Below are 57671 nucleotides of genomic sequence, written 5' to 3'. Positions count from 1 at the left end.
ATTTTCAAGCAGTGCGATTACAATAAATCGTCGCTAATATAATTAAACTCAGCAACGCCCAATTTACCGATCAATTGACAAAAGCTCACATATATCGTTGCTTTTCTTAACATAGCTGGTGTTTGGGCGATGATGGTCGATCGATCAGCACTGTCAATCGATTTTAGATTTTAGATTTTAGATTTTAGATTTTAGATTTTAGAGTTGGCCCCACGGATAAATTCGGGGGGCAAGTTTCTCGGAGACAAGTTTTTTATTTCTGGACGGATGAATCCGGGGGCTTGTATCCTGGATGCTTTCGGTCAAAGCTAAAAAATTTCAGGTATCGTAATCCTATTTAAAGTGCGAAAAAGACCTTTTATAACGAAATATGATGGCGGATGCTCTAATTTTCTGTCAAGTCGGCCGCATCAGCGAGGCAGATGTCCCCCCTGGTTGGGTTTCGTACCAGGGCGGCATCTGCAATCTGTTTCACCCAAAGCTCTCAGAAAGCTTTGCAGGTGCGCCCCCTTCCTCTAAAATATAGAAAAGGACTTGCACTCTTAAACCAGGTTTCTAGACAAAATCATTGGTTTGACCGCTAGGTACGTAGGAAGAAACCGGGTTTCTGACTCCATAGCGCGCAAGTCACGATCGCAAATAAAGCAGTATTGACTTTAGAGACAAATTTCATGGATGTTATCGAGTTTTTCGAGTTAAGTGCAGGCAAATGGTTTTCTCAGCGTACCGTACACAATCTCAATTCTGGGGAATTGCAGGCCGGTAAATCCGACCTCAAAATAGAACTACTGACAGCTAGCGATGCAGCAGTCGTCAAACTTTGCCAACAACACTCGATTAACCCGGCTTCAACTGGGCTAACCAGCGTTCGGATTAGTTGGGACGGTATTCCCGATCGCGACAAAGCTAAACAAATCGGTTCTACAATACTAGCGATCGTACCAAATCCCGACAATCCAAGCGAAGGTAAAGTGTTGCAAGACAAGGGTAATAGTCGCTACGTGATGGGCGAGGACGTGCTGACATTGATTACAGAATCAGACACCCTCCATGCCGAAGAAAGGCTGTGGTATCTCATGCCCAATTTGCGGCTACGGACTAGCTTTGTTAAACAAGCTAACGGTACGGAACAAGCTTCTTTTTGTTCGGAAATTCGGATGGGAGTAACTGCCCCAAGCGAAAAGTGAAAAATAACTATCTAGTACGCAAAGTTTACACTCTATTTCTGTTTTCTCCCTTCTTTCTTCGGCCTTCTTTGGCAATCGCTTTTAACTTGGTATGAAAATCAGTGTGTTTGACAACTGGGAATGATTTTGCCACAGGTTTGTCCGCTAATTTTTGCTCGGCTTCGGCTCGATCGGCGAGGGCGGTAACAGCCACATCTTCATATACAACAAATTCTGTATTTTCTTTTGTGCGATCGTCGGCTGCGGGCAATTTTCCTGTTTCCTCTGCCTCTGTGTTTGGGACTTCTGCATGAAGCGCCACATCAAGTTGCGCCTCTGATATCCCAAGCAAATGTAACTCTGCGGCAGTTACTTTGGATTCCGGGTCCGATAAAAGTATATCTTCCTGTGGTAGTTGAGCAGCATTTTCCCCGGTTAAATTTTGAGGAAAATTATTGCATACCAAGCGTTCAAACTCGCGATTGAAATGATAGAGAGGTTGACCTATCCGATGCCACATACTCAATAGCTGTCCCACAGAAACAGCCTTGTAGCGGCCTTGGTAAAGCGCTTCAACCACTGCTAAACGCAGCCAATAGCCGGGATACTTGGTCAGCCATTCACCCGCCAATTTCTCGGCTTTTTTGCCACCTAGGTCAAAACCGTAGTGAACCAGCAGAGCCGCTGCTTGTGCAGATATTGCGGTCACTTCTGTCATTTGTTGACTGTTATCTGTTGACTGTTATCTGTTGACTGTTATCTGTTGACTGTTGACTGTTGGTTCCAAATTCCCAATGACCAATGCCCAATTAGCAAATTGAATTAATCGGATAAACGCACCCCTCCTTCTACAGTTCGCGCGTCCCCGGAAAAAGGTTCGGGAGTCCCATTCCAGTTGAAGTCGCTAACTCTAAAAGTCAGGCTGCCGACTTGACGCTCAGGATTAAAACGCAAAATGATTGCGTAGCTGCGGCGACTGTATTCTAAAGTGTAATTCGTACTGATTGTTTCCCCGCTTTCTAAATTAATAGCACTTTGAAATCCAACTCGAAAGCCTCCGTAAACTTGCTGGACAAGTCCAAAAGACAGGACTCTCAAATCTACTAAGCGATCGAATAAAAACGGCGATATACCGTCCCGTCCCACCTGGGTATAAGTCACGTTAAACCCAGTGTAATCGAGGAAAGGGCGGGAGAAATGGCCGAACTGCCCTTGAATGCCGACGCTGCCGGCGAGCGAATTTTGTCTGTCGCCACTGCTGTAATAAGTTCCAACCCCCCGGAGTCCCAAGGCCAGTTGCAAGAAAGGAACCACCGGCGTCCGCGTATACCTCAAACCCTGGGTGGGAGTGCGAGGCAGCGGTTCGCCCTCCCACAGGTTGAAACCGCGACTCAAGGCAAAGCTGAGCTGGGAACGCCCCAGATCGACGCGGTTGTTTTCCCGCACTGGTTCGAGCAAGTCTGCTTGATCGGTGTCAGCATTGATAAATTGATACCCAGCTTGGTAGCTGAGATTGATGCCCGTGCCTCCGAGTGGGATGACTGGGGAAGTCAGGACTGCCCCCAGGCTGCTCTGCACGGTTTGATAGCCCAGAGAACCGTTGAACAGTCGATCGCGATAACTGTATTCTGCTGCCAGAGTGTGAGTGCCGATCAACTGTCGCAGGCGCAAATTCCCCCGAAAGCTGTCTTCCGGCAAATTGGGGAAATCTTCAAAACTCAGAAATATTGCCGATCCGTCCAGGCTGGTGCGCGGGCCGAGACTAGCGCGTAACCTCGCTTTCAGCCCGTAGCTGTCGGGAGAAAATGGATTACCGCCGTTCTCTGCCACGAGCCGCTGGAGGTAAATTTGGGGCGTCAGGGTCAGCCGCACCGGCCCGTTCTGCAACACCTCAAAACCGCACTCGGCATACAAACCGCCTCTGTCCCCCCCGTCGTAGCCAAAGGTCAAACATGGGCCGTTTTGCTGCCGGCTGTCAAACACTTGCCTGCGGGGATACACGGGTATTTTGACGCGGTTGTCGAACACCAAGCGGGGTTTAGTTGTGACTAATTCCTCTGCCGTGGGCGAAATCCTTCTAATCGTCGCCGTCCGGGCCCTGTATTCAAATTCCGGCGGGGAAAACGGGTCGTTAGTAAGCCGAATGTTGGTTGCTACCCTCGCGCCGTCTGGCAGGAGTTCGATGCGTTCTGCTTCAAAGCGGATGCGGTTGACGGCACCGACCACTTGGGGGGCTGCTAGCTGTCCGCCTCCGCCGATAGTCACTGTAGCAGCGCCGGGGGATTTGACTCCGCGCAGGGGCTGCTGGCTGGTAATTCGATCGCTCAGAGGCTGTTCAAGAATCGTCCCGGCACTGATATCTGTCGGCAGTGTGGGAGTCAATTCGCTACCTGCTGCGGGCAGGAATATTTCGCCCCTGGCTTGTTCGACTGCGCCGCTGTTGAGGCCGAGATTGAACTCCATCCGCTGACCGCGCACTACTTGTTGGCCGCGGGTATAGGCGACATTGCCGGATGCTACCACTTGGCGGGTGACTAAGTTGACGATCGCTCGATCGGCATCAATCACAGTTTGCCGGAACCGCACAACGACATTACCAACTGCCGTGACAATTTGCTGCTTGTCGTCGAATTCTTGGCTGTCAGCTTTAACTTCGATAGTATCGGCCGGACTCACCGGAAAAGGCACGGTTCGCCCAGAAGGGGCGGTGCGGACTCCCGGCGGCGCGGCTGGTTTAGGTTTCGGTGTCGGGGCAGCGGGGGTTCTGGGTGCGGGGGCAGTTCCTGGTGTGGGAATGTCGAACTGCTGTTGCCCGCTGGGTGCTGGTTCTAGCGCGGGTTCTGGAACGGGAATCTCCGCAGGTTCGGGAGAGTTATCTTCTAACTGCCGGCCTTGGGCCTGATACCAACTTTCCTGCTTTCGGACAACATTCCCCTCCTGTTGTTTCTGGGCCTCTGCGGTTCGTTTTCGATTGCGAATGGCAACGGCATTTTCTACCGAACCCAATGGGTAAGCCGTAAACGAGGAATCTTTCGGAGTTTCCGCAGTTTCGGGTTCTCTCACAGGGGCCTGACGCTGAAATCCCACCACTGCCTCGCCGCTTTCCACTGCAGCTAAGGGGTCGGCGATTTCTGGAAGCTGGTCGGTGGCTGGGGTGGTGCCCCGGAGTGGGGCTGCGGGTTCTTCTGGGGCCGGTGTGGGTTCTGGCTGAACGATATCTGGGCTTGGTTCCGGTATTTCTGTGGGGTTGCGGAGGGTGTCTCCATCGCCGGCCGCGACAGTGAGGGCGACTTTTTTTGGTTTTGCGATGTAGATGATGCCAGGGGGTTCTGGCGGCGGTACCGGATAGGGCATAGTTACAACAGGTAAGTCATCCGATTTTAGATTTTAGATTTTAGATTTTAGATTTTATAGGGTGCAAATTATTGAAAATTTTGCATCTAGAAGGCAACTGTTTAAACATTAATCTGATATCTAAAATTCCCCGTGGCTTTGGCGCGCCGGAATAGGGCTGCTTTCAGAAGTTGCTTTCGCCACAAGATAACCTCGCTGGCGGTGCGAGGTCAAGTTTTGTCCGACTAATTTTCGCGGGTTTGTCGGCTGTTGCAGGGGCTGCGGTGGCGCGCCCCTACTCTGCGGGCGAGATAACTTGTTTATTCCATGTCTCTGCGGTTGGGGTTCCGGGCTGGGTCATTGGACAAAAATCCAAATACAAACAGGGAAACAAAAAATAGGACAACTACATTAACTACGATTTTGAGGGTTAGCACTGTGGGAGTCTCCAAAGATGGCATAATACTGAGCTGATTTGCTGCTGTTGCGGCAACTTTTTTATCATAAGCTAAAGATTAGTCAATTTTATCTTTGCTTTTGAGGATTTTGGGCAAGTTGATTTTTGCCCAATTCCATAGTTGCTCGGCGATGTTTTCTAGCCGCAGCATAACTCGATCGAGCCATTCGAGCACTTGTTCTAGGGGGTGCTTAATGTATCCCATCGATTCTGCTTTTGTTTCTAAGTAGTCGTCTTCTGCTGGGACGCCTGCGCTGGGATTTTTGGCTTCTGCTGTGGCGGGGGTTGCGGCGGTGTATCTGCTAGTTTGGGCGGTGATTGCTGGAGAGTGGTTGTTTTGTCGGGTGTTCGGGTTTGTGTTTTTTGGCACTTGGGTTTCCTGTGCACGCCCTGGGGTTGATTCTGCTGCGAGTGCAGAGCTATTTTTTTGAGTAACTGCTAAATCAGATAAATCAGATGCTGTTTGGGGTTGACTTGTTGGGCTTTTTGTCAGCAAGCTCTGTTTTAGCTGCCCCAGCAGGCGGTGAAGTGCTTCGGGGTACGGGGATATTGAGACTGCGGTCGATCGACCTTCTGACAATTCTCCTAATTCTGCAATTTTTTGCTTGACTTTTGGACTGCTTTGTGATATTAGGGGCGCGGAACTTTCCTCTATTAAATGCTGCGGTGCTGGTTCCCCAAATAAGTCTTGCCAATTCAGCCACGGTCGATCGACCTCTGGGCTTATTTGCGTGTTTTCTTGTTCTTGTCGCTGTTTCAAATAATACTGAATGGCGACGGATTTCTCCGTATTATCACTCGCTGCCGTTTCTTTGCCCAGGAGGTGGTCTACTGAGGACCAAATCACTTGTTCGATGTTTCGAGCGTATTTTTCGAGGATGTCGCGGGCGGACAAATCTAAATTAGTTTCGTTGCCCGATGTGTCAATTTTGACTCCGGGGTTTTCTGTGGGTGCGGGGGTTGTTTTTACCGAGGGGGGGAGGGTAAATTCTTCGAGGTTGACGGCGGCGCGATCGAGTAATGTAACAAAGGAGAGAGGAGTAGGGGGTCGATCGAACTTGCTGTTAAAATTAGTTTCTAGTTTTGGGGTATTGTGGTCGATCGAATTCGATGCCGCAATTGACTGCTGTACGGTTTTTGCTTCAATCTGCGCGCGGGCTTTTTGGACTAGGATGGCATTGCGGTCGATCGATTTTTTAACTGCGAGGATTGATTCTCCAAACTGATTTCTTTTCAGAGCAACCGGACTCGTCTGAAGCCATGCCATCAATTCCCAAAAACGACGCATCGGCGGCAACTGCGCTTTTTTGGCAGCCGACTCCAAACCAAGATTAAATTTTAATTCTTTTTGGGTAATTTCCCGTTGTTCGGGCCCGCAGTTTGCTACTTCCCAAGTTATGCGACCTTCGAGCATTTCCTGCTGTTCGGGCGTCAAAATATCTAATATCTGATTTTCTTTTCCGACCAATACTAAAGTGCGGGCTGGGATAAAACTGGCAATTCCTTCAACTTTCGGTTGCGGTTTTAATTGAGTTTTAGCAAGGGGGTGTTCTAAGACGGAAGTGGTTTGATAATTGGCGGTTTGTCCGCTAAAATTGATGGCCGGAGGTAAATCGTTAACAGCATTTCCCTGATTTATTAACAGCGGGAAGCTGGCTAAAGTTTTCGCAGTTTGCGACGAGTTTAGTAAATTTTCGGCTAGGTGTAAAATTTCGGCGATCGAACTTTCGTCGGAAGTTTCCCCCTGATACCAATTTTGTCGCAAATCGGGGTTTTCGTCGCCGCCAAATTCTTGCAGTTCCGGTAAATCTACTTTTTGACTTGATTCCCGCAACTGTCGGCCCAGCAGTCGGGAACTTTGCACCAGCAAGTAAGCTGGATAAAGCAGAATTTGGGTGGCGGTGAGAGTTGTTTCTTTAATTTGACGCCAAGTTCGATCGCAATTGTCAGCGACTTGGCGGGACTGTTTCGATATAAAATTTAATAGTCGGCTTTGGTAGGGGCCGTAGTAACCGTTGGACATAAGTTTTATTCTTGAATTCAGATTTTTGATTCGCGCCGGAATTGCTGAATATTGCTGTAAAATCAAAGCGAGATCTTAATCGCAGCTTCAAACCCTCTGAAACCTTTATTTCTTCGCGTCCTTTGCGTCGGGGCGGTTCAATCCGATTTTTGATTAATACACAATTCCTAGTTTAGCTAAATATGAGCGCTTCTGTGTCACCTGCTAGCAACAATATTTCTGCCACTGTCGAGAAGTTGCGCCTCCTCAGCCAAGTGGAGGTTCAGTCTGGTTGGAGGTACTGCGATTCGGACTCTGCTGTCTCTTCAGTAAATATTTGTAACAAGCCGATTGCCGAACTTAACGGCAAAGGACATATTGCTTGGCCGTCGGGGAAGCAAGTTTTATATTTGGGCCAGCAATTTGTAATTCCTGACAATTTGCACGGCTATCCTGTGGTTGGTTTGCGGTTGCTGCTGGGTTTGACTTGGTGGGCAGAAGATGCTCAAATTTTTGTGAACGGCGAGTTAGTCGGACAGGGAGATTTATTTGATTTTGCCGATCGAGTTTTGTTGAGTTCGTCGGCCAATCCCGGAGATGAGTTTTTAGTTATTTTGCGGTTGGTAAGTCCGGGTCACGATAACGGTGCTTTAGTGCGATCGATTTGTCTGTACGAAGCTGCGGACTCTTCTTGTTTCGATCCGGGTTTTGTGGCTGCCGAATTAGAGATTTTGCAGAATTCGCTAAGTCGAAATTTAGAAAATGTAAATTCCCAGTACCTCTCCACTGAAACAATAGCAAATCGCCCTATGTTTGTCAAGGGGGAAACGCTGAAATCAGAGATTGATTTGGCGCTTGGTTTGATTGATTGGTCGGCTGTGGGCGATCGCGAAAAGTTCGATCGATCGCTGTCGGTTTTGCGGCACAATTTATTGGGATATCTGCAGGCTTTTTTGGGGGATTTAGATGAGGGAACCGCAGAGGGCGCAGAGGGCGCAGAGGGAAGAAGGGATGAGGTTTTTGAGGTTGGAGAAAATAGCAATGCTACATCTATATATATAGGAGAAAGTGGTGCTCTGACATCTTTTTCTGGGGATTTAGATGAGGGAACCGCAGAGGCCGCAGAGGCCGCAGAGGGAGGAAGAAGGGAGGATGTTTCGGAGGTTGGAGAAAATAGCAACGCTACATCTATATATATAGAAGAAAGTGGTGAGCTGACATCTATATATAGAGGTAAAATCTATTTGGTGGGTCACGCTCATTTAGACTTGGCTTGGCTGTGGCCTGTACCGAAAACTTGGGAAGCTGCACAGCGAACTTTTGAGTCGGTATTGAAATTGCAATCGGAGTTTCCCGATTTGATTTTCTGTCATTCTACTCCGGCGCTTTATGCTTGGATGGAAGAACATCGGCCGGACTTATTTGCTGCGATTAAAAAACAGGTGGCCGTCGGATGTTGGGAAGTTGTCGGGGGGATGTGGGTAGAACCGGATTTAAACTTGATTTCTGCTGAATCAATGGTGCGGCAAGTTTTTTACGGACAGCGTTATGCAAAAGAAAAATTTGGGGAATTGATGCGGGTAGCTTGGCTACCGGATACTTTCGGTTTTGGGTGGCAATTACCTCAGATTTTGCGGCAAGGTGGAGTTGATTATTTTGTGACGCAAAAGTTGCGTTGGAATGATACAACGGAATTTCCCCACGGTGTGTTTTGGTGGGAAGGGTTGGACGGTACTAAAATATTTAGTATGATGTCTGCTCCAATTGGTGAAAGCGTAGAATCTGTGAAAATGGCAAGTTATGCTTTTGACTGGGAAGTTAAGACTGGTTTGCAAAATGCTCTTTGGTTGCCTGGGGTTGGCGACCACGGCGGTGGCCCGACTCGTGATATGTTGGAGGTGGCGAAACGCTGGAAAATGTCGCCTTTTTTCCCAAGGTTGGAGTTTGCGAAAGCGGTTGATTATTTGTCTTTGATTGAGAGTCAGTTTTTGCCTGAAGTTACGACAACTAGGGCAGAAAGTGATGTTCCAGAATCAGACAATCAGGAGAATTTGCAGGCGCGAGAATTGTCTAACTTGTCGGCCATGAAGGATGGAAATCCTTTCACCTCAAAACTCAAAACTCTTCCCGTTTGGAAAGACGAACTTTATTTAGAATTCCACCGGGGTTGCTACACGACTCGCGCAGACCAAAAACGCCAAAACCGCCGCTGCGAAGAATTGCTCTACCAAGCGGAGTTGCTGTCTTCGCTGGCCACTATTTGTACTGGTGCGGTTTATCCGAAATCTGAGTTAGAATCAGCTTGGAAACAAATTTTGTTTAACCAATTTCACGATATTTTGCCCGGTTCTGCGATCGCCCAAGTCTATGCGGATGCTAATCTAGCCTTTGCTGAGGTCGATCGCACTTGTCGCGAAATCCTGTTAAAATCTTTGGATGCAATCTCGGCTCAAATTTCTCTCCCCTCCCCTCCGCAGCCCGACGCTCAACCGATTTTAATTTTCAATACTCTCAATTGGGATCGCTCTGAGGTTGTCGCCGTACCGCTTCCCGATTCCGCTGATTCAGCTTGGCAAATTTACGACTTGTCCCGACGGCGATTGGTGTCGCAGATTGTCAGGGGCGATCGACCGCAATCGCCATCTAAACTGTTATTCTGGGCAAATAATATCCCCGCCGTTGGCTACCAGGTGTTTTGGCTGTGTCGCGAAGACGCTCCAACTGTGGATAATGCGTCCGCGAGTCCAGAAACCGAAAAAAAGACAGAGTTATCAAAACTTACATACGGTATAGCACAAAAAAACACAGTTAGTCAAGAAACGCCTTTTGCAGCCGCACAAATGGTATTAGAAAATGAATTTATTCAGGCAACAGTAGATGACAAAACTGGGGATTTATCCAGCATTTGGGATAAAGTAAATAACCGAGAAGTCTTGAATGCAGCAGGCGGCAATCAACTGCAAGCATTTCAAGACAGCGGTCAATATTGGGATGCTTGGAACATCGACCCAAATTATCAAAAACATCAATTACCCGCGCCGACACTCAAAGAGATTGCTTGGGTAGAGCAGGGAGAAATACGGCAGAGTTTGCGCGTAGTCCGACAAATTGGCAAATCGGAGTTTTGTCAAGATTATATACTAGAAATAGGTTCGCCGCTGCTGAAAATCAAGACAGTGGCAGATTGGCAAGAAAAGCACGTTTTAGTAAAAGCAGCCTTTGGGTTAAATGTAGAAGCAGATTTTGCAACTTGCGAAATTCCCGGTGGTGCGATCGATCGCACAACCAAGCCGCAAACACCCGCCGAAAAAGCCAAATGGGAAGTGCCGATTTTGCGCTGGACTGATATCAGCAATGACGGTTTTGGAGTGAGTTTGCTCAATGATTGCAAATACGGTTGCGACCTTCAACCAAATCAAATTCGGCTGACATTGCTTCGGGGTTCGACTTGGCCGGATGAACAAGCAGATGTAGGAGTTTCCGAATTTACTTATGCCGTCTATCCCCACAGCGGAAATTGGCAAGATGCAGGTACTGTTCGACAGGGGTACGAGTTAAATTTACCACTGCTAGTAAAGGTGTTGCCCAAGTCGGGAGAAAATCGAAACAAGAGTTTACCCGCAGTGAGGAAGTTCTTGGATTGGTCCGCCGAAAATTTAGTGTTGATGGCTTTCAAACAATCGGAAGATGATTCTAATGCTTGGATTTTGCGGTGTTACGAGTGTCACGGTAAAGAGGCGAAGTTGGAATTAAAGAGCGATTTGGGTTTGGCGATTAGTCAGCCTGTCGATTTATTAGAACAACCCATAAATTTGTCCCAGAATTCAGACGATGGGACAAGTTTCAGAATATCACCGTGGAAAATAGCCAGTTTTGCAGTAAATTTATCATTACCAATTCAGATATAGCGGTTCTCAAAAAAAAGTGCGGTATGCCCTATGCCCTATGCCCTATGCCCTATGCCCTATGCCCATGAGTACCTCATCTTTCTGAGAAAGGCTATAGTACCCCATCGCAAATTTATCCCACATTTTGAGACTTTGGGAACTTAGTGCTAACAAAATTTGTCAACCTACGCCAATTAGCTCTCACAACTTTCTTCTGATCTAAAATATGCAAAATTACGCAGGCTAAAAACGTGTACCCAAGCCAAAAATGCAAACTCCTTCCTACCTCAACCAGTGCGGAATTCTGCGGAAACATATCCGGCAAAAGAATTCCGAAAAATTTCACATTGTTACTTTTGTAAGAGTTAGAAAGTAAGAAACCCGCAACCGGAACTAGCCACATAAAAACGTACAAAGTTGCGTGCAGAGCAAAATTTTTGTACCATTCCTTAGTAAACTTTGGCAGGCGTTTCGTATATTTTTTCCACCATACGCGCAGCAGAGTTAAAATCCGCCAAGTCAGCAAAGCCATTGTCAGCACTCCTACGGATTTGTGAAAATCGTAAAGGGGGCCTCGAATAAACAATTCTCCCGGCAATCGAGCCATAGACGTACCGGTAATAAACAACACTAAATAGCAAGCTGACATCACCCAGTGTAAGGACATCAGTTGTTTGAACGCAGAATTAAGTCTGGGTTTCGCAGCGGGTTGGGTAGTCACTCTTCCTTACCTCCTTAGCGTTTGCTGGACAAGATTAAGTATAAACTATAGGACTAAAGCTCGTGGTCGATTGTGCATTATAAGATTTACTTAACTTAAGTATTATAAATATTTATTAAACAGTCTAATTAATTAGATTCACGATCGTCATTCCCAACACAAAACATCGTACTTGGGTCGATCGCCTCCCAAGCAGTTTTCAGGTCGAGTATCCCCAAACCCACCGCAAAAGCTGACCCGATAATTGCCACCGCCGCCCGGTTCATCCGCAGCCTCGGCAAATATCCCCAACCGAATCCGAAGTAGGTCAGTCTCACTACTAGGTATTTGAGTGTTATCATATATACTTAAAACTATTGATTGCCGATTTTTTTTATTGTCTAGGATGCTAAAAGTACAGCCTGGGTAATTGCAGCTAAACCTGCTGGCATTGCAACTATCGGGAAATATCGTCTGCAGACCGTGTACCAGCTACAAACAAACACAGTGGTTGCATTGGGAAGCGAAAATCAGGGTGCTGGACAAGTCGTATTTTTGTTACAAGTTGTAACTTTTTTCAAACAACAGGTTTAATTTAGTTTCACAAAAAAGTTAAATTCCAGAAAGTAAAATTAATTACAGTCGAGTTAAGCTAAAAGTGTTTGCTAAAAAAAGTCATTCAAGCAGCCCCGAAACCAACTATTCTCACTTGATCGACACCGACGGCGACTTCGCGACAGCAAAACTTTCGTGCAGCCAACAAGTCGAACAAGATTGGTATGGAACTCTCTACGAGAATTTTCCGGGCATTTACTTCGTTCTAGATGCTTTGGGAAGAGTTTTTTCGCTCAATCAATTCGGTGCGTCTCGCCTCGCCTACAAATCGCAGGAATTAATTTGTCATTCAATTTTTAACATATTTTACTGCCCAGAGCAAGGCAAAATGCAGGCAGAATTTGCCGGATTGGCCCAGTCGGAAAACGGTACGTCAACTCCAAAAGTTGCCTGTTGGGAAGGCTGCTTGACTTGCAAAGATGGCAGGATTATTAGGGTAAAAGCTACCGCGCGCGCAATGCCGGCGTTAGATTGGAAAATAGAGGAAAATACTAATGGTCGTTCAATTGCCAATTTCCAACGACCGGCTGTACTGTTAGTTTGCGAAGAAATTAAGGCCGCTTCGCAGTCACCCATGCCGCCCAACCAGAGAGGAAATTGGCGCAGTCCAACTTTGGCGATCGCAAAATTAGCCAAAAGTCAACTTAAAGAACGCAATAATATAGAAGACTTCATCCGCGAAGTAACAGAAACCGCTGTCAGTATTGTCAACTGCGATCGAGCCAGTATTTGGCTGTATGGCGAAGACAAAACGCAGCTTCACTGCATCGACCTTTACCAACAAAATACTAAACTCCATTCCGTACAAATCATCCTCACTGCAGCCGACTGTCCGGCTTATTTTCAAGCTTTAAAATCGGCAAGTGTGATCGCAACTGTGGCCGCAGAAAATGACCCCAGAACGCGAGAACTTGTCGGTCTTTATTTCGTCGATAAGAGCACGACTTCCCTGTTAAACGTACCGATTGTGCTAGCAGGTCAAAGGTTGGGAATAGTCAGCGCCGAACGCCAGGGTTCCGACGGTGATTGGACGGAAGAAGAACACGAATTTACCCAAATATTAGCAGATTTTGTGTCCTCAAGTTTGTCAGCTAGCGAAAAGTTAAAATTAGAAGCAATGCGGCACGAACAGCAGCAAAACTTGCTGACCCAATACTACGATCAACTAGAAGAAAGAGTAGAAAGACGCACTGCTGAACTCAAAAAAGCTAATCACAAACTGCAAAAAGAAATAATTAAAAGAAAACAAGCAGAAGCCGAACTACGCCTGCAGCAACAAGAACAGCAAATTATTTTTGATTCCGTGCCGGCGATGATTTGGCTCAAAGATACCGAAAGTCGTCTGCTGCGAATTAATCAAGCCGCCGCTGCATCGAGAGGTTTGCCTGCTGCTCAATTAGAAGGTAAATCTTTTTATGAAATCTATCCAGACGAAGCAGAGCAATATTATTTAGAAGATTTAGAAGTAATCAAGTCGGGCGTTCCCAAACAGGGGCAAGTCGAACTGCTACCAACCGTTTCGGGTCAAAAATGCTGGGTGCGGACAGATAAAATACCTTACCGGGATGAAACAGGTAAAGTCGCTGGTGTAATCGTGTTTGCCGTTGATATTACTGATTTAATTAGAGTCGAAAAAGAACTGCGAGAATATCGCGATCGCCTCGCACAAAAAGTCGAAAAACGTACTGCTATGTACAGGCAAGCCATGACCGCTTTGTACTCGGCAAATACGCAATTGCAACAGTTAATTAACAACAGCTATTCTGCCGCAGAAAATGGCAGCAGCCACTCAGCAGCGCGCTTGCTCGAATGCGAAGCTTATTTTGAAGCAGTTGCCGTGGCTGACCGCGACACAATTTTGAGCGTTAGCAGTAATTTTGCCGAACTTTTCGGTTACGAGCCTGCGGAAATGGTGGGAATGAGCTTGCTGGAACTACTGTCGCCGAAATCATACAAACAAGCGCCGCAAATGATTTCTGCTGCCAGCAATACAGTCTGTGAAACTATTTTTCTCAAGCGAGATGGAACTGCTTTTCCTGCTGACGTTCGCAGCAAGTTTGTATTTTGGGAAGGTCGTTTAGTACAGGTGAAAGCAGTCCGAGACCTCACGGAACGCAAATTGACCGCAGCAGAATTAGAGCGATCGCGCTCTCTGCTGCACGCTACCTTAGAAGCAACCGCCGACGGCATTCTCGCCGTTACTACGGCCGGAGAAATGATTAGCTATAACGAAAAATTAGTTCAAATGTGGGGAATTTATGAAGAAGTTAGAAATTCAATGGATAGAACGCTGCGGCTGGCATTTCTCACTAAGCAAGTGAAAGATCCGAGAGCTTTTTTGCAGAGAGTTAAAGAATTTTATAGCGATGCGGAGTCGGAAGGTTGCGATATTCTAGAATTTAAAGACGGCCGCACTTTTGAGCGCTACACGCAGCCGATTCGAGTCGGACAAAATATTATTGGCAGGGTGTGGCGCTTCCGCGATATTACCTCTCGCGAAAAGGTGACGGCAATGTTGGGAGATTCTCAAAGGCGGTTTCGGGCAATTTTTGATTCTTCTTTCCAATTTGTGAGCTTATTGAAACCGGACGGTACTCTGCTGGAAGCTAATCAAACTTCTCTAGATTTTGCCGGAATTAAGCTACGGGATGTGGCTAATAAACCGTTTTGGCTATTGCCCTGGTGGGGAGATTCTGAGGAAGTTCAGGAACAGTTGCAAGAGGCGATTTCTCGATCGGCACAAGGTGAATTTGTCCGCTATGAAGTGGAAGTTCAAGGTGTAAATCGGACGGCAATTGTTGATTTTTCTCTCAAACCTGTCGCGGATGAAACTGGGAAAATAGTATTGTTGCTGCCGGAAGGTCGGGACATAACTAAAAGTAAGCAAGCCCAAGTCGCGCTGCGGCAACAAATAGAACGGGAACGCTTGATCGCACAGATTCAATCACGCATCCGTTCTTCTCTGGATCTTCAAGATATTCTCAACACTACAGTAGCGGAAGTGCGGGAGTTTTTGGTAACCGATCGCGTGCTGATTTTCCGCTTCCGACCAGACTGGAACGGAGATGTGGTGGTGGAGTCGGTTGCAGAAGGATGGATGCCACTCAAGGGGATGGGAATTGACGATTGCTGTTTTGCCAATACTTACATCGGACAGTATTTAAAGGGCCGCATTCGCGCCATAGAGGATATTCATGCTTCTAATTTGAGCGAGTGTCACCTTAAATTTTTGGAGACTTGTCAGGTGAAGGCAAATTTGGTGGTGCCGATTGTCCAGCAGGGCATAGAACCTAGGGAAGGTAACGGTTCTTGTCAAGTGCCGAAGTTGTGGGGTTTGCTGATTGCCCACCACTGTTCGGCCCCCCGCCAGTGGCAGCAGTTTGATGTGGATTTGCTGAGTCAGTTGGGTACTCAAGTGGCGATCGCGATCGAACAATCTTTACTTTACCAGCAGCTAGCTGCGGCCAACCAGCGGTTGGACGGGTTGGCGAATTTGGACAGTCTGACTCAACTAGCTAACCGCCGCCGTTTTGACGAGGTGATCAACCGAGAATGGGAGCAGTCGAGCTCTTCGGAACCGCTATCTTTGATTCTGTGCGACATTGACTGTTTTAAACTTTACAACGACAATTACGGCCATCAAGCCGGGGATGCTTGTTTGCAGCAAGTGGCGCGGGCGATCGGAGATGCTTGCACAAATGCACCCCCAGAACGCCTCTATTTGGCTGCTAGGTACGGCGGCGAGGAATTTGGGGTAATTTTGCCAAATACGGATGTCGTCGCTGCACAGGCGGTTGCGGAGGCAATCCGCTGCCGCGTCAAAGCATTGGCCATTCCCCACATCAAGTCTGTTGTCAGTGATTCTGTGACTCTCAGCTTGGGAGTTGCGGCAGTTTCGCCAAGTCAAAATTCCCCGAAAATGTTGATTGAAGCGGCGGATAAGGCACTGTATCGAGCTAAGTCTGGCGGGCGCGATCGAGTGGCTATTAGTGAGTAGTCAGAAGAGTTGTGCAAAGAAGGACGAGAAATAAACCTACCATAACAAGCCACACAGAAATTACTGTAAGAAGCCAGCTACTTTTAAGGTGGATTTCAAACCACGGTGTTTTTATCAAACTGGCACCCAGGCAAATTACACCAGTAAGTATAAGTATTAGTGGAGGAATTACGGGGTCAGCAAAATCCATAAAATTACATCCTAGATGTTCCTTTTGTCTAAACTAAAGGTTTTGACAAGAGGGTTAGCAAAGAGCGTTCAATTTAATAGTAATCTACTTTTGGTAAAAAGTCATTAGGAAGGTAGCACGAAATCATCCTGCTGGTAAGGAGGTGAGTGTGCCAGTGGCGCTGTAGGGTGATGTCGAGGATTAGCAAAATTTGTACCAGTTCCAGAAGTCTTGCTCGTCAACTCGATCGAATGCGATCGCCCACAGCCATCTCCAATGCTTGATAGGCGATCGCCCCCTGAGAACACAGAGAGAGTTGACGGTTGACGGTGCAGACTAATGTTATTGGTTATTGGTTATTAGCAACCCCAAGCGAGTAACAAATAACCAATAACTGATAACAGTCAACCGTCAACCGTCAACCGTCAGCCGACAAAAGTTTTTGAAACACCTCATACATATCCTCAGCCAACTTTTTAGGATTCCACAAAGGTGCGAGATGTTCTGGCTGCTTAGATTTTACTAAATGCTCTTTCACCGCATTTCTGAAACCAGCATCGCGGCCAAACTTAACTCCCCACTGCGTGTATTCTTCCCAAGTCCACGCCGCACCAACATCAACATTTGCACTTTTCAGAAAAGCGTAACCCATGCGCGAAAGATATTGGTCGCCGGATCGAGTTACCACTGGCAAATTCGCCCATAAAGCCTCTAAATTATGAGTCCCGCCGTTGTAAGGATAGGAATCTAAAAGCACGTCGGCTACATAATAAATAGCCCGGTGTTCTTCTTCACTTCTGGTTTGCCCTATAAACTTAATCCGAGCAAAATCTACTCCCTGAATTTCGCATTCTTCGCGGTAAGTGCTGTGAATAACATCGGGGTCGCCTTGACCTTTGCGGATTAACACACTATCTGGTACTTCCTTCAGAATTGTAACTTGAGCTCGTACCATTTCTGGATTGGTTTTTCTCCCTGGGGCAACGCACAGATAAGTCATTTGATCTAAGCCAATTCCGAGAGCATTTCTAATCCCCTCTCGATTCACAGGAATGCTTTGCAGTGCGCCAATTGCTACCGAACCTGCAGGCAGTCTTACTAACTTTTCTAAGTAATTTTTTTCAACACCAGGGGGGTGAGTGTGTTCGTCGCACAGAAAATAGTGATTATCTGAAATGTAAGGTGCGTCGAATCCCAGCCAAGAAACGCAAATCCGCGCAGGATATTGATACAGCACTTCCACATTTGTGGGTACTGTCATCGAGTCTAAGTCTATCAATACATCCAAGTTGTCTTGCGCTACTTCGGCGAAGATTTCGCCGCCGTCAGCAAAGCCGTTTGGATATTTTTTAGGCCAGTAAAACTTGCCCGCCATGTCTTCAAACCGCTGCGTAACCTCATCTCGGTGGAGTTTCCCGGTGACGTAAAGGTGAACGTGGGGGGTGATGTGGCTTAATTCGCGAATTAAAGCTTCGCTGCACCAGCCTACTGAGTGGCGGCGGAAGTGTTTGGAAAGGAAGCCTATTTTTAAAGGACGCTGTTCTTTTGTTTGGTAATTTGCTAGGTTGCTTCTGTTAATTTCCTGGCGTTTAGGAACGGCTTTTTGGTAGTATTCTTTGGCAATGAGTCTGTAAAAACTGGCATTCTTTTCGCGGTTGTCTCGCAGGTGAGAAACTGCAAACAGGAAGATTTCGTAGAGTAGTTTTAGTTCGATCACGCTAAAGGTTTCGACCTTTTCGTAGCATAGTTTCTCGATTTCCTCGAGTTTCTGAATTGCCTGTTTGCTGACACCTGATTGCAGGTAGGAAAAGACGTAGGCTGTAGCTGACATGACTGGGGCATTTTCGCCGCAGTTTTCGCAGTATTTGTCGGCTACGCTACGGGCTCCAGCGAGGTTGGTGGAATGGCTTAGCAAGTCGCACAGTTGTTGGTAGGCTTCGCTAAATTTGGGGTTGCATTGGATCGCTTTTTCAAAATTGGCGATCGCCTCCAAAGGCTTATCTTGTTTCTGAATGTGTCCCATCCGGCAGTAAACCTCTGCCCAACTCGGTTTTAATGCCAAAGCTTGCTGATAGCTGGCTAGAGCTTCTTCGAGCCGCCCCTGCATGGAAAAACAACTGCCGAGGTTAGCGTGAACTTCCGGCCAGTCGGGCTTAATTTTCAGAGTATTTCGGTAATTAGTAATTGCTTCGTCGTACTTGTTTTGCTGTAAAAAAGAATTGGCTATATTGAAGTGCAAAACTTCTAAATGTGGCTTTAAAGCTACAGCTTTCTGATAATAAGCGATGGCGGCGTCGAGATTGCCTTGTTGCGATCGCGCGCTGCCGATGTTACCGTAAGCTTCTGCCCAATCTGGTTTAATGGCGATCGCCTTTTCGTAGCATTCGATGGCTTCGTCGCGCTTTCCTTGGCCCAAAAGTCGATTACCTAAGTTAAAGTGGAAGTCTGCACCGACTAGCTGCGGGTTGAGTTCGGAGGTTCTTTTAAAACAGGCGATCGCTGCTTCGATGTTGCCGTGTTGGTGATATACTTTCCCTAAATTCCAGTGAGCTCCCGCTAAATCGGGACTCAGGGCGATGGCTTGCTGGTAATGGGCGATCGCTTCTTCCAAACGCCCCATTTTGAAATACATACTGCCGATATTGGCGCGCACTTCCGCAAAATTTGGCTGCAATTCTAGGGCTTGAGAATACGATCGAATTGCAGCTTCAGTTTTGCCTCCTGCTTGCAAAGCATTGCCTAAAGTGACGTAAGCGTAGATGAAATCCGGTCGAATTTTTAGCGCTTGCTGACAAGCTGCGATAGCCTCTTTAATTTTACCTTGAACTAAAAAGTCTTCGGCGAGTTTATTGTACGGTTCTACTTCTTGAAAATTGGCAACTTGTCCGCTATCTGGAACATTAATCGAGGTAACTTGTTCGGAAAGTTCGGCGGGGTTTGTAAACGGAGTATTTAAAGTCTCAGTGGTGGGCGCTGCCGGCAAATTGATACTCGAAGGCTGCAAGCCGTAGCCTTCATCTTTGTTGACAGATACTGGTGGCGATTCCCCTGATTCTGTTTCTAATTCGATAAAGTTGCTGTCAGTAGCGACCAGCTCTTTTTGTGCGATTAAACTCGATAATTTCTCAGCAGCGCTGGCATCTCCCGGTTGCTGTTGCAGCACTTTTTGATAGCAAGTAATGGCTGCCTCTAACTTTCCTTGCTGCTGCCAAACACTGCCCAGCATCATATTGACAGAACACAATTGAGGATTAATTACCAGAGCTTTTTGGTAATAATTGGCTGCCTGTTCCAATTGCCCTAACTTGTAATACATACTACCGAGATTCGCGCTGGCTTCAGCAAATTCTGGCTGAATTTCTAAAGCTTGCAAGTAAGCTTCTATTGCCATCTCCAGCTTTCCTTGACTGTGCAAGGCATTGCCCATTGTCAAGTAAGCGGCAGCAAAATTAGGTTGGAATTTAAGAGCGAGATTGCAAGATGCGATCGCCTTTTCAAATTCTCCTTGCAAAACATAAACTTCCGCCAACTTTTTATGAACTTCTGCATCTCCTGGATTAAAATCTAAAGCTTTCTGATAGTTCTCGATTGCGCCACCGAGATCACCTCGCTCTTTCAGCCAATTTCCCTTTTGAAAATAATCTCTCACTGCCTCTAAACCTACTAAAGAATTCCCGATCATTTGCTCTGCCACTCTTACAGGTTTTACACTAATACTATTCAGCCATTCTACCCACTATCGGGATCGCACAGACCAAGTACACCCTCGATTTATATATTCTACCTGCTGTCTCAGATGATTTTCAGCAGTTGCGCCACCCGCACCGCTGGCCTCATTTAAAACTCCGACTATCGCCTATAAAAACCGCCTTGTATATCCCTCCCAATCTGCCTTGCCCGCCCGCTTCCAATTAGTTATCGATGCAAAATTTTTCACCCCTGACATTGAAACTAGACGGGCAAATCCAGCAGTTGTTTCCGGCAAAGCTGCCAATTCACTCGTCACAATCCGGCAACCGCAGGCCATCGCCTCTATCACGGCAATAGATGAGGTTTCCAAATAGGTATTTGGGTAAGCTAAAACCGCGACTGAACGCAGTTGCCGGACGAGTTCGGGTTGCGGTAAGGAACCGACGTACTCGACGCCTTCTGTTTCCTGACACTGGTAGTAAAGTTGACCGAAAAAAAGCTGTTATCATTGTCGTCTATTTGGTGTACTTTAATGCTTGAAGATACTTTTAATCTGGTTCCGGGGACAGCTTGACGAATTTCGGCAAAGACTTTTAACAAAATATCAAGTCCGCGAAATGGAGTGCTGGTGTAAGCTAGAATGGGCGGTCGAGATTTTTGAGAGAGGATAAAAATATTATCAACAAAAATATTAGCAAAACCACGTAGGATCGCATTTCTTAAAACACAAATGCGATTGGAGTCAATCAGGAAACGGCAATGAAATTGCTCACGCTGCCAGTCGCCGACAAATACAAAAGCATCGCAAGCATTGATTTCTCGCTCATTCTTAAAATCTTGGAGGAATACAAAGCCCGGTTCGTTATGAATCCACAAAATTAATTGAGTGCGATCGCCCAAAAGCGGCTTAACTTCCAGCGCTTTGCCGACTGTATTGACTATAACTAAAAAATCGAGCGATCGCAGCAATTATAAATTTGATTTGTCTCCCACCCTGCGCCTGCAATCAACACCGTGCGACATCCCCGACTCGGAGGTATTGTTGAGCAAAAATACCTCGTTTCCCTGTGCAGCAAACGCCTCAGCTAAGTAACAAATAGCAGACTGAGTGCCGCCCAAAGGTTTGCAGTAAGGAGTTTCAATATTGTAATCCCAAGTGTAGGTATCGAGAAAGCCGATTTTCATTGTGGCAATTATCCACCGATTTGTGAACTAGATTTTTTTATTTAACCGCAGAGGACGCAGAGGGACCAGAGAAAAAAGAGAGAAGTTCCCACTTGAAATAATTTGCGATTTCCCTCTCTTCTTCTTCTTCCTCTCTGCGTTCTATGCGCTCTATGCGGTTAAATAAATCCATAATAAATGGTATAATCTTAAAACTATTAAGGAGTACCGAACATGACCACAGAACAAGATCCCGTAAAATTGATGAAACAGCAAGTCGGCTTTGCTGCTGCCGATCGCGTAAAATCTGGTATGATTGTCGGACTCGGCACCGGGTCAACTACAGCTTATACTATTCAAGCATTGGGCGATCGCATAAAATCAGGTGAACTCAAAGATATCAAAGGAGTGCCGACATCTTTTCAATCAGAAGTGTTAGCCAAACAGTACGGAGTACCGCTGACAACACTAGATGAAATTGACAGAATTGATGTGGCTATTGACGGCGCTGATGAAGTCGATCCCCACCTCAACTTAATTAAAGGTGGCGGCGCAGCCCACACCCGCGAAAAAGTAGTCGATTACCTCGCCACTCAATTTATTGTAGTAGTTGACAGTTCTAAAATTGTAGATAAATTGGGTTCGACTTTTCGCGTACCCATCGAAGTTATACCGATGGCATTAACACCAGTGATGCGCGCCATTGAAAAATTGGGCGGCAAACCCGAACTCCGCATGGGCGTGAAAAAAGCAGGCCCGGTAATTACCGATCAAGGTAATATGGTAATTGATGTCAAATTTGATGACATTGCCAACCCCGGAGAAATGGAAAAAAGCTTGAATAACATTCCCGGTGTGTTAGAAAATGGTTTGTTTGTAGACTGTACAGATTTGGTTTTAGTCGGCGAAATACAAGACGGAAAACCCGTAGTCCGGGAGATTTCTAAATAGTCAAAACTGCCACACGGGCGGTCAAAAACTCTTGGGGGAACAGGCATTTTGCCTGTTCAGGAGAATGCTGCAATATGCGAGTTAAGCTGTTGGGCATCTAAATTGTATTTTTAGGGCGGGCTTTCGGGCCCAACCCCTACTCCACACAAGACTTTTCTTAAATTTGACTATACAATTTAAATGCACTTGGGCTTACCTTGACTTTGATTGTCAAAATTCAGGGGTTTAAACTCCTGTATGGCGGAGGAATATTTTTAGGGTGGTTTATAAATCTCCATCCTAAAAACCAGGCGATTCATCTGTCAACTGTCAACTGTCAACTGTCAACTGTCAACTTTTTATGATGCAATATCGCAGATTCGGTCGCACAGAATTATCCATGCCCGTCTTTTCCTGCGGTGGCATGAGATATCAGTATAAATGGCAAGACGTGCCAGCCAATGAAATCCCCCCAGACAATCAACAAAATCTAGAAGCGACGATTAGCTACTCGATTGAATGCGGCATAAATCACATAGAAACTGCTCGCGGTTACGGCACTTCCGAAATGCAATTGGGGTGGATTTTCCCGAAGTTTTCCCGCGAAAAGTTGATAGTGCAAACGAAAGTTAGCCCCAAACCAAACTCCCAAGAGTTCCGCGAAGACTTTGATAAATCCTTAGCTTATTTGCAACTAGAATACGTCGATTTGCTGTCGCTACACGGCATTAATACGTGGGAATTGCTAGAGGAGTCTATCCGTCCGGGCGGCTGCATGGATGTGGCGAGAAAGTTACAAGCAGAAGGGAAAGTTAGGTTTATTGGTTTCTCAACTCACGGCCCGACGGATGTGATTGTCAAAACAATTGAAACCAATCAATTTGATTATCTTAACTTGCACTGGTACTACATCAATCAAAGTAATTGGTCGGCTATAGAAGCTGCTAAACGTCACGATATGGGCGTTTTTATTATCAGTCCTTCCGACAAAGGAGGTCAACTTTACAGCCCGCCGCAAAAATTGGTAGATTTGTGCTATCCGCTGAGTCCAATGGTGTTTAATGATTTGTTTTGTTTGTCGCATCCGCAAGTACATACTTTAAGTTTGGGGGCCGCCAAACCTGAAGATTTTAACGAGCATCTTAAAGCTGTAGAATTGTTAGATAGAGCCGATGAAATTTTGCCACCATTGTTAGAAAAGTTAGAAAAAGCAGCCATTGATAAATTAGGAAAAGATTGGTTTAAGACTTGGCACGTCGGTTTACCAACTATCGAAAATACTCCCGGAGGTATTAATATTTATGTGATTCTGTGGCTGTGGAATTTGGCGCAGGCTTACGATACGATCGACTATTGCAAGATGCGCTACAACCTCTTAGGTAATGCCAGTCACTGGTTCCCGGGCCAAAAAGCCGATCGCCTCAATGAATTAGACTTGCGCCGCTGCCTAGCCCACAGTCCTCACGCTGCTAAAATTCCCGGTATTCTCCAAGCAGCCGATCGGCTTTTTGGGGGCGAAGCCATCCAGCGCTTGTCCCAAGAATAATCAAAAAAAACCCGGTTTCGAGACAGAAACCGGATTAGTGAACCGGAGCACGTGAGTTAGTTACGCGCACACAATTAGCCTATACTTGAGAAACTATCACAACCATCGCCCATCCGTCTCATCCATTCGGGCGATACCACTTTTTTTCTCAACTCACTCCCATTTTGCTTTAATCTGAGATAAAACAGTTAATAATGCACTTAGGTACTTTTTATGACTCTCAAACGCCGAGATTTCTTGTATTTAGTGACAGCCACCGTCGGAGCTATTACCGCAGGTGCTTGCCAAGCGTCAGGAAATAATGTATCGCAAGCAAGTCCAATTGCAGAAAGTCCCAAAATAGCCCAAACCCCCGGGCCTTTTACACTGCCACCTCTGCCCTACGAATACAATGCTTTAGAACCGCACATCGATGCGCGGACAATGCAATTTCACCACGACAAACACCACGCCGCTTACGTTAAAAACCTCAACGATGCTGTCAGTAAATACCCGCAACTCAAAAATATCTCTGCGGAAGATATGCTGCGAGATTTGAGCAAAGTGCCGGAAGATATTCGCACAACCGTGCGTAACAATGGTGGCGGGCACCTAAATCACAGTATGTTTTGGGAAATCATGGGTCCCAACGGCGGCGGCGAACCTACAGGGGCACTTGCAACAGCAATTCAGCAAAATTTCGGCAGTGTTGACGATTTTAAAACAAAATTTAACGATGCCGGCGCCAAGCGTTTTGGCAGCGGTTGGGTTTGGCTAGTCCGCAATAAAGCTGGCAAACTTGAGATTACAACTACGGCAAATCAAGACACTCCTTTCATGGAGGGCAACTATCCAATTATGGGTAACGATGTTTGGGAACACGCTTATTATCTCAAATACCAAAATTTGCGTGCCGACTACTTAAAAGCTTGGTGGAATGTTCTTAATTGGGCGGCAATTAACAAGCGCTACGAAAAGGCTATCGGGTAGTTTTCAATTAGATGAAATACAGGACACGGCCGATGAAATACAGGACACGGCAGTGCCGTGTCCCTACTAGCGCACGGGACGCTCGAACTGCTGTACAACTTTCCGCAAGTAAACGCAGTGCCGTGCCCCCTGACTCGTCGGCGTTGTGAATGCTTCGACTGACTCAATGGTGCCGCCCAAATGCTCGATCGCCCTTTGCAACTCGGTTTCTTCCTCCACCGTCCAATTCCCTCGGTAAAGTACAGCTAAACCGCCATTTTTCAGCAGAGGCAGTGCGGATTTAGCGCAGAGAGGAGCGGCTCCCACTGCTCGGAGAACTGCTAAATCGTAAGCTTGTTTGTGCTGTGGCTGTCGGGCAATTTCATCGGCTCTGCCCAACAAAGTCGCCGCATTTTCTATCCCTAAAGACGGCACAACTGTTTCCAAAAAAGTAATTTTTTTGCGAGTAGAATCGAGCAAAGTAACTGATAAATGCGGCAGGGCGATCGCGATCGGCAACCCCGGAAAACCCCCACCAGTGCCAATATCAATAACTTTATGCACCGAATCTAGGGGCAATTCGCTATTTTTTTCTGCACTGTTATTAGCTGGCAGCAGTCTCCCAATTCCCCGCAGAGAATCCCACAAATGTTTTTCCCAAAACTCCATCGGCTCAGTAATTCGAGTTAAATTCAAGGAGCGATTTCCCTCGACAATTAACTCATAAAGCCGCTGAAATTTTTGTTGCTGCGACTCATCCGGCTGCCAATTCAGCGTTTTTTGCCACAACTCGTTCATCTGGGGCAACACAGGCATTGTAATCTGATTCATCTTTTATTCCCACTCTTTTGTAAGCTCTGCAAATTATCTGCACTTAAAAATGCTTCATAATGCGATAGACCCGCCCGCACTAACTAATGACTAATGACTACTGACTACTGACTAATGACTCACAAAACTCGTTTCCTTAGCTTCTAATTTAGCCCGATCGACCTCCTGCAAATCCCCGTGATCTAAAGTCCAAAATCGGTCAGCAACGCTCAGCAAATCGCTAGCATCGTGAGTGACAATCAACAAAGTCCAGTGACTTTTCAACTTACTCAACAAGCTTACCAACTGCCGGCGCATCGACCAATCCAAACCCGCCGTCGGTTCGTCCAAAAGTAGCAAATGCGGCTGCCGAATTAGCTGCACTGCCAGGGCTACCCTGCGCTGTTGCCCGCCACTCAAAGCGTGGGGGGAAGCGCGCAGCGGCAAATGTCCGAGTCCCACTTCTGCCATTGCTTTGTTGATTTGTTCTTGTCCCAATTCAGGATGCCCCAGTCGCAATTCTTCTAAAATTGTGCCTCCGCAAAAATGCCTTTCTGGAAACTGGAATACTAACCCTCCTAATTGTTGCAAGTGTTCCGGTGTTAATTCTTGTTCCCGCCAGCGGATGTCGCCGCTAGTTTTTTCCGCTAAACCTGCTAATATTTCTAATAGGGTACTTTTGCCTGAACCGCTGCGGCCCACAATCAGCCCCATTTGCTGCGAGGGAAGTTCTAAGTTAATATTTTTCAGAATAGGATTCGGACAGGCGGTAGGATGATATACTAAGTTTTTTAGATAAAGCATTAACGGCAGTTTTTAGTTGGCAGTTGGCAGTTGGCAGTTGGCAGTTGGCAGTTGGCAGTTGGCAGTTGGCAGTTGGCAGTTGGCAGTTGGCAGTTGTTAACAGTCAACAGTCAACAGTCAACAATTAGAAAAATATTTATTGTTAGAGCGGGGAAATTCGGGTTGTGCTATTGATAGTTAAGGCTGTTTTTGGCTGGGGTCGATCGCAGAGAATTATTTTACATAAATCTTGACAAAATTTTTCTTTATTTTTCAGGATTGGCATTTGATTTTTCTGTTTTTTCATGGTATATTTTGATAATGGGAATCTGTGCTTCAATATATTACAAGTCACAATTCCATTATTAAAATATACCTCAACAACCATCAAAAATCAAGCAAATTTTACTCTTTTTTTGGTCGCGGTCCGAAAGTCTAAAAATTTAACTCTCTTGTTTCTAGTTTACAGTATATTACATTGAGAGAATTGACGATGACGAAAACCCCTTTAGCATCGCTGGGCAAGCAAATGTTAAGTTCTAAACAGACAGTGCGGGCGATCGCCAGTGCAGCAGCGATCGCCCTCAGTATCTGCATTAACTCCGCAGTAGCGGGCGATCCCTTTCGCAGCAGCAACCCGCAGGCGATCGGGCCCAACACCGAAACCGCTTTCAAAACAATGTTTCAGCAAGGAAACTACAAACAAGCAAAAACTCAAATTAAACAAGCACTATCAACCGAACCAAACGAGCCGCTAGCCTATGCAATGGCAGCCTCCCTATCCTACATCGAGCAGGACTTAAACTCGATGAATTCCTACGCACAAAAAACCCGCGAAGTCGGCGAAAAATTGACTAAAACTAATCCATTGCGCGGCAATATTTACACAGCAGCAGGTTACTTTCTAGAAGGGGCGAACATTATAGCCAAAGAAGGAACAGCCAAAGGCGCGCCCCAAGCGTTGAGTAAATTGCGAGTAGTATTTCAATACCTAGATGCCGCCGACAAAATAGCGCCCAACGACCCAGAATTAAACCTAATCAAAGGCTACATGGACTTAATGCTAGCCACAAACCTACCCTTTTCCAATCCCAACGAAGCAATTCAAAGACTCGAACAAAAAGCCTCTCCCCGCTACTTAGCTTATCGCGGCATGGCAGTAGGATATCGAGACTTAAAAAAGTACGATCGCGCTTTAGAATTTGCCAACAAATCGCTAGCTGAAACGCCAAATAATCCCGAAGTTCTCTATCTAAAAGCACAAATATTGTTTTCCCAATCCCAGGGAAAAGACAGCAACAAAACCTTACTTGAGGAAGCCAGAAAAAACTTCGACGCAGCCTTAGCAAAACCCGACCAACTGCCACGCAGTTTAGTAGCAGAAATTTTCTTTCAGCAGTGCAGAACCCGTAACCGTCTCGACAGCCAATCTCGCGCCTGCGACCCGATGCGCGATAAAATTAGAGATGCAGATGGAGTCTGGGGGCCGGCGGCCTTACCACCACTATAAAAACACAAAAAAACTATGCAAGTAGAGTTTCGCGAGTTTAACCCCTTTGACCTCTGGATTTGGCTGAAGTTCAGCAACGTGCCTTCAAACGGTGAAAAACAGTATGTTGAAGAAGTGTTTGACTCTTGGTTTTTCTTGGGAAAACTGGGAGGATTTAATGCAGAAAATTTGCAAGTTCAAGATGAAGGCTTAGATATCAGTCAGATGAATTACGATGTTAATCTAGCCGACCAAAGCATGATGGCTTTGATGCACAATATGGGAGAAATGGAGTATCAAGGTTCTTGGGCTCGCTGCTGGTTTGATTTGGGTACTAGCGATGCAATTGGCCTCGATGTCTTGATTAATGTTTTCCAGCAACTCAGCAAAGAATTCGTAACCATTGAAAAACTCATTATTGGCGGGGAAAATAGAAACTGGCCCGTTGACACCAGTCGCCGTCGAGAGACTTTTGCCGCTGATAATTAGTGATTAGTGATTACTCATTAGGGGCGGATTCTACTCGTTACTACGCTCTGCCTGGTCACACATATCCGGAGGCTCTGCCTCCTATTTTGCTGCTCCGAAAGCGAGGCAGAGCCTCTGGACATTGATTCCTAGACATAGCCTAGGAACCAGTTAACTGATAACTAATGACTGATGACTAATGACTGATAACTAATTATGCAAAAAGGTAAAGTTCGCGTAATTGTTTTAGGATTAATTCAATCGGGCGATCGCATTTTCGTGTCAGAATGCGAAGATCCCGTCAAACAAGACACATTTTACCGCGCTTTGGGCGGTGGCATAGAATTCGGAGAACACAGCATCGACGCTTTGCAAAGAGAGTTTCAAGAAGAAATTCAAGCCGAGTTGACAAACATCAAATATTTGACTTGTTTGGAAAACTTCTTTGTTTATAATGGCCAAGCCGGACATGAATTAATACAATTATACCAGTGCGATTTTGTCGATGGCAAATTTTATGAATTGGAGAGTCTAGCCTTTGCAGACGGAGAGTGGGTATTTAACGCACTTTGGATACCGATCGAGCGCTTTCGATCGGGCGAATTGCGCCTCGTTCCAGAGCAATTTATCCACTACTGCGAAGGCAAATAACTCAACCAATACCAAAAAACAAATACCTGATATGGGAGAATTAAACCTAAAATATTTGCCGAAGAGGCGGGTTTCACCTGAAATATTTGCGATAACTAACAGGATGAATAAACCCGCCCTTTCCTTCCGCCCCCCGCATTACCCGGATCTACCTTACACTAGGCAGAGTCCGCAACAGCTCATAGAGCAAAGAGTTGATAAAACCGAGGGCGATAGCCCCCAGCAAAGCACTCCAAATTCCCCAGCGCAAGCGAAATCCATCCACTAGCCAAGCCGCCAATCCAAAGATAATCGCGTTGATAACAATTATCCACAAACCAAAAGTTACCAACACCAAAGGAAAACCCAAAACCACAAAAAGTGGCCGCACCAAAGCATTCAGCAATCCAAAAACCGCAGCCGAAATCATCGCTTTTCCAAAAGTGTCAATGTCCACCCCGATGGGCAATTTGGAAATGATAAAAAAGCTCACCGAAGTTACCAGCCAAGCAATTGCCAGCGAAACGATATCCATGTGCCAATCTCCTTAAAAAAGCTAAACATTAAATCGGAACAACAGCACATCCCCCTCTTGTACAACATACTCTTTCCCTTCACTGCGAACTAAGCCTTTTTCCTTAGCTGCATTCATCGCGCCCGTAGCAACCAAATCTTCATATGCTACAGTTTCGGCCCGGATGAAACCCCGTTCAAAATCCGAGTGAATTACCCCCGCAGCTTGCGGTGCTAACATTCCGGCGATAATCGTCCAAGCGCGAGTTTCCTTCGGGCCGCTAGTAAAATAAGTCCGCAAACCCAATAATTCGTAAGTAGCTCGAATCAGAGATTTCAAACCCCCTTCTTTTACCCCCAGAGATTCTAGGAAATCCGTTCGTTCTTCCTCTGACAACTCCACCAATTCTGACTCAACTTGCGCCGAAACTATGACAACCTTAGCATTTTCTTTAGCTGCTACTTCCCGCACTTGTTCGACATAGCTATTTCCAGTTGCTAAATCGTCATCAGACACGTTAGCAGCATAGATAATTGGTTTATTGGTCAGTAATTCCAGACCTTTAACTAATTCAGATTCTTCATCTGTGAAACTGTACTGCCGCGCAGGTTTCCCCGCATTCAAAACCGCGACCAACTTTTCGAGTACATCCACTTCAGCCTGGGCTTCCTTGTTGTTGCGGGCCAGTTTGCGAGTGCGATCGAGCCTGCGTTCAATTTGAGCTAAGTCTGCTAAAATTAATTCGAGATTGATAATGTCAATATCTCGCTGGGGATCGACAGAACCCGCAACGTGAATAATATCATCATTGTCAAAACAGCGGACAACGTGGACGATCGCATCTACGGCCCGAATGTGAGACAAAAACTGATTTCCCAGTCCTTCCCCCTGACTCGCCCCCTTCACCAAACCCGCAATATCCACAAATTCCATCCGCGTCGGCACAGTTTGCACGGAATTGGAAATATTGCTCAGCACCTTCAACCGTTCGTCTGGCACTGCCACGATACCCGTATTTGGCTCGATCGTACAGAAAGGAAAATTAGCAGCAGTCGCCTTGGCATTAGCAACCAGAGCATTAAACAAAGTAGATTTGCCAACATTAGGCAGTCCGACAATTCCGGCAGTAAGCATAGCTATTTAGAAACATATCACTGTTTCAAAATATCATAAGCAATAGCAATATATCTGACTTGTCCCTTCTAACTTCTACAGCTAAGCTTGAATAAATATCTAACTTGAGGTAGATGGCTCAATGGTTAACAAGTGGTTAAGCAAAGTAACGATCGCTGCGGGGCTGTCGCTGCCCCTGTTAGGGCTGACAGCAGCTAGCGTTTTCGCTGAGGTGGTCAAAATTTCGGTGATTAACAACAGCGGCAAGACGATGACAGCCGTTTATATGTCTCCTCCCGATAAGGATACTTGGGGAGAAAACGAGCTAGAGGCCCCCATTACCGATCGGGAAAAGGCAGATTTTGAGTGGGATCAAGCTGACTACGGCGGCTCGGATGCGGGCTGTATTTTCGATGTCAGGGCCGAATACGATGACGGCAAATGGACTGCTTTGGGTGCTGTTGACCTTTGTAAAGAGACTGCGCTCAACTTCAAGTAATCGATAATCTACGCAAAAACCGAGTTTTTTCAAGTCTGATATTCAACAAAATGATTGGGGACTTGGGAGAAAGCCGGTTTTTGCGATCGACCTTACAAACAATCTTAAATTTCGCGATCGACCAAAACATAATTTAAACAGGTTCAGGGATTGTCTGAGGAATTGGCCCCGGCACTGTTTGAGGAATTGGAGAGGGTACAGTTTCCGGCACCGGTTCGGGAATGGGCTGCGGAATTGGCGCAGGTACCGGTTCGGGTACAATGCCGGGAATCGGTTCGGGAACGGGGCCCGGCACTGGTGGCGATGCGGGTATAGTCGGGAACCCCGGTTCGGTACTGGGAATCTGCGGGCCGGGAAATGGACTAGGGTTGGGAAAAATCACGGCAATTCTATTAATAACTCGATACGATCATGGTAGATAAAAAACTAGAAATACGACATCTATCTAAATAGTGAAAATTTATTAAAATTGATATTTTGTACCATTTTAAATCAGCTTTTTGGAGTAGACGAAAGCAACCGGGTTTATTTGTATTTAATTTTTTAGGCTGACCGAAAGCAATTTGGTCACAGCCCCCCGGTACAGGCCGTGAACCCTTGAAAAAAGCGTAGCGTACTCATCACGTGCGATCGATACAGCCCGTGGGAGCAAATCTAAAATCTACAATCTAAAATCGATCGCCCTCCGAAAAGCCTTGCCAGCCTGTGGTTTGGCACGACACCTAGCCAAAAGTACAGGTTCTGTCCTGTACTTACGGCCAGTTGCGAGCTGGCCTTTTGGCTAATTTAAGACTGAACTAAAAGCTAGGAAATTTTTGGGGGTTGCTCTCTTAGAATCAAACCACGACCAGCCCCAAAATTTAGTTGAAATTCAACAACTAAAATTAAGCATTATGACACAGAGTGATGAATTATATCAAAAGCTGTTAGAGCTTGATGAAGATAGTCTCAAGGCGCAGCTTGGAATCAGAGTTCAAGAAATAGCGAGAGATCCAACAGCGCGATCGGCTTCTTTAGAAAGCCTTGATGAGGCTCTAAGTGCGACTCCGAGAGGTGGAACTCCCGATCGTGCTGATGTCAACTTTGGCGATCGTCTCTTCAAGAAGGGGCTAAATGTCAAATCCTACAATCTGATGTGCAGCGAACTGTTTACTGATTAAGACTAGCTAATTAGCTTTCCTATAATTTTGCCTTGTTCTCTCTATAAACTAAACGCTCATGACTCGTAACATCTACGCACTATTAGTTGGAATCGACAAATATCAAGACCCAGTTCCTTCATTGCAAGGCTGTGTTAACGACATAACAGCGATCGAACTATATCTAACCCAACGTTTTGACAAAGACAAAGGGTATGAGCTTATTCCGCCAAAAAAACTCCTGAATTCGGAAGCAACCCGTCAGGCGATTATAGATGGATTTCGGCAACATCTATGTAATGCTCAAAGCAATGATGTGGTTCTTTTCTACTATAGTGGTCATGGCGCTCAGGAAGAAGCACCAGAGGAATTTTGGCACGTAGAGCCAGACCGACATAATGAAACATTGGTCTGTTATGACAGTCGCCAGGAAGGAGGCTGGGATTTAGCAGATAAAGAATTGGCAAAACTGATTTCTGAAGTCTCAGCTAAAAACCCACACATTACTATTATTCTTGATTGCTGTCATTCCGGTTCTGGCAGTAAAAATCCATTCCAAGAAACAGGAGTCCGTCTCGCTTCCACAGACAAGCGCCAGCGCCCAATAGATAGCTTTATCTTTAAACTTGAAGAGTTAGAAAAACTCTCTAATTCCAGTAACGGTGAACTGAATTCCATTGGCCTGAAGCTTCCTAAAGGTCGTCACATTCTCTTAGGGGGTTGTCAAGATAGTCAACTGGCGAAGGAATATAATGGAGGGGGTCAAAAACGGGGTGCTTTTTCCTACTTTTTGATGGATACGTTGCAACAAGCTAATGGCAAGTTGACTTATCGGGATTTGTTCAACCGAGCAAAAGCTATAATTGGTAGTCGAGTTTTAGATCAGTCTCCCCAACTTGAAATAAATCATCCAGGAGATGATAATCAATTTTTCTTAGATGGCGCGATCGCCGAACGGACTCCCTATTTCACCGTTAGCTATCACAAAAAGTATGGTTGGGTCATTGATGGGGGTGCTGTTCACGGAGTTCAAAGTCCTTCTAACGGCGAAACGACTTTACTAGCACTCTTTCCCTTTGACAGCCATGCTGAAGACTTACGGGAACCATCCAAGTCTGTCGGTGAAGCCAAAGTAACTCAGGTTTTGCCCCAGTTAAGTCAGGTCGAAATCAGTGGAAGTGAAAACCTAACGTCCGATCAGAATAAGACGTTTAAAGGTGTTATTACCAGTTTACCTTTGCCACCTCTAGGTGTTTATTTTGAGGGAGAGGAAGCGGGGGTAAAGTTAGCACGTCAAGCGATACAGTCAGCAGGACTGAACAACCAACCCTCTGCTTATGTCCGCGAAGAACAGGAATTCACCAAAGCTCAGTTTCGTTTGCTATGTCGGAATGACCAATATTTGATTGCCCGACCCGCTGACGATCGCCCCTTAGTAGCTCAAATTGAGGGTTATGCCCCAGAGAATGCCGAAACAGCGATTCAACGATTAGAGCATATTGCGCGATGGAATGCGATCGCAGACCTCCCCAGTTCGGGTAATGGTCTGATTAAAGTGGGAGATGTGGAAATGAAACTCATCTTTGACGATCCAAACATCTCTCAATCTGGGCAGATGCGTTTGGAATATAAGCACACGGATAATCAGTGGGAACCTCCTAGTTTTCGGATAAAACTGACTAATAAAAGTCATAAAAAACTTTACTGCGCTTTAGTCAATCTAACAGATTTATTTGCCATCAGCTCTCCGTTCTTTGACACAGGAAGTGTAGCTCTCAAACCTGGAGAAGAAGCTTGGGCTTTAGATCAAGAAGAATTAGAACTAGAAGTACCTGATGAGTTATGGGAGCAAGGAATTACCGAGTTTAAAGACATTATTAAGTTGATTGTTTGTACGGCTGAGTTTGATGCTAGGTTACTGACTCAACAAGAACTGGATTTTCCCCGACCTATCGAAAGAGATATTTCCTCCCCCAATCAAAGTTCCCTGAATCGTTTGATGAATCGAGTCCAGAGTCGTACTATCAAACCCAAAAGTCAAGGAAAATATGATGATTGGTTCACAGATTCGATCGCAATTACAACTGTTCGACCCTTAGATGCTATTCGAGTTTCACCCATAGCAGAAAAGGAACTGGCAGCAGGAGTCAAGTTACAAGCGCATCCTAGCTTGCAAGCAAATGCGCGTTTAACGACAATTCCTCAAGTGAGTCGGGATTTAGGAAATGTGATATTGCCTCCTATTTTGCGAGAAGATCCTCAAGTCACTCAAACTTTTCAATTCACGAACAGTCGCGGCACAGATCCAGGTTTAAGTGTACTGGAATTGAGTCAAGTTGAAGACTATACAGTTGTTACCCCTGATGCGCCTTTAAAGTTGTTAGTTGACACAACATTAGGAGAAAATGAACATCTCTTACCTGTTGGCTATGATGGTGAGTTTTTCCTACCGTTAGGTCGAGGTCAAAAAACGAAAGATGGCAAAACGGAAATTCATCTACAACGATTACCAAAACCATTCAATCAGGACAGAAGCGTACAAGGGTCTATTAAAATCCTATTTCAAAAGGTGTTGTGGGAACCGCTGGGTTTAGAGTTTGAATATCCGCTTCTGAGAGTGGCTAAGGTAGCGTCAGATGAAACGATAACCTATGTCACAGATCAAACGCAGATAAAAGCACTGGTAGACAAGAGCAAGCGAATTTTGCTCTATGTTCACGGCATTCTCGGCGATACCGATAATATGGTCAAGAGCGTTCAACGAGCGAAAGTTAAATTGAATGGGAAACTATGTCCTCTCAAAGATCATTACGACCTAGTTTTGGCTTTTGACTACGAGAATATTAATACTTCAATTGAAGACAATGCTCGAAATCTGAAAAAACGCCTAGAAGAAATAGGATTGAAAGCAAATCACGGCAAAGTTTTGCATATTGTTGCTCATTCAATGGGGGGGTTAGTTTCTCGTTGGTTGATTGAGCTAGAAGGCGGCAATAAGTTGGTTCAACATTTAATTATGTTGGGGACACCAAATGCAGGTTCTCCTTGGCCAACGGTGCAAGAATGGGCTACTTTTGCTTTGGGAATTGGGCTTAATAGCCTTTCCACCGTTGCTTGGCCTGTGAAAGTATTGGGGTGTTTACTCAGTGCCATAGAAGCTGTGGATGTAGCCCTAGATCAGATGAAACCGGGTTCTGAGTTTCTGAAATCCTTGGCTGCGAGTCCTAAAGATCCAGGTATTTCCTATTCAGTTCTTGCTGGTAATACTTCTATCAAAGCCATGCAAGGACAAGGAGAAGAAGCGAGTCGATTAAAGCGGCTGATGCAAAAATTATGCAGTCAAATTGTAGAATTTCCCTTCCTGGGTCAGTTGAATGATATTGCTGTGACTGTGCAGAGCATTAAGAGCCTTCCAGAAGGAAGAAAAAGTGCTCCTATGATTCAAGAAGTGGCTTGCGATCATTTGACTTATTTCGATGATTTAGAAGGGTTGAATGCGTTAAGTTTAGCTTTGACGCAACAAGAGTAAAAATTTCAAAAGGTACAGTAATTTCATTAATTGCTGTTTCCTTTCTTACCTGGTAATTTATTTTAAATAGGAGTGCATCAATGTCTAAGTCTAAACACAATTTTCACCGTAATATCGCTATTATCATCGGAATTAATGATTACAGCAATGGAGTTCCTCGCTTAGAGACAGCAGTTCCAGATGCTGAAGAATTTGCTCGCCTTATGCAAGAGCGATATCAGTATGAAGTTCATTTGTTACTTAATGAAGATGCTACACTGAACAAGCTCAAACAACTGATTGACTGCTTCAGTAATAAAAAAATACCTTTTGGAAAAAATCCAGATATTAATGATAAAGATCGCATCATACTCTATTTTGCCGGACATGGAAAAGCCTTTGACGCTAAAGAAAAACAAGAGGGGCCAGTTGGTTACTTAATTCCTCAAGATGCTACTGATAATCCTGATACTTACTTGAAAATGCAGGACTTCCACGATGCACTGCTAAAACTTCCTTGTCGGCATCTATTGGTCATTCTTGATTGCTGCTTTTCAGGAGCATTTTACTGGTCAAGCATCAATCGAGATGTTGTTCCGAAAGTTAAACTTTATAAACAAGTCTACGACCACTACATCAAATATCGGGCTTGGCAAGTTATTACCTCAACTTCTGATAAGCAAACAGCCATAGATTCTCCTCCCCGAGGCAAAGTAGTAGTGGGTTCAAAGGTTCATTCTCCCTTTGCAAAACATCTTTTTGATGTTTTAAAGAAAAATGATGATTATGATGGTGGCATTATTACTGCCAATGATTTGTATAGATTTCTGCGAAAAGCCGTTGCAGTGGAAACAGAAGAATATAAAGCACAAACTCCTGGTATATGTCAGCTTAAACTACACGAGAATGGAGAATATCTTTTTCTATTGCAGAGTGAACCTAATTTAGAGGATGCACCTCCACTACGCCTAGAAGATAGTCCCTATCGAGGATTAGAATCCTATGAAGAAGAACACAAAGACTTATATTTCGGTAGAAAGGAACAAATTGAACAGCTATATGAAAAAGTCAATAATTCCAATCACCGAGCCTTGACAGTAGTGCTGGGAGCTTCGGGAACAGGGAAATCTAGCTTGGTAAAAGCTGGGTTAATTCCCTTTCTCATAAAGCAGAGGTCAGAGGTTAACTCCAATTTACAAACATGGAAGATTTTGAAGCCAATCCGACTTGGTGAATCTCCACTGACGGCATTAACAAATAGTCTTTCACAAGAGCTTAATTTTATATATCCCAACCCGGGTTCTGAGCAACGCCAAGCAGATGAACCAAGAGGGTTTAGTAAAATTCTTAGTTGGTTTGGGATTAGAAGAGAGTCGAACACAGCAAAACAAAACCAACCGCTTGAGAAACAAGTTGAGTTCCTTTCTCAGAACCTTAAAAACTGGTTTGACAAGAACTCAGGTCGCACACTTATGCTTACAATTGACCAGTTTGAAGAACTGATCACTCTCCAACCTCGCCAGGAAGACAAAGAACAAAATAAAAAACAAAAGCAAAAAAATAAAAGAGAAGAAAAGCAAAGAGAGAAGACGCAGCAAGAACTGGTTTTAAAATGGTTGCCGCAGGTAATGTCTCAGTATGGAGAGCGGTTGCGGATTGTATTGACTCTTCGCTCTGACTTTGAATCTCAATTCCAAGACACCGCTTTGAAAGACTATTGGAAAGAGGAAGCCAGATTTCATATTAAAGAAATGACAACTGCTGAATTGCGGGAGGTAATTACGGAACCTGCGTCAAAAAGATCAATATTTTTTGTGCCGGACAAGCTGATAGATAAATTGGTGTATGAGGTAGCCGGGATGCCTGGAACTTTACCTTTGCTTTCATTTACGTTAAATGAGCTTTACCGCCTATTTATCGAAGATATTAACGATGGAGACAAAGATGATAGGGGGATTACTGAGGAGTATTATAACAAGCTAGGGGGAGTAGGGCGCTCGCTGACTAAAAAAGCAGATCAGGAATATGAGAATTTAGTGAACCAGGATAAAGCTTACGAGCAAACAATCCGCCGAGTAATGTTGCGAATGGTTGCAGTCGGTGGTAGCGAATTAGCTCGCCGACGGGTGCTAAAGTCTGAACTAGAATATCCAGAGCCAGAAAATACACGAGTGCTTAAGGTAGTTAAGACATTTGTGGATGCACGTTTGCTTGTGGAAGGAGAAAATACAGAAAAGAAACCTTATGTTGAGCCTGCCCATGATGCTTTAGTGCGGGGATGGGAAAGGTTGTTGAAGTGGAAACAAGAGGAGGAGGAAAATTTAATTTTACAACGGCAACTGACACCTGCGGCTGATGAGTGGAAATTTGAGCGATCGCAAGCGAAAGGCTATCTTTGGCATAATAACCCACGTCTTGACTTGTTGAAAAAAGAACTTAAATCTAATGATAAGTGGTTCAACAAGTTAGAAACAGAGTTTGTGCAGCTTAGTATCGCTCGAAAAACCTTGCTCGCTCGTCGGTTTACGATCGGAGCCGTTGTGGTCATAGTATTGTTAAGCGCGGGTTTGATTGCCTCTCTAATCGGTCAGAGAAATGCACGGATTGGTCAAATTAGAGCTTCTCAGCAAGCCTCGGAAGCCAACTTTATTTCAAATCAACAATTAAATGCGTTAATAAACAGTTTACAAGCAGCGAAAACCCTAAAAGACTGGCCTTGGTATTTGTCTTGGTTTAAGCCAGATGATCGGATTCCTTTCTTGTTTGAAACAGATAATGAGCTACAGCCTCAAGTGCTAAAAACACTGCGAAAAATAGTTTATGAAATCAAAGAACGTAATCAAATCGAATCAAGCTCAAACACAATTACAAATTCTTTCTTTAAAAAAAGCATTCTTGATAGGCAGTTAATTATTTTTAATGAAATGTGTGCAATAAATCTACCAAAATTAAATAAAGAGATAAATCTTCTCTCGGTCGATCCTTTAGTAAAAAATAAAGTGCTTGAAGACATAAAAAATCCCTCAAAAAGCTTGGAATATATGGCTGTAATCATGAAAGTGATTGTTAGTTCTGATGGAAAGTCATTAATGGTTGTTTATAATCAAGCTTGCGGGGGAGATTTTATAACTTCACATTTATGGAGATTGGTAGGCAATGAAGTCAAATCTTACCCACTCAATTTTGTTAATTCGGGCAGGTTTTATAGAAATAAACTATTAGCAACAGGAAGCACTCAAGGTGAGATTCGTATACTCGATCTGACTAATCAAAGTGTTCTGGGTAATCAAAGTGTAGAGTATCAAGAGTTATTAAAGTTACAGGGTCATCAAGGTGTAGTAAACAATATTCTTTTTAGCGCTGATAGCAAGCAACTTAAAACAGAGGGAGCAGATGGCGTTATTCGCTTATGGGACTGGCAGAATAAACCGTTAAAAGGATTAGAAAAAAAGCTAACTCAGAAAGTTAGTAAGCTTAGTTTTAGTCCCGATGGAAAGCACCTAGTAACTGTAGGAAAAGATGGTATTGCCTTCTTGTGGAAATATCATAGCCAAGAATTTAATCAAATAAAGCAACTTCCAAACAAAGTCATAAATATCAGTTTTCGCTCTAATGGTAAGCAGTTAGCAACTGTAGGAAAAGACGGTATTGTTCGTTTACACAACTGGGGGATTAATTCCTTGAAAGAATTAAAAGAAATTCAGGGTAAAGTTATGAATGTTAGTTTTAGTCCCGATAGCGAGAGCAAGCAACTGGCGGTTATAAAACAAAACGATCGAGGTGACAAAAGTATCTATTTGTTGAGCTTAGATCGTGAAAATATAACTTCTACTTTAAAAATCGATGAAGACAAAACTACTCAAGAGTTTAGTAGTGAAAGTAAAGTGATTTTCAGCCCTGATAGTCAACAATTGGCTCGTTTTGAACCTTATGGATTAGAAGGAAAAAGTGGAATAGTATTTGTGTGGGATTTAAAAGGTAGAGTTTTAGTAGGATCAACGGAAGCGTTTGATTTTACTTTTAATGAGGGTAAGCTAGTAATAGCTTCTCTGGATCAAAGCAGCGGTGGAAAAATTACAGTGTCTAATTTCAATAGCGAATCAAATAATAAAGAATTAAAAGCATTAGATACTGCTGGGGAAGAAGGCAGTTTTAGTCCTGATGGTAACTTATTAGCTTTAGCAGATAATGATGGTAATATTTACTTATGGGACTGGAAAAGTGAAAAGTTATTGTCACAATTCAAAGGACATCAAAGTAAAATAAAAAGTATTAATTTTAGTCCTGATAGCAGCTTACTGGCAACTGTAGGAGAGGATGGTACTGCTAAATTGTGGCAAATTGGAGAATTGGAGGATTTGATAGAGCTTGGTTGCAATTGGGCGCGTGATTACCTAGCGACGTTAGATGACAAAAACAACGCTCGCCATCTATGTAATTTTGAAGCAATTAGTATGGGTGACAAAATATTGATATCAACCCTTAGCGATCCTGACAAGCAATCTGGAGTAGAGGCGATCGCGGCTGGTAATTTTCCACAAGCCATAACTTCCCTAACAGCATACCTTGACCCGACGAAAAATCCTAACGACCCAGAAGCCAGAATTTACCTGAACAATGCCCGAATTGGCAATCAAAAATCCTACACCATTGCAGTATCCGTTCCCCTTAGTGATGTCAATGGTTCTTTAGAAATCCTGCGGGGAGTAGCTCAAGCTCAAGATGACTTTAACAACTGGGCAAAAACACAGCAAGGGATTGTACCAATACGAGTCTTAATTGCTGACGATCGCAACGAGCCGAAAATCGCCCAAGAAATTGCAAAACAACTTGCTAATAATCCCGATGTTCTTGGAGTAGTAGGACACTTTTCCAGCAGTGTCACCAGGGAAGCAGCCCAAGTTTACAATGATAAAAAATTGGTGGCAATTTCTCCAGTCAGTACCTCTGTGCAATTATCAGATGTCCTTGGTAAATACGTCTTTCGCACTGTTCCTAATGATAAAGTAGCTGCGGAAAAGTTAGCTGATTATACGGTTAACTCGTTAAAGAAGCAGAAAGCCGTCCTGTTTTATAATTCCCAAAGCGAGTATAGCTGTTCCCTCGCATCCGAATTTACGACTGCTTTTTCTGGAGAAAGAGGAAAACAATTAGAGCGTGACTGCTCCAAGTATGGAACTAGCTCTGCCACTTCTGCGGAAAAACGACAAGGACAAATATTTAAAGAAATTGACTTATCCAATCCTGATTTTGATGCTACAAAGAGTCTTGAAGGACTAGATCAAAATACCGTACTGGTTTTACTAGCAGATACCAGCAAATTCAATCAATCTTTTGAAATTTTAAAAGCAAATCAAGGGAATCTACCTATTTTAGCAGGAGATGATGTATATGGTTCCAAAATCTTGGAATTCTTTTCTAAAGAGAAGCTCAATAATAAAAAAGACATGGTTGTTGCAATTCCTTGGCATATTAAAAATAATCGTGAGTTAGGTTTGGGGACTACCTCTAAAGGACTTTGGGGCGATCGAGATATTAACTGGCGAACTGTTACAGCTTATGATGCAGCCAAAGCTTTGATTGCTGCAATCAAGCACAATCCTAATCGGGAAGAAGTTGCTAAAATCCTTCGGACAGACAGCTTTAATGCTCAGGGTGCAATTGAACCAGTAAAGTTTTCATCAGGCGATCGCGATGGAAATATTATCGAACTCGTCAAGATAGTTAAGCCTACTTCTAAATCTCGTTCCGGCTATGACTATGAGTTTGTTCCCGTTGAGAATCAAACTAACTCAAACCAGGTCACTAAACCAAAAAACTCAAAATAGGTATGTTTAGGAATCCAGTAAAAGCGATCGCAAAAATCATTCCACTTTTATCACATCCAAACACTCAGGAGTAGTTATGTTAAGCATTCCGTTACCTTGCCATTGGCATTGGCGAAGATCGCCCTCCTAAAAAGGGATCTTGCAACAGAAAAAAACAATCTAAAAAGGAAATTAACAATGGTATTAGAAATTCATCGCAGCTCACGCTCTGAAACCTTGCAGCATAACCATACCCACTGCACTGCAAATATTGGTTTCACAGCAGAAGAACTTGAGCAGTTCAGTTGGGGAACGCGAGGTCTTTTTGAACAAATGCCTGCCAATGGAGATGGCTATGAATGTTACGGAGACAATTGCTATGGTCGTCCAGAAGTGATTCAGGCTCTCAAATATGTCTGTAATGAGTGGGTTAAAAGATATCCTAAACCCCGCATTGGCATCGGAGACATCAGTACAGCAGAAGGGCCAACTCCAGGCCATAGCTCTCATCAACACGGACTCGATGTTGACATTTCTCTTGTTGCTAACACTGATGCAGAAATTGGACTTACTTGGCGCGCTCCTGAATACTCTCACCAGCGTACTCAAGAATTAGTGGATTTATTTCACAATAATCCTATTTTGGGTATTAAGGTAATTCTGTTTAACGACCCGGATATTAAAGGAGTACAACATTGGCCAGGACATGACGATCACCTTCATGTGAGTTTCCTTTCCCCTGGAATTGATTCAGCCCCCTATAGCAGCGACGAAGACGGGGATTTGCGTCTGGTGATACCTCCGATGCAGGGAGAACGAGTCAGCAAACTTCAAGAAGATTTAGCCAACGTTGGCATTTCAGTTACAACAGATGGTATCTTTGGCACCGAAACTGATGCCGCAATCCGAAAATTCCAGGCTGAACAAGGCTTGCAGGTTGATGGAATTGTGGGATTTGTAACGCAAACTAAACTGACACAGTTAACTTCTGGACAGTCTCGTGGAGTTTCCGGCCAACCATCCGGCCTGAAACTCCAAGACGTGATTGACCAAAAGCAATCGATTCCTTTTGATGATATTGACTCTGGAGTGTTAGTTGAAGATCAACTATTATGTGCAGAAATTCAAACCATCTTACGCGCTAATCATCTTTTAGAGGTTGTTGATGGGATTTACGGCCCTCAAACCCAAGAAGCCTTAAGAAGTTTTAAAGCCAGCCGTAAACTTGATGGCGGGGATGTGTTAGGGGCAACAACCGCTAAAGCTTTACTCGATGCCAAGCAGGGTGCTGGATTATTACCTGATTGGAAAGGCGGTGATAAGCAAGCCACAGTGGAGGCAATTATCAAAGAAGCTCATCGCCAAGGAATTACTTCTCAAGCTCAAATTGCTTACATTCTCGCAACCGTTGAACATGAAACAGCAGATAGTTTCCAACCCGTAAAGGAATCGTATTATTTGGGTGAACCTGAAGGGGAGAACCACCGCAAAACTCTGCGCTATTATCCGTTTTACGGACGGGGGTACGTGCAACTGACCTGGGATTACAATTATCGGAAATATTCTGATGTGTTAGGCCTAGATTTGGTTAACGACCCCGATCTTGTCATGCGTCCCGATATCGCACTCTTTATCCTGGTTGATGGTATGAAATTCGGTGTGTTTACGGGTATCACGCTGGATGACTGTATTTCAAACAACCGTATGGATTTCTTGAAAGCCCGTACAATTATCAATGGCACTGACCAGGCAGAAAAGGTTCAAAGTTATGCTATGAATTGGCAAGCTCAATTAGGGTAGGATTTTGGGCGATCGCGACTCAATAATCTACCTTGAATTAAAGCTTAACTTTGATAGCTTTTGGGTCAATCGGTTAAAGCGTCTTGGTAGTTTGTGACAGTAGTGCGCGATCGCCCAAAACTTCCTCACAACAGTAAGCTGAAAAATAGCCGCAGACTGTGGTAGGATTTTGTGCTGTAACTGAAACCACAGCCCCTAGAAAAACCATAAGTAAAGCAGTAGCCAGGATTTTCAACTGTTTCGGTTTCATACTTAAGCAGTCCATATTCAGTCATTTTAGAGAAGTTTGAAATTGAGACAGTGTTGCTTGTGGGCGATTGCAAGGAAAAACGAAGAAGTCGATACGATCGCAAAATTTCCAGCAAGGGTTTCAGCAATTAATAACGTCCAGTGAAACCTCGGCGGTTGCTATAATTCCAAATAATCAAATCAGGATTAAGCGTGTCACCAGCAAACTCTCAACAACAAACTCCCCTATTAGATGCTTTGCGCGATCGCACAAATCACCCACACGCCCCATTTTATGCCCCCGGACACAAAGGCGGACAAGGAATCTCTCAACCCCTAATTGACTTATTCGGTGCGACAGTATTTCGATCGGATTTGCCGGAATTGCCGGAATTAGATAATCTCTTTAACCCAGAAGGTGCAATTGCCGAAGCTCAAGACTTAGCCGCCGCAGCATTTGGAGCCCAATCAACTCGGTTTTTGGCTAACGGTTCGACTTGCGGAATAATCGCCGCCATCTTAGCGACTTGCGGCCCTGGCGATAAAATTATCCTACCTCGAAATATCCACTCCTCGGCAATTTCTGGTTTAATTTTATCCGGTGCAATTCCAATTTTTGTCAATCCAGAGTACAACTCGGATTGGGATATTGCCAACAGCATCACCCCAGAAGCCACAGCCGCAGCATTAGAACAACATCCCGACGCGAAAGCAGTAATGATAGTTTACCCAACCTATCACGGCGTCTGCGGAGATTTGCGGGCGATCGCCCAAATTACCCATCAATACAACATACCGTTATTAGTAGACGAAGCCCACGGCGCCCACTTTAACTTTCATCCAAACTTGCCAGAACCAGCACTATCAGTCGGCGCCGATTTAACAGTACAATCAATCCACAAAACCCTCGGTGCAATGACACAAGCATCGATGCTGCACGTCAAGGGATCTCGCATAGATATCCAAAAATTAAATAGAGCATTGCAGTTAGTACAATCTACCAGTCCGAGTTATATACTATTAGCATCATTAGACGCAGCCCGCCAACAAATCGCACTCCACGGCAAAGAATTAATGGCGGAAACTTTACAGCTAGCAGAAAAAGCGCGATCGCGCATCAGTCTTATTCCCGGCTTATCAGTTTTAGCACCGTTAAATACAGCGGGTTTTGCAGCATTAGACCGCACCAGGCTAACAGTAAAAGTATCAGATTTAGGAATCACAGGATTTATAGCCGATGAAATTATGCACTCTCAACTCGGCGTCACCGCAGAACTTCCCATGCCTCGACATTTAACATTTATTATCAGCTTGGGAAATACAGAATTAGATATTGACAATTTAGTTAAAGCTTGTACTTTTTTAGAAGGAAGAAGGAAGACGGAAGCAGGAAGTTTGGTAACGGATGTAACGGATGTCAGGAAAAAGGAAGAAGTCCAAAAGAAGAAGTCCGAGAGAAGAAGTCCGATGTCCGATGGAAGATTTGCCCACTCTCCCACTCTCCCACTCTGCCCCTCTCCCCCTCTCCTCTCCCCCCGCGAGGCTTTCTTTTTTCCAGCGGAAACAGTACCCGCAGACAAAGCAGTTGATCGCCTGTGCGCCGAACTCATATGTCCCTACCCCCCAGGAATACCCGTCCTGATGCCCGGTGAAATCATTACCCCAGCAGCCGTTGACTACCTGCAACAAATCCTTGCCGCCGGCGGAAAAATCACAGGTTGTAGCGATAGAAACCTCCAAACTCTCAAGGTTGTGCGACAGTAAATATTAAGGCTTGGGGGAAATTGGGAGAATTTCTACTTCTTCCGCGAGTTCCAACTTCGGTCTTGCTTCACTCAAAAATCAAAAATCAAAAATATAACTATGCTTTGGCCCTACGTCACTCCAGGCATCCCGGATGACTTATTTGAACGTTTACCGGGAATTCCCATGAGTAAGCGAGAAGTCCGACTGCTGTTAATCTCCCACCTGCGGCTGCAAGCAGATTCAGTGGTGTGGGACATCGGTGCAGGTACTGGTACGATCGCCGTAGAAACAGGTTTGCTGTGTCCCAAAGGTCGGATTATTGCCGTCGAAAGGGACGAAGAAGTAGCAAGCTTGATTCGCAGAAACTGCGATCGATTCGAGCTCGACAACGTAGAAGTCATAGAAGGCAGTGCCCCGGAGTGCCTGGAAAACCTGCCCCAACCCCCCCACCGAGTCTGCATCGAAGGAGGTCGCCCCATTAAAGCGATTCTCCAAGAAGTGTGGCGCTACTTGCCACCCCACGGTAGAGTTGTCGCCACAGCATCCAATTTAGAAAATCTTTACGCCCTTTCCGAAGGGTTCGCCGAGTTACAAGTCCGCAACATTGAAGTAGTCCAGTCCGCCGTCAACCGCTTGGAGACTCGCGGCCTCAGTCAAACCTTTGCCGCCGTCAATCCCATATTTATTCTCAGTGGCGAAAAGCTGGATTAGAAGTTAGTTGACAGTTGACAGTTGACAGTTGACAGTTGACAGTTGACAGTTGACAGTTGACAGTTAACTTTAACCTGGTTCCTCGGCAGATGCTGGGAATACATACCCAATGCCCCATGCCCTATGCCCTATGCCCATTCCTAAATGTAATTCTTAATCTTTTTTAAGTTCACTTAACCTTCATACTTAAGAATAGGGGCCACCATAGCTGGATTGACCACCTGACTTGAGATATTGGATGACCGATGGGGGATGGGGGTTAGTTGTGCAAGGGATCAACTCGTGCTCTAGAAAAATCCAAAATCTCCAATCCAAAATCCAAAATCTAAAATCTAAAATCTAAAATCGAGTGATCCACCGCCGTCTGCAAGAGAAATTCATTTTATGCCTTGGTCTCGTATCCTGAGTGGAATAGTTGCGATCGCCCTTGCTTTGGGAATGATTATTATGGGCGGATGGTACTTCACCGTCGGCTTTGGAGTCATAGTCTACCTAGGCCAATTGGAATATTTTCAATTAGCCAGGGCTAAAGGCATTGCACCCGCTGCCAAAACTACCTTAGCAGTCAGTCAAGGGCTATTAATTACTGCAGCCCTAGCACCGGAACTCGTAGATGCCATGTTCCCCTTAGCGGGAACCTTAATTTGTTTCTACCTGTTATTCCAGCCTAAATTATCGACGATCGCCGATATTGCCTCCTCAGTTTTAGGATTGTTCTACGGCGGTTATTTGCCCAGCTATTGGGTACGGCTGCGAGTCGGCCTCGACCCAGGGAATCTTGCTACAACCCAACTTTCGCAAGCAGTAGCAAGCAATTTGCCGGTTAACATTTACCCGTCCCCGTCTTGGACAAATTCCAGCCACATATCTTTAGGATTGACTTCGCTGCTGCTGGCTTTCTTCTGCATCTGGGCCGCTGACATTGGGGCTTATTTTGTCGGCAAATTCTTCGGGCGCACTAGCCTATCCCACATCAGCCCCAAAAAAACCGTTGAAGGTGCCGTATTTGGAGTTTGCGGCAGCATCGCCGTGGCAGCCGCTGGGTCTTGGTATTTACACTGGCCGGGGTGGCTGTATACTGGGGCTGCTTTTGGTCTGTTGATTGGGGTTGCTAGCCTGTTGGGAGATTTAACTGAGTCGATGATGAAGCGAGACGCCGGCGTTAAGGATTCGGGACAGTTGATCCCCGGTCATGGCGGCATTCTCGATCGCACTGACAGTTATGTTTTTACCGCGCCCTTAGTCTACTATTTTGTGACTTTATTTTTGCCCGCGATCGACTCTTTTTTAATTAATTGGTAATTGGGAATTGGGGATTGGGAATTGGTAATTGGGAATTGGTAATTGGGAATTGGGCATGGGGAATTGGGCATGGGGTATGTATTCCCAGCCTCTACCGAGGAACCAGGTTAAAGTCAACTGTCAACTGTCAACTGTTAACTGTTAACGAACTAAGGCAAAACTGTAATTCCTCCCCGACAAACAATCTCCCCCTGACTCAAAATCAATTCTTCAATCTCAACTTCCGGCCCAAAATCAATTTTAAAACCATTGAAATCACTGCTCTTTAATTCTCCATCCATTTCGATTTCTGGTGATTCAAACATCAATTCGCGACCGCTGGCTATCCGCAAACCCGTCCGCAATACCAAAGGAATTTGCCTACCGCCAGCGCGCAAAATTGCAGCCGAAAGCGTCAACAAACCCGCCTCAATTGCAATCTGCGAATTTTGCAACTTCAGCGACTGTTCCCTATCTGTCAGTGGCAGCATTGGCAGCAAAAATTCGCTTAAAGCATCAGCCAGCAAAGGCGCTTTCAGCGACGCATTCAAATCCGCTTGGCTAAGCCTCAAAACGCCTGCCACGGGAACAGATTCCAGAAGGCGTAGGGGTTGGCCTTTGAGAGCTTGACCGAGGTTGATGCGAATGCCACAGCCCTCTATGGCAACTTCAGTTAGGTGTAGTCCTTTATACACAGCACCGCGAGCGGCAGCCGTGACTTTGGGGATCGCACCGCTGAAGATTTGTCGATCGCTCCCCTCAATTTTCACCTTCAACTCGTCCACCTGCTGAACTTGCGATCGCAGCCACAACTGCACAGCCGGAGACAGCACTGCGCTCGCGATCCGGCTGCCTGGACTCGCCGAAGGTCTCCTGGGTTCCTCGCCGAGATTAACAGTCCCACCACAGCCACCAGCGGTATCTGTATTGTCAAATTGAAGAGAGTTTCGATCGACAGTCATAAACAATTTCAGAATATAAACCTTAATATTCAAGCACATAAATTTAACTAGAACTTGCACATCCAGCCTCAAAAACCCGGTTTTTACACAAATATACGGCTATCAACCTCTGATTTTCGTGAGAAACCGGGTTGATGAACACAAGTCCGATTAACTCCAAAATCAAGCATCAATCTGGCATCAGCAACGCCAGAAGCAGAAAAATTCTCAGCTTTCTCCCCTTGGGATATTGGGGTAATTCACGAGTTGTGCGATCCCGATGAAAAATTCGCGATCGAGCGTATAAATTTAACCAGGAGTACGGGATTTATGGTAGTGTTGGTTTATGGTCGGGTCAGACCCACACCTTTCAAACCAGCCGCAAACCAACGGTGCAAACCTGTGCCTGCCGCGAGTCTTTTCGTCGTAGTTTTTGCACAGCATTCAGGGTAATGCCATCAGGACAATCTGCACCGGGCACAAGGACAATCTGCACTCTTGCCGGGCGTCCTGTAATAATTGGTCAGCATTATAATTTATTCCCAACCAGGAATTGAGCATTGCTAGTACGGTTAATCAATTAACCGTGTCGTGTTTCCTCCCCACCGTTCGCTCGTTGGGGATTTCCACACTCCCGTCATGTCTGATGAAAGGCTGCAAAAAATCCTCGCCCAGTGGGGCATTGCCTCTCGCCGTCTTGCAGAACAGATGATTGTAGCTGGACGAGTCCGAGTTAATGGCAATATTGTTCGCTTAGGAGAAAAAGCGAATCCCGATCGCGATCTCATCCAAGTCGATGGAGTTCCGGTGAAACCAACGGATCGACCCGCAAAGGTCTATCTGTTGCTCAACAAACCGGCAGGCGTAGTTTCTACTTGCAGCGATCCAAGAGCCCGATCGAAAGTTCTCGACTTGCTGCCACCCCAACTGCGCTCCGGTCAAGGCATCCACCCCGTAGGACGCTTAGATGCAGATTCCACCGGCGCCCTCTTGCTCACCAATGATGGTAAGCTGACATTTTGTTTGACCCATCCGCGTCACTTGATCGCCAAAACTTATCAGGTTTGGGTGAGCGGCGATCCCCCGGAACCCATACTACAAACGTGGCGTCAGGGCATCATCTTGTCCGGCAGAAAAACTTTGCCCGCGAAAGTTAAAGTTCTCGATCGCGCGCGAGACCAAACTCTGTTAGAAGTCATTCTATCAGAAGGCAGAAACCGACAGATTCGGCGAACGGCCGAACAGTTGGGATATCCCGTGGTGCGCCTGCACCGCACAGCCATCGGCCCGATTCAATTGCAGCGGCCCGGTTCGCCAATATTGCCACCCGGCTGCTGCCGACCCCTAGAAGATGCGGAAATTATTTATTTATGGAATCTAGTCAACCTAACATCAATAAGCGTGCCAGTAAATTCCCAGGAGCACAGCATATGACAAAGAATTTATTGTTTTTATTCTTCAAAACCACTAAGCAGAAACTGCACTCCCAAGAGCCAGAAACAGCTCAGAAGAAGCTAGCGGAAATAGGAACTCAACTCCGCCAGTACCGCGAACAGCAGTCGATTTGTTTGGACAAAGTAGCCGTGGTAACAATGATTCGGCGGAATCTGCTGCAAGCCATCGAGGACGGTCAACTCGACCAACTTCCCGAACCCGTCTACACTCAGGGTTTGATCAAGCGCTACGCTGAAGCAATGGGTTTGGACGGAACTCAGTTTGCCGACTTTTTCCCGATCGAACCGCCACCCCGATCGAGAACCAAGCTATCCTGGCAAGATGGGCCTCAGTTGCGGCCGATGCACCTCTACCTCTTTTACACATTTCTAATTATCTGTTCGGTCAATGTCTTATCTCAGTTGATGAGTGGTTCTGTTACCGCAAAAAACGGTGCGGGAGCCGAAGAACTAGCGCTTGGGCAGCAAGAACAAGCCCGTTTAGCTGGTGGGGCATCGAGTTCCTCACAAAATCAGAAACCGGATAGTTACGAGGCTCTAGAAGCAGTAAGAACCGGTCAAAATTTAAATAAACCTGGCAATAAACCAGTGATGGTTAACGTCACTTTTAAAGCAGAATCATGGATGCAGGTTGAAGTCGATGGTAAAACAGAGTTTGAGGGAACTTTGCCGACCGGGACTGTTCGCACCTGGGGGGCTCAAAAGCAATTGGTAGTGGTAGCAGGTAACGCCGGCGGGGTAATGGTTGCCGTTAATAACGGACAAGCCGAACCACTCGGAGATCCTGGAGTCGCCAAAGAAGTTGTTTTTAAAGCAAACGAACTCAAGCCTTCAGCACCGCCCAAGAATGAAGGTTGAGTGTTAATTGGTAATTGTTAATGGGTAATCAATAGGTAATAGCGGGCAGTCCACAGATTTTAATGAGAATGTCGGTCTTTATTGACTTCTTACCCATTACCAACTACCCATTACCAACTACCCCTTCTACATTTTCAATGTTTATTAGGAGCGCGCCCGGAGATGTAAGTCATAGTTTTGAGCCGATCGCGCACTTCCCAATTCAAAGCTTCGGGTCGATACCTCCAGCCCCAATTTCCCTCTGGTTTACCCGGAAAATTCATCCGCGCGTCAGTATCTAAACCCAACAAATCTTGAAACGGCACAATTGCCATATTAGCAATAGAAATCCAGCCCATGCGGATTAAAGACCAGTGAATTCCTTGGGGATCGATGCAGCCCAAATAACGCAAAACCTCGTCTCTTTCGTAGTTTTGCAGTTGATTGAACCAGCCGACAGTCGTGTCGTTGTCGTGGGTACCGGTGTAAACTACGCAGTTGCGATCGTAGTTGAAAGGCAAAAAAGGATCGCCAGGGCCCGCGCCAAAAGCAAACTGCAAAATCTTCATTCCTGGAAACTCGTATCGATCGCGCAAAGCTTCCACTTCTGGAGTAATTACCCCTAAATCTTCAGCGATAATCGGCAAGTTGCCAAACTTCTCGTTAATTAGATCCAACAAAGCTGTTCCCGGCGCTTTAATCCACTCTCCCTCGATCGCAGTTTCTTGTCCGCGCTTCACCGCCCAGTAAGCGTCAAATCCTCGAAAGTGGTCGATCCGAGTCACGTCTACATAAGAGAAAATCGCTTCAAAACGCTGCACCCACCAGTCGAAATTAGTTGCTTGCAACTTCTCCCAATTGTATACGGGGTTGCCCCACAATTGACCTGTATTGCTGAAGTAATCTGGGGGAACTCCTGCCATTAAAGCTGGTTCTCCGCTGGCTTCATCTAAGCAAAATATTTCTGGATGAGACCATACATCGGCGCTATCGTGAGCTACATAAATCGGAATATCGCCAATAATTTTAATGTCCCGCATATTAGCATAGCGTTTCAACTCCGTCCACTGGCGAAAAAACTCAAACTGAACGTATTGGTAGTAATAAATCTCAGCATTTAGCTGCTGACGCCACTTCTCTACTGACTCTGGTTTTCGACGGGCAATTTCTGGTTCCCAATTGTTCCAGCTAACACCGCCAAAGTGATCTTTTAGTGCCATAAATAAGGCGTAATCTTCCAGCCAATTCTCTTTGCTTTGGCAAAAACCTGAGAATTCTTTTTGCTGGATCGGGGATGCTTTGGCTTTGAAGTTTTCGCAAGCTTTTTTGAGCAAAGGCACTTTCAGCGTGATCGCTCGATCGAAGTCTACATAATCCAGCGGAAATTCGGGCAAATTAGCGAAGTCTTCATCTCCGAGCAATTGCTGGTCCCGCAGCAGTTCTGGGTTGATCAGCAGCGGGTTTCCCGCCATTGCTGAATAGCACGAATAAGGAGAATTGCCGTATCCTGTCGGCCCCAGCGGCAATACCTGCCAGTATTGCTGGTCGCTCTCTACTAAAAAGTCAATAAAGCGATATGCTTCTATTCCCATGTCTCCAATGCCAAATCGACTGGGAAAGGACGTGGGGTGGAGTAAAAGGCCACTCGATCGGGGAAAAAGCATAATCTATCTAAAGATATAGGAATTTAACATTGACAATTTGACCTATCTTCCCTACTAATTAAACTTCGTAGTCTTGAGGGAGATTCTCAGGGCAAATTCTTTTGTGATTGTCTCATATTTTCTGCGATAACGTGCTTACCAAATATTTTTATAACACTCTACTCACAAGTCCTGAGTAGAAAGGAAAACATCACAATCTGAAGTTATGCGATCGCCCTGCTTTCACAGCTAGGTTTTTTTACCCAGACTCGTTTGCTGCAACAAAGTATTGTGCTTGAGCGTACCCGGTTTCTGCTTAATCTTTAAATATACTTTTCTTTTGTTTTCGCCCCCTCTCTCTGCAGTCGTAAATTGCCCGCCAACAATCAGCCATCACTTAAGCAGAGCCAATGCACAAATTAGCCGGCTGTTTTGTATCTCAAAAAACAGCCGGCTGCGAAATTACTGGTGATAATGCTTAGTTCACGCTTGCTTGTTCAACAATTTCTGCACTTGTTTGAGAGCTATAGCGCCGACGTTGTAAGCAGCCCAGCCGCCCGCCAACAATACGGGCATCAATACTATTAGTATGCGGAAGTCAAAATCCATGAGTTCTCCTCCTAAAGTTTTTTAACAAATTCTCATAATCTATTTGTATCTCATTTTGTCGCCATTCTCCTGACTCTTTAACCAAATATTCGGGATACACAGGAGGACATCGCTCCGCAAGAATTGAGAGCGAAAGCGAAACTCCTAGGCGGGCGATCGGTCTTCGCTGTACCAATTATCCCACAATCTGTTTGGCAATCCCTTCCACCACCTTAGTTAGAGGGTCGTTAGGGAAGTGCAGCGCAAACACCCCCTTGCTGGCGAGCAGCATCATCTTGTCGCTGTGGGGCAGTACCCCTGCCACTGGGATTTTGTAAATACTCTCTACTTGCTGCTTCAAATCCTCGAAATCCAGCGATTCTGGGGCTTTATTAATCGTCATCAAAATCTTGGGAACTTCTAATTTGCGGGCCACATCTACTGTGACAGCCGTTCCCTGAAAATCTTGCTGATCCGGACGCAGAATCAGCAGCAGGATGTCGGAAATGGTGATGCTGAGGAGGGTTTCTTCGTTGAGTCCCGGGTGCGTGTCTATAAATAGGTAGTCTAAGTTCAAAACCTCGATCAGTTCTTGAAAGCCGTCGGTAAGCAGTCCCACATCGTAGCCTTCCCGCAAAACTCGCGCTATCTCCCCTGCTTTAATGCTCGAAGGAATCAGGTAGAGGCTGCCGTTAGTGGCTAATTTTGGCAGTAGCGAACTCACATTGTAGGCCGTATCCGCGATCGGACACCGGCCCCACAGGTAATCGTTCAGGCAGCGATCCATGTTGCTCTCGCTGAAACCGAACAGCACGTGAATCCCCGGTGATTGAATGTCTGTGTCCACAATGGCGACCCGATTTCCGCTGCGAGCGATAATAGATGCCAGGTTTGCTGTCGTGTTCGATTTGCCAGTTCCGCCCCGGTAAGAGTGGACAGAGATGATTTTGGACATGATCTGCGTATTAGGGTAAGAAACGGGGAGAACCCATTATGATGCAATTCTCGATGATGCAGTCGAGTTGTCTGTCATTCTTCCTTGCCCCCCAAATCCTCCTTATCTGTTAAACTATCAATTTTTTCATCTTTTATCATCTTTTGGGCGCCCCTGCGCTGCCGCATCTGTTTGGCTTTGGTTTGCAAATCGCTGAACTCGTCATCATGTTTAGTTTCGGCTGAACTAGCACCACAACGGGTATCGTTCGGGACATCCGTTGGAGAACCGCTTTCCGATTCAGTCACGGCGGCGCGCTGCTTCTGCTGTTTGGCTTTTTCCTGCAACTGAGCTACGTATTCGTCTGTTTGACTTTCGACCTTGGGAAGCTCTGGGGTAATGGCAATTATTTCTTGGGGTTCGGAAGGTGCTTTTTCAGAGGTTTCTTGTTTGCTAATCCTCAGTTTATCTTTCTTTTGCTGCAATTCTTTAAAGAAATCAGATTCTGTGATTTCTGCGACTTGCTGTTCTTTTTTGGCTTGGTCTATTTCGATTTTGAAGACTTGTTTAACTCGATCGCTAATTGCTTTCCCGTATCCGGCTTTATTAAATCTTTCTGCTGATACAATGCTACCGCCAGTTAAGATTAATGCTAAGGCTGGCGCTGCTACAGGTACCCACCCTCCTAAGAGAAAAATCCCAAAACTAATCGCGCAGCACCCGGACAGCAGTGCTGCGAATGTCACTGTCAACTTCGCTGGGTGAGCCATCCGCGATGCCAACGTTCCTCCGACAATTGACCATGCCGAAATCCACAGGATTTCTGCCCATTCCGGCCAAAACCACAACATCGGTCTGTTGTCTAAAACGGCACTCAAAATTTGGCTGACTACTTGTGCGTGTGCCACGATACCAGGCATGAATTGGTTGCTTTGCTGTCGCCCACTGTAAGGAGTATAAAAGAAATCTTTAACGGTTTCTGTGGTGTAACCGATGAGCACTATTTTATCTTTAACTAAATTCGGGTCAACTTTCCCTTCTAAAACATCGGTGATTCTGACTTGGTTTGCGACTTGCTGCTTGGAACGATAGTTAATTAATATTTGATATCCCCTGACATCGGCATTTTTGTATCCTCCGTCATTGCTTGCTAGTTGTTTTAATTGGGTTTTTCCCAGCCATAAAGATTGATCGGGGGCGAGTTTGGGAGAGATTTTTTGCCCTTGCAGGTAGCGGAGTGCTAGCTGGAGGTTGAAGGAATATAAAACTTGAGAATCGTCATTGCAAAGATGTTTTTGGGCCGAGGAGTTGCCCTCAATGGTCGGCGGTTTCATAAATAATAAAGCCCTGCGGAGTATACCACCCGGATCGACTCCGAAATCTGCAAATCCGACCCGGTTTTCTGGCAGCCCCGGCGCAGGTGGAGAACCTGGATTGTCGGGGTTCCCGTCGGTGACTAAACATACCCCGATAATGCGATCGCTTTTTTGTAAAATTTTAGTTAATTCCTGGCGCCCGTCTCCTAATGGTACGTCTCGCAGTACATCTAAACCGATCACTGCCGGCTGCATTTTGTCGAGTTTTTGTAAGATTTCAGCTATTTTGCGATCGGATATTGGCCACTCTTTCAGTTTCTGAATGTCTGCTTCGGTAATCCCCACAACTAGCAAACGCGAGTCTGGCTGTTCATCGGGACGCCACCTCACCATTTGGTCGTAAACGCTTAATTCTACTGGTTCGAGTATTCCTAGCTGTCTGGCCCCCATCAAGGATAATGTTACTGCCGCGCTGGCAAGTAATACAGACTTAGCCAATGCTAGTGATGGTTTATACATTTGACTCAATTGAGCCACTGTCGATCGAATGTTGTTAGATATTTTACTCATTATCCCAGCATAAAAGTTTGACTCGTTTCTGGAACAGCAGTTGTTTCACATTTTCCGCCTGCTGGAGGCTTCCTCCATCTTAGAACACTCGGAAACTGCGGCCACTTTGTTACAAAAATTTACAGTACATCGCAAGCAACTGTATCCAATGATACTTGTGGCATAGGCAACCTGATTTTTCCGACAGAGAATCCCCTTGCCGCTCGAATTAATAAATGTTATTGATGATATGTCAAGGTATAAATTGTGTATCTGCGCCCTCGACTAGCAGCTCAAAAATATTTGTCGCCATCAGCCAATGCCTGTGTTTGAAATTATAGTGAAAGGTACAACAAAATGAAACGTTTTCTACATCGGGCTACACTTGCGGTCGGCGTATCTGCGATCGCAGCTACCGTACCCAGTTCACTTACACCGATGCGCGCACAATCTCAGCCGCTTTTACTGAGTCAAAATGTTAATTTCAAGCCTCCCGACGTAACAGCCCCGGCCGGCCGACAGGGAGGGACACATCGTGGCAACAAGCTTTGTCCAGCGGGTTTATCTATTACTCCTTTAGTGCCTCCAACTAATATCGGTTTAACCCTAACAGATTCTCCCACAATTTTTGTCTATATTCCTAACACCTCGCCCGAAATAGAGTTTACTTTGCTCAACGAAAAGGAGGACAAAGTGGTCTACGAAAAAACCTTTAAACTAGACAAATCCGGGATTGTTGGAGTTAGTATTCCGGCTACCGTGGACAACAACAAATCCCTTGAAGTTGGTAAGCGATACGTATGGTCATTTTCGCTAGTTTGCGACCCCGAAGACCGAGCTGCAGATTTAGTTGTTAAAGGGTTCGTGCAGCGAATTGAACCGCAGGCAACTCTCAAGAGCGAGTTGGCAAATCCCGACCCGATGACTAGGCTCAACGTTTATGCTCAAAATGGGATTTGGTACGAAACTATCGCTACTTTAGCCCAAATGCGGCGTCAAACACCGGGGGATGTGAAGCTGACAGCTAAGTGGACGCAATTATTGCAGTCCCAAGGACTGGAATCTGTTGCAGCTCAACCACTGGTTGCGCCTCTTTAAATCTCGCTATTTCGGGAAATTTTATCGGTCTGTCGATGGCGATGTGAAAATCGACCCATTTACTCGATCGCGCCCGGAGCTAAAACTCCGGGTTAACATTAGAGATACGCTCTATAAATATTTCTACAAGTTGGTGGAAAAATGAAACGTTTTATAAATTTTACTGCACTGGCGATGACTGTATTGGCGATCGCCGTTACTCTCCCCAGTTTGCTGACACCGATGCAGGCTGTGCCTGCACCCATGCTGCTGAGTCAGAATGTTAATTTCAAACCCCCAGATGTAACAGCCCCCGACAACAGGCAAGGGGGGACGCATCGAGGCTGTAAGTTACGGGATGGTTTATTCATTACTCCCTTAATACCTGAAAGCAATATTGGCTTAACGCTAACAGATTCGCCCACATTTTTTGTATATGTTTCTCAACCGGCGGCTCAAGTAGAGTTTATTTTGCTAAATGCAGATGAATCCGAAGTAGTCTACGAAACTACTTTAAAAAATGACAAAGCCGGAATTGTTGGAGTTAGCCTTTCTGAGAAAGACAAGACAAAAAATATTGAGGTTGGTAAACGATATGTGTGGTCGTTTGCACTAGCCTGCGATCCTCTGGAGCGTTCGGGAGATTATATTGTTAAAGGATGGATGCAGCGAATTGAACCCCAGGCAAATCTCAAGAACGATTTGGCAAATCCCGATCCCATGGCTAAGGTGATTGCTTATGCTAAAAATGGGATTTGGTACGAGACTCTTGCGACTCTAGCCGAAATGCGGCGCCGCGCACCCGATGATTCGCGACTGACGACCGAGTGGACGCAATTGTTGCAGTCCCAAGGACTAGAATCGATTGCCACTCAGCCGGTAGTTCAGTCTTTTGAATAACGACTCTTGACCAATCACTGCTGAGTGTTTGCATAGTCAATTCTTCAATGATTCAATCCAGTGACCGAAAGCAGCCAGGGTACAAGCCCCCGTCTTTATCCTGGCATCACCAAAAAATAGTATCCGATAACAAGTCCCCGGATTCATCAGTGATATCGCTTTCTTCAATTCTCAACTTCTTCAATTCTTCAATCCCAAATCTAAAATCTAAAATCTAAAATCGATGTCAATTCTTCAATGATTCAATCCAGTGACCGAAAGCAGCCAGGGTACAAGCCCCCGTCTTTATCCTGGCATCACCA

Annotated in this window: 42 protein-coding genes and 1 pseudogene; 22 read left to right on the top strand and 21 right to left on the bottom strand. The window is 45.3% G+C overall.

All coding sequences use genetic code 11. The features are described 5' to 3' along the window. Nucleotides 1–671: 671 nt before the first annotated feature. Nucleotides 672–1187: a phycobiliprotein lyase gene (locus Q5691_RS05230; protein ID WP_333211718.1), complete on the top strand. Its 516-nt coding sequence runs from the start codon at nucleotides 672–674 to the stop codon at nucleotides 1185–1187. A gap of 25 nt (nucleotides 1188–1212) precedes the next feature. Here Q5691_RS05230 and Q5691_RS05225 read toward each other — a convergent pair whose 3' ends face one another. The 4 genes from Q5691_RS05225 to Q5691_RS05210 form a co-directional block, all read right to left on the bottom strand. Then, complete coding sequence (locus Q5691_RS05225; protein ID WP_333211719.1) at nucleotides 1213–1884, bottom strand: hypothetical protein; 672 nt, start codon at nucleotides 1882–1884, stop codon at nucleotides 1213–1215. A gap of 104 nt (nucleotides 1885–1988) precedes the next feature. Then, nucleotides 1989–4520 (bottom strand): DUF3769 domain-containing protein, encoded by a 2532-nt coding sequence (locus Q5691_RS05220; protein ID WP_333309041.1) that lies wholly within the window; start codon nucleotides 4518–4520, stop codon nucleotides 1989–1991. A gap of 299 nt (nucleotides 4521–4819) precedes the next feature. After that, nucleotides 4820–4936: a photosystem II reaction center protein I gene (locus Q5691_RS05215; RefSeq protein WP_106151135.1), complete on the bottom strand. Its 117-nt coding sequence runs from the start codon at nucleotides 4934–4936 to the stop codon at nucleotides 4820–4822. 78 nt (nucleotides 4937–5014) lie between these two features. Next, the gene (locus Q5691_RS05210; protein ID WP_333344083.1) at nucleotides 5015–6979 is read right to left on the bottom strand and encodes a hypothetical protein; all 1965 of its coding nucleotides are present in this window, start codon (nucleotides 6977–6979) and stop codon (nucleotides 5015–5017) included. A 182-nt stretch (nucleotides 6980–7161) separates the two neighbouring features. Here Q5691_RS05210 and Q5691_RS05205 point away from each other — a divergent pair, with 182 nt between their 5' ends. Continuing rightward, nucleotides 7162–10866 (top strand): alpha-mannosidase, encoded by a 3705-nt coding sequence (locus Q5691_RS05205; protein ID WP_333344081.1) that lies wholly within the window; start codon nucleotides 7162–7164, stop codon nucleotides 10864–10866. Between the two features lie 112 nt (nucleotides 10867–10978). On the opposite strand, the gene Q5691_RS05200 is transcribed toward Q5691_RS05205, so the two are convergent. Together Q5691_RS05200 and Q5691_RS05195 are read right to left on the bottom strand one after the other, a co-directional pair. After that, nucleotides 10979–11566, bottom strand: a complete 588-nt coding sequence (locus Q5691_RS05200) for a cytochrome b (protein WP_333211727.1) — start codon at nucleotides 11564–11566, stop codon at nucleotides 10979–10981. Between the two features lie 128 nt (nucleotides 11567–11694). Next, a complete protein-coding gene (locus tag Q5691_RS05195) occupies nucleotides 11695–11907 on the bottom strand; it encodes a hypothetical protein (protein WP_333211729.1) in 213 nt (70 codons plus the stop codon). A gap of 296 nt (nucleotides 11908–12203) precedes the next feature. Here Q5691_RS05195 and Q5691_RS05190 point away from each other — a divergent pair, with 296 nt between their 5' ends. Then, nucleotides 12204–16157: a PAS domain S-box protein gene (locus Q5691_RS05190; RefSeq protein WP_333344079.1), complete on the top strand. Its 3954-nt coding sequence runs from the start codon at nucleotides 12204–12206 to the stop codon at nucleotides 16155–16157. Between the two features lie 380 nt (nucleotides 16158–16537). Further along, nucleotides 16538–16666, top strand: coding sequence for a hypothetical protein (locus Q5691_RS05185; RefSeq protein ID WP_333053069.1), 129 nt, complete (start codon nucleotides 16538–16540; stop codon nucleotides 16664–16666). Nucleotides 16667–16744: 78 nt separating this feature from the next. On the opposite strand, the gene Q5691_RS05180 is transcribed toward Q5691_RS05185, so the two are convergent. The 4 genes and pseudogenes from Q5691_RS05180 to Q5691_RS05165 form a co-directional block, all read right to left on the bottom strand. Continuing rightward, nucleotides 16745–20020 (bottom strand): tetratricopeptide repeat protein, encoded by a 3276-nt coding sequence (locus tag Q5691_RS05180; RefSeq protein ID WP_333344078.1) that lies wholly within the window; start codon nucleotides 20018–20020, stop codon nucleotides 16745–16747. Between the two features lie 162 nt (nucleotides 20021–20182). Further along, nucleotides 20183–20431: pseudogene (locus tag Q5691_RS05175) on the bottom strand (hypothetical protein); the annotation flags it as partial. Continuing rightward, entirely contained in the window at nucleotides 20404–20985 is a 582-nt protein-coding gene (locus tag Q5691_RS05170) for a hypothetical protein (protein ID WP_333344077.1), read from the bottom strand. The pseudogene Q5691_RS05175 and the gene Q5691_RS05170, both read right to left, overlap by 28 nt. Further along, nucleotides 20986–21201 carry a hypothetical protein gene (locus Q5691_RS05165; protein ID WP_333344075.1) on the bottom strand — a complete coding sequence of 72 codons (216 nt, stop codon included), beginning with the start codon at nucleotides 21199–21201 and terminating at the stop codon, nucleotides 20986–20988. Nucleotides 21202–21414: 213 nt separating this feature from the next. Here Q5691_RS05165 and rpiA point away from each other — a divergent pair, with 213 nt between their 5' ends. The 3 genes from rpiA to Q5691_RS05150 all read left to right on the top strand — a co-directional run bounded on the left by rpiA (nucleotide 21415) and on the right by Q5691_RS05150 (nucleotide 24625). Continuing rightward, nucleotides 21415–22131 (top strand): ribose-5-phosphate isomerase RpiA, encoded by a 717-nt coding sequence (gene rpiA, locus Q5691_RS05160; protein WP_333153978.1) that lies wholly within the window; start codon nucleotides 21415–21417, stop codon nucleotides 22129–22131. Nucleotides 22132–22471: 340 nt separating this feature from the next. Continuing rightward, entirely contained in the window at nucleotides 22472–23656 is a 1185-nt protein-coding gene (locus Q5691_RS05155; RefSeq protein ID WP_333211742.1) for an aldo/keto reductase, read from the top strand. A 213-nt stretch (nucleotides 23657–23869) separates the two neighbouring features. Continuing rightward, nucleotides 23870–24625, top strand: a complete 756-nt coding sequence (locus Q5691_RS05150; RefSeq protein WP_333344073.1) for a Fe-Mn family superoxide dismutase — start codon at nucleotides 23870–23872, stop codon at nucleotides 24623–24625. Between the two features lie 66 nt (nucleotides 24626–24691). Here Q5691_RS05150 and rsmG read toward each other — a convergent pair whose 3' ends face one another. After that, a complete protein-coding gene (gene rsmG / locus Q5691_RS05145; RefSeq protein WP_333211746.1) occupies nucleotides 24692–25435 on the bottom strand; it encodes a 16S rRNA (guanine(527)-N(7))-methyltransferase RsmG in 744 nt (247 codons plus the stop codon). Between the two features lie 111 nt (nucleotides 25436–25546). After that, nucleotides 25547–26218: an energy-coupling factor ABC transporter ATP-binding protein gene (locus Q5691_RS05140; RefSeq protein ID WP_333145528.1), complete on the bottom strand. Its 672-nt coding sequence runs from the start codon at nucleotides 26216–26218 to the stop codon at nucleotides 25547–25549. Nucleotides 26219–26690: 472 nt separating this feature from the next. On the opposite strand from Q5691_RS05140, the gene Q5691_RS05135 reads away from it, so the two are divergent. The 3 genes from Q5691_RS05135 (at nucleotide 26691) to Q5691_RS05125 (ending at nucleotide 28805) form a co-directional block, all read left to right on the top strand. Then, nucleotides 26691–27707: a Sll0314/Alr1548 family TPR repeat-containing protein gene (locus Q5691_RS05135; RefSeq protein WP_333309026.1), complete on the top strand. Its 1017-nt coding sequence runs from the start codon at nucleotides 26691–26693 to the stop codon at nucleotides 27705–27707. Nucleotides 27708–27722: 15 nt separating this feature from the next. Continuing rightward, a complete protein-coding gene (locus Q5691_RS05130) occupies nucleotides 27723–28175 on the top strand; it encodes a DUF3531 family protein (RefSeq protein WP_333038358.1) in 453 nt (150 codons plus the stop codon). A 195-nt stretch (nucleotides 28176–28370) separates the two neighbouring features. Continuing rightward, nucleotides 28371–28805: an NUDIX hydrolase gene (locus Q5691_RS05125; protein ID WP_333344071.1), complete on the top strand. Its 435-nt coding sequence runs from the start codon at nucleotides 28371–28373 to the stop codon at nucleotides 28803–28805. Nucleotides 28806–28953: 148 nt separating this feature from the next. Here Q5691_RS05125 and Q5691_RS05120 read toward each other — a convergent pair whose 3' ends face one another. Both Q5691_RS05120 and ychF read right to left on the bottom strand, forming a co-directional pair. Next, the gene (locus Q5691_RS05120; RefSeq protein ID WP_333030414.1) at nucleotides 28954–29319 is read right to left on the bottom strand and encodes a phage holin family protein; all 366 of its coding nucleotides are present in this window, start codon (nucleotides 29317–29319) and stop codon (nucleotides 28954–28956) included. A 21-nt stretch (nucleotides 29320–29340) separates the two neighbouring features. Beyond that, complete coding sequence (ychF, locus tag Q5691_RS05115) at nucleotides 29341–30432, bottom strand: redox-regulated ATPase YchF (RefSeq protein WP_333344070.1); 1092 nt, start codon at nucleotides 30430–30432, stop codon at nucleotides 29341–29343. 121 nt (nucleotides 30433–30553) lie between these two features. Here ychF and Q5691_RS05110 point away from each other — a divergent pair, with 121 nt between their 5' ends. Next, nucleotides 30554–30910: a hypothetical protein gene (locus tag Q5691_RS05110; RefSeq protein ID WP_333344069.1), complete on the top strand. Its 357-nt coding sequence runs from the start codon at nucleotides 30554–30556 to the stop codon at nucleotides 30908–30910. Nucleotides 30911–31043: 133 nt separating this feature from the next. Here the strand turns inward: Q5691_RS05110 and Q5691_RS05105 are convergent, their stop codons facing one another. Beyond that, nucleotides 31044–31292, bottom strand: a complete 249-nt coding sequence (locus Q5691_RS05105) for a gamma-aminobutyric acid A receptor, epsilon-like protein (protein WP_333211756.1) — start codon at nucleotides 31290–31292, stop codon at nucleotides 31044–31046. Between the two features lie 511 nt (nucleotides 31293–31803). Between Q5691_RS05105 and Q5691_RS05100 the strand changes: the two genes are divergently transcribed. The 4 genes from Q5691_RS05100 to Q5691_RS05085 all read left to right on the top strand — a co-directional run bounded on the left by Q5691_RS05100 (nucleotide 31804) and on the right by Q5691_RS05085 (nucleotide 43164). Continuing rightward, a complete protein-coding gene (locus tag Q5691_RS05100) occupies nucleotides 31804–32070 on the top strand; it encodes a hypothetical protein (RefSeq protein WP_333344067.1) in 267 nt (88 codons plus the stop codon). A gap of 58 nt (nucleotides 32071–32128) precedes the next feature. Continuing rightward, on the top strand, nucleotides 32129–35578 hold the full coding sequence (locus Q5691_RS05095; protein ID WP_333344066.1) for a caspase family protein: 3450 nt from the start codon (nucleotides 32129–32131) through the stop codon (nucleotides 35576–35578). Nucleotides 35579–35658: 80 nt separating this feature from the next. Next, entirely contained in the window at nucleotides 35659–41385 is a 5727-nt protein-coding gene (locus Q5691_RS05090; RefSeq protein WP_333344065.1) for an nSTAND1 domain-containing NTPase, read from the top strand. A gap of 96 nt (nucleotides 41386–41481) precedes the next feature. Then, a complete protein-coding gene (locus Q5691_RS05085) occupies nucleotides 41482–43164 on the top strand; it encodes a penicillin-insensitive murein endopeptidase (RefSeq protein WP_333344064.1) in 1683 nt (560 codons plus the stop codon). Between the two features lie 73 nt (nucleotides 43165–43237). Here the strand turns inward: Q5691_RS05085 and Q5691_RS05080 are convergent, their stop codons facing one another. Next, nucleotides 43238–43414, bottom strand: coding sequence for a hypothetical protein (locus Q5691_RS05080; RefSeq protein WP_333344062.1), 177 nt, complete (start codon nucleotides 43412–43414; stop codon nucleotides 43238–43240). Nucleotides 43415–43605: 191 nt separating this feature from the next. Between Q5691_RS05080 and Q5691_RS05075 the strand changes: the two genes are divergently transcribed. The 3 genes from Q5691_RS05075 to Q5691_RS05065 all read left to right on the top strand — a co-directional run bounded on the left by Q5691_RS05075 (nucleotide 43606) and on the right by Q5691_RS05065 (nucleotide 47151). Next, nucleotides 43606–45156 carry an aminotransferase class I/II-fold pyridoxal phosphate-dependent enzyme gene (locus tag Q5691_RS05075; protein WP_333344060.1) on the top strand — a complete coding sequence of 517 codons (1551 nt, stop codon included), beginning with the start codon at nucleotides 43606–43608 and terminating at the stop codon, nucleotides 45154–45156. A gap of 99 nt (nucleotides 45157–45255) precedes the next feature. Beyond that, complete coding sequence (cbiT, locus tag Q5691_RS05070; RefSeq protein ID WP_333211772.1) at nucleotides 45256–45849, top strand: precorrin-6Y C5,15-methyltransferase subunit CbiT; 594 nt, start codon at nucleotides 45256–45258, stop codon at nucleotides 45847–45849. Between the two features lie 384 nt (nucleotides 45850–46233). Then, entirely contained in the window at nucleotides 46234–47151 is a 918-nt protein-coding gene (locus Q5691_RS05065) for a phosphatidate cytidylyltransferase (RefSeq protein WP_333211774.1), read from the top strand. A 149-nt stretch (nucleotides 47152–47300) separates the two neighbouring features. On the opposite strand, the gene Q5691_RS05060 is transcribed toward Q5691_RS05065, so the two are convergent. Beyond that, nucleotides 47301–48092 carry a DUF2993 domain-containing protein gene (locus tag Q5691_RS05060; protein WP_333344059.1) on the bottom strand — a complete coding sequence of 264 codons (792 nt, stop codon included), beginning with the start codon at nucleotides 48090–48092 and terminating at the stop codon, nucleotides 47301–47303. Nucleotides 48093–48710: 618 nt separating this feature from the next. Between Q5691_RS05060 and Q5691_RS05055 the strand changes: the two genes are divergently transcribed. Both Q5691_RS05055 and Q5691_RS05050 read left to right on the top strand, forming a co-directional pair. Then, a complete protein-coding gene (locus tag Q5691_RS05055) occupies nucleotides 48711–49505 on the top strand; it encodes a pseudouridine synthase (protein WP_333211812.1) in 795 nt (264 codons plus the stop codon). Continuing rightward, nucleotides 49502–50383, top strand: a complete 882-nt coding sequence (locus Q5691_RS05050) for a RodZ domain-containing protein (RefSeq protein WP_333211777.1) — start codon at nucleotides 49502–49504, stop codon at nucleotides 50381–50383. Before Q5691_RS05055 ends, Q5691_RS05050 begins: the two co-directional genes overlap by 4 nt. 134 nt (nucleotides 50384–50517) lie before the next feature. On the opposite strand, the gene malQ is transcribed toward Q5691_RS05050, so the two are convergent. The 4 genes from malQ to Q5691_RS05030 form a co-directional block, all read right to left on the bottom strand. Continuing rightward, a complete protein-coding gene (gene malQ / locus Q5691_RS05045; protein WP_333309007.1) occupies nucleotides 50518–52026 on the bottom strand; it encodes a 4-alpha-glucanotransferase in 1509 nt (502 codons plus the stop codon). Nucleotides 52027–52488: 462 nt separating this feature from the next. Then, entirely contained in the window at nucleotides 52489–52614 is a 126-nt protein-coding gene (locus Q5691_RS05040; protein ID WP_333053037.1) for a photosystem II protein Y, read from the bottom strand. A 175-nt stretch (nucleotides 52615–52789) separates the two neighbouring features. Continuing rightward, entirely contained in the window at nucleotides 52790–53548 is a 759-nt protein-coding gene (locus Q5691_RS05035) for a MinD/ParA family protein (protein WP_333344057.1), read from the bottom strand. 74 nt (nucleotides 53549–53622) lie between these two features. Then, nucleotides 53623–55413 (bottom strand): CHASE2 domain-containing protein, encoded by a 1791-nt coding sequence (locus Q5691_RS05030; RefSeq protein WP_333344055.1) that lies wholly within the window; start codon nucleotides 55411–55413, stop codon nucleotides 53623–53625. A gap of 336 nt (nucleotides 55414–55749) precedes the next feature. Between Q5691_RS05030 and Q5691_RS05025 the strand changes: the two genes are divergently transcribed. Both Q5691_RS05025 and Q5691_RS05020 read left to right on the top strand, forming a co-directional pair. Continuing rightward, on the top strand, nucleotides 55750–56490 hold the full coding sequence (locus Q5691_RS05025) for a DUF928 domain-containing protein (protein ID WP_333211781.1): 741 nt from the start codon (nucleotides 55750–55752) through the stop codon (nucleotides 56488–56490). A gap of 141 nt (nucleotides 56491–56631) precedes the next feature. Next, entirely contained in the window at nucleotides 56632–57369 is a 738-nt protein-coding gene (locus Q5691_RS05020; RefSeq protein WP_333211783.1) for a DUF928 domain-containing protein, read from the top strand. Nucleotides 57370–57671 lie beyond the last annotated feature (302 nt).

Origin of the sequence: Microcoleus sp. w1-18aA5, assembly GCF_036701705.1 — a bacterium.
GTDB lineage: Bacteria > Cyanobacteriota > Cyanobacteriia > Cyanobacteriales > Microcoleaceae > Microcoleus.
The sequence above is the reverse complement of the archived record's forward strand: the minus strand, read 5'-3'. Positions and strand labels throughout refer to the sequence as shown.

Coding starts and splice junctions, on each gene's coding strand:
- Q5691_RS05225 (WP_333211719.1), bottom strand. CDS start 1,884: ATGACAGAAGTGACCGCAATATCTGCACAAGCAGCGGCTCTGCTGGTT.
- Q5691_RS05135 (WP_333309026.1), top strand. CDS start 26,691: ATGACGAAAACCCCTTTAGCATCGCTGGGCAAGCAAATGTTAAGTTCT.
- Q5691_RS05220 (WP_333309041.1), bottom strand. CDS start 4,520: ATGCCCTATCCGGTACCGCCGCCAGAACCCCCTGGCATCATCTACATC.
- Q5691_RS05155 (WP_333211742.1), top strand. CDS start 22,472: ATGATGCAATATCGCAGATTCGGTCGCACAGAATTATCCATGCCCGTC.
- Q5691_RS05065 (WP_333211774.1), top strand. CDS start 46,234: ATGCCTTGGTCTCGTATCCTGAGTGGAATAGTTGCGATCGCCCTTGCT.
- Q5691_RS05165 (WP_333344075.1), bottom strand. CDS start 21,201: ATGAAAATCGGCTTTCTCGATACCTACACTTGGGATTACAATATTGAA.
- Q5691_RS05195 (WP_333211729.1), bottom strand. CDS start 11,907: ATGATAACACTCAAATACCTAGTAGTGAGACTGACCTACTTCGGATTC.
- Q5691_RS05125 (WP_333344071.1), top strand. CDS start 28,371: ATGCAAAAAGGTAAAGTTCGCGTAATTGTTTTAGGATTAATTCAATCG.
- Q5691_RS05050 (WP_333211777.1), top strand. CDS start 49,502: ATGACAAAGAATTTATTGTTTTTATTCTTCAAAACCACTAAGCAGAAA.
- Q5691_RS05095 (WP_333344066.1), top strand. CDS start 32,129: ATGACTCGTAACATCTACGCACTATTAGTTGGAATCGACAAATATCAA.
- rsmG (WP_333211746.1), bottom strand. CDS start 25,435: ATGAATCAGATTACAATGCCTGTGTTGCCCCAGATGAACGAGTTGTGG.
- Q5691_RS05060 (WP_333344059.1), bottom strand. CDS start 48,092: ATGACTGTCGATCGAAACTCTCTTCAATTTGACAATACAGATACCGCT.
- malQ (WP_333309007.1), bottom strand. CDS start 52,026: ATGCTTTTTCCCCGATCGAGTGGCCTTTTACTCCACCCCACGTCCTTT.
- Q5691_RS05230 (WP_333211718.1), top strand. CDS start 672: ATGGATGTTATCGAGTTTTTCGAGTTAAGTGCAGGCAAATGGTTTTCT.
- Q5691_RS05025 (WP_333211781.1), top strand. CDS start 55,750: ATGAAACGTTTTCTACATCGGGCTACACTTGCGGTCGGCGTATCTGCG.
- cbiT (WP_333211772.1), top strand. CDS start 45,256: ATGCTTTGGCCCTACGTCACTCCAGGCATCCCGGATGACTTATTTGAA.
- Q5691_RS05030 (WP_333344055.1), bottom strand. CDS start 55,413: ATGAGTAAAATATCTAACAACATTCGATCGACAGTGGCTCAATTGAGT.
- Q5691_RS05020 (WP_333211783.1), top strand. CDS start 56,632: ATGAAACGTTTTATAAATTTTACTGCACTGGCGATGACTGTATTGGCG.
- Q5691_RS05140 (WP_333145528.1), bottom strand. CDS start 26,218: ATGCTTTATCTAAAAAACTTAGTATATCATCCTACCGCCTGTCCGAAT.
- Q5691_RS05035 (WP_333344057.1), bottom strand. CDS start 53,548: ATGTCCAAAATCATCTCTGTCCACTCTTACCGGGGCGGAACTGGCAAA.
- Q5691_RS05120 (WP_333030414.1), bottom strand. CDS start 29,319: ATGGATATCGTTTCGCTGGCAATTGCTTGGCTGGTAACTTCGGTGAGC.
- ychF (WP_333344070.1), bottom strand. CDS start 30,432: ATGCTTACTGCCGGAATTGTCGGACTGCCTAATGTTGGCAAATCTACT.
- Q5691_RS05100 (WP_333344067.1), top strand. CDS start 31,804: ATGACACAGAGTGATGAATTATATCAAAAGCTGTTAGAGCTTGATGAA.
- Q5691_RS05040 (WP_333053037.1), bottom strand. CDS start 52,614: ATGGATTTTGACTTCCGCATACTAATAGTATTGATGCCCGTATTGTTG.
- Q5691_RS05205 (WP_333344081.1), top strand. CDS start 7,162: ATGAGCGCTTCTGTGTCACCTGCTAGCAACAATATTTCTGCCACTGTC.
- rpiA (WP_333153978.1), top strand. CDS start 21,415: ATGACCACAGAACAAGATCCCGTAAAATTGATGAAACAGCAAGTCGGC.
- Q5691_RS05150 (WP_333344073.1), top strand. CDS start 23,870: ATGACTCTCAAACGCCGAGATTTCTTGTATTTAGTGACAGCCACCGTC.
- Q5691_RS05210 (WP_333344083.1), bottom strand. CDS start 6,979: ATGTCCAACGGTTACTACGGCCCCTACCAAAGCCGACTATTAAATTTT.
- Q5691_RS05055 (WP_333211812.1), top strand. CDS start 48,711: ATGTCTGATGAAAGGCTGCAAAAAATCCTCGCCCAGTGGGGCATTGCC.
- Q5691_RS05090 (WP_333344065.1), top strand. CDS start 35,659: ATGTCTAAGTCTAAACACAATTTTCACCGTAATATCGCTATTATCATC.
- Q5691_RS05110 (WP_333344069.1), top strand. CDS start 30,554: ATGGTTAACAAGTGGTTAAGCAAAGTAACGATCGCTGCGGGGCTGTCG.
- Q5691_RS05130 (WP_333038358.1), top strand. CDS start 27,723: ATGCAAGTAGAGTTTCGCGAGTTTAACCCCTTTGACCTCTGGATTTGG.
- Q5691_RS05080 (WP_333344062.1), bottom strand. CDS start 43,414: ATGAAACCGAAACAGTTGAAAATCCTGGCTACTGCTTTACTTATGGTT.